Below are 56,522 nucleotides of genomic sequence, written 5' to 3'. Positions count from 1 at the left end.
TTGACGCGTTGCCCTGCAAGCGGGTTCTCAGCCACGTCGAGAAGCGTCGACGTATCGACCGTCTTGGCGCCCGGACGAGGAATGCGCAGGCTCAGCACCGGCGGCCGTTCGAGCGGCAGTCGCGGCCCGGTGAGCGCGGGCGGCTGCGCCCACGCCTTCGACGGATCGACGGGCTTAGGCGGAATTTTTTGCACCTTCACCTCGGCACTTTGAATGCCGTAATCGTCGTCCGCCTTGTAGGTCACGCGCATCGAGCCACGCGGAGTGCCGCTAATCGGCTTCGTCATTGCGATCTTCGGCGGCGCATCGACGATGACGTCGAACGTCCACAACCCAAGCTCTTGTGACCCCGCAAGCGCCCGCACCCGCGCTGACTTGCGGATCTCGTAACGAACCTCGGCGACATTGGCCATGTCGCTGTTCTTCGGTGCGTCGGCCTTCGGCTTCTCGGGCTTGACGGTCAGCGGCTCGGTCGCGCCATCCGCGAGGACTTCGAGCGAGACGCCTTTGGAATCGAAGCCGACGCCTCTCAGCGTCAGCAGGCTATGATCGGGCACCTCGAAAAACTTGCCCTGCTCCGGTGTTTGCTCATCGGCCTGCTTCGAACCATCAGCCAGCAACACGGGCGGTAAGCCGGTGTAGGGCGGCGGAGTGACCCAGGCATCGAGACGCGCAGGCGGACCATGCTCGTTCGTGCCGAAGCGGAACGCAGCCGCAAGCCGGTCTCCGAGGCTGCCGGTCGCCATCACCGCGACGGGGATCAGTAGCAGCAGCAATAGCCCGCGCACGGCCCACGGATCGAACCGATCCGTGCGCGGCGCAGGATTACCGACCTTCAGCCGCTGAATGGCTTTCGCCAGCCGCTGCCGGTGTGCCTGCCACAGCGCCGAGGTGTTGGCGTTTTCGGCACCCGAGGTCAGCGTATCTTCGTAAGAGGTCGCGGGCCGATGCGGCACGCCCGAACGGCGCTCGATGCGCCGGATCGCTTCATCGCGCGTCGGCCACGGAATGCGCACCGCGTAGATCACCGCGGCGACTGCAGCGATCGCGAAAGCGCCCAGCAAAATCTTATGCGGCAGAGGATCGAGGTTCGGCCACAACCCCAGGAACGACAGCATCGCGAACAGCATCGCAATGCCGAACACAAGCCATAGGCGCGGCCAAAGGCGTTCAAAGAACAACGCCAGCGCGCTGAGACGAACTTTACGCGCGAAAGAACGCGACATTTCGGGACCGGGGTCCCTGCTTTGGGGCTCTGGCATTAACTCAAGCTATCACGAGGACCAGCCTTGGCACGTTAACAAAATGCAACTTCCCTGATTTTGGAAGGGGCACGTGAGCCGGAAGAACAAGCTTGTGCCGACGTCGTTCCTGCGGCGGAAATAATCTCCACTCCACCACAAGTTGTCGCAGAGCGTCAATTCGCCTGCGCGAAAACTCCGTCGTCTGAGCAACCGCAGATTGACCCTGCCGACCAAAACTGTCAGCACTCCTACTAGGATGCCGGCGGACGATTCAATACGGGGCGCGTTCGGGCACCAAAGGATCGTTATGCTCTCTGAAGTGAATTCACAAGGTGCCGACGCCGTTAGCGCCCGCTTGGCGTTCGCCCTTCAAAATGGGCATATTTGGCCGGCATTTCAGCCAATTGTCGATATTCAATCAGGCGGCCTGCGAGGCTTCGAGGTTCTGGCGCGCTGGACCGATCCTCAAGCCGGCGAGATCAGCCCAGCAACGTTTATTCCCTTCCTGGAACAGCACGATCAGATCGATAAGCTTTTCAACCATCTCGTGTATTCGGCATGCCCTGCCGCCGCAGACTGGCCCGGCCAGTTCTTTCTGGCCTTCAACCTTTCGCCCAAGCAGTTGGTCGGCAAGGGTTTCCCGGTCGAGCTCGCCGAAACCGTCCAGTCGACCGGCTTCCCCCTTGCACGCTTCCAGGTAGAGGTCACGGAGAGTTCGCTCATTTCGGACGTGGAGGGTGCCTACGCCAATCTCAACGAACTCGACGACATGGGCATCAAAGTCGCGATCGACGATTTCGGAACTGGCTATTCGAGCTTGGCGCGCCTTGAGGCCTTCCCCTTTCGCAAGCTCAAGATCGACGCCTGTTTCGTCCGAGGTCTCGACCGCGACCGAAGCAAGCGGCGCATAGCGGCTGCCATTATCGGACTAGGCCAAAGTCTGGGGATTACGGTGGTGGCCGAAGGCGTCGAAACCTCGAGAGAGGAAGGTGTGTTGCGAGACTTAGGATGCAACCTAGGCCAGGGCTGGCTCTACGGCAGACCAACATCGAAAGATGAAGCTAGGCGGGCGCTGCAAGTTCTCTCATCGACAAGCGAAGTCGACGTACCACTCGATGTCTCGCCGTTTCAGCAGCTTCACCAGTTAGCCACGCTCTACAAGCAAGCACCTGTTGGCCTTTGTTTCTTGGATCTAAGCTTCCGGCACGTGCGGGCCAACGATCGGTTCGCAAGCATCCATAACATGACGGGCAGCGAGCTAGAGGGGAAAACCATCTCGGACGTCATGAGCGGACCGACCTTGGCAACGGTGAAACGCATCCTCAATCAGTCTCTGCTCAGCGACGAACCGATCACAGAAAATTACGTCCACGGCGACAGGCACCTTCGCGTGATATGCACGAGGGTTGTTGATCTCACCGGCGAGGTTATCGGCTTTTCAGGCGTTTCCCTCGACACCGAAGCGCCTTTGGAGAGCTGCCAACGCGTGCTGGAAGGCGCAGTCGCGTTTAGAAAACATCCGCCCGTGCTTCGAAGGTGCCCAGGCTGCAGCTCGGGCTCGCAATCCCAATTCAATGCTGGGACTAGCTGATCGCCAGCCTTACCGGTCGGTCGAGAGCCAAGGCGGCAGGTGATCCGCGCCGATCAGATCGTCATAGCTCGGGCGAGACCGGACGACCGCATACTTGTCGCCATCGACTAGCACTTCCGGAATGAGCAAGCGGCTGTTGTAGGTCGACGACATCACCGCGCCATAGGCCCCCGCGGTCATCACAGAAATCAGGTCGCCGGTCTCGAAAGGGGGCAGCGCGCGGTCTTCGGCGAGATAATCGCCTGTCTCGCATACCGGCCCGACGATATCCTGCTGGATGGGCGCAAGTTCGCTGCGGGCTTCGGCGACTGGCCAGATATCGTGATAAGCCTCGTAGAGTGTCGGGCGGATCAGATCGTTCATCGCCGCATCGACGATCGTGAACGTCTTGTCGGTACCTTCCTTGACGTAGCTGACTTTCGTCACGAGCACGCCGGCGTTGCCGACAATCATGCGCCCCGGCTCCATCACGATCTTGAGGCCGAGCGGCCCAAGCGTCTCCTTGACGACAGCCGCGTATTCATCGGGCGTCGGCGGAATGTCGTTGGCGCCGCGATAAGGCACGCCGAGGCCGCCGCCAATATCGAGATGCTCCAGGCCCAAGCCATCGCCCTTGAGATCGCGCGCCAGATCGGCCATCAGCCGGAACGCATCGCGGAACGGCGCAAGATCGGTGATCTGGCTACCGATGTGCATATGAATGCCGGAAATCTTGATGCCCGGAAGCTTCGCCGCCTCGGCATAAAGCCGTCGCGCATCGGCATAGGGCACGCCGAATTTGTTCTCGGCCTTGCCCGTCGAAATCTTCGCATGCGTCTTGGCATCGACGTCCGGATTGACGCGAATGGCGATCGACGCCGTCCGGCCCATCGCCGTCGCAACCTCGCTCAGCGCCTTGAGTTCCGGCTCGCTCTCGACGTTGAAACCGAGAATGCCTTCTTCCAGCGCATAGGCCATCTCGCCCCGCGTCTTTCCGACGCCCGCGAAAATGATCTTCGACGCCGGAACGCCCGCGGCGCGTGCGCGACGAAGCTCGCCTTCCGACACGACGTCCATGCCCGCACCGAGCCGTGCCATCGTCTTCAGCACGGCCTGGTTGGAATTGGCTTTGACCGCGAAACAGATCAGCGCGTTCTGCCCTTTGAACGCTTTCGACAAAACTTCGTAATGGCGCACCAACGTCGCCGTCGAATAGCAGTAGAAGGGCGTGCCAACCTCGTCAGCGATGCGTGCGAGGCTCACATCCTCCGCGTGAAGGAGGCCGGACTTGTATTGAAAATGATGCATGGAAGCGCTTCTAGCGGATGAGAAACGTCCGCTTCACCGGAAAATGCAGGAAAGGTCAAGACGGCGCTAAAAAAGCGCCTATCGCAGCAGCGGATCGAGGATGAAGTTCTCGTGCGGTTTCGGCGGCGCGTCCGAATTCTTGCCGGGGTCGGCGGCATCCGCCGATTTGGCCTCGCCCGACGCCTTAGCGCCCGGCGGCGGCTCCAGCGGCCCCTTAACGCCGCAACCCGCAAAACCTGCGGCCACAGCGCCAAGCAGCACCATGGTCCCCCAGGTCCTCATGCAGCGCAAAAGCGCGGCCATGCCCAAATTCACTCCAAAACCCCTCAACCCGCGAAGCCTGCGGGCAACCCTTCCTGGTACTTAGCCCTTCTGCCGGGCCTTTTCCAACCGCCGAAGCCACTGGCGCGCCATTTTGGCGACGTTCTGTGGCGCGGTTCCCCCATAACTGGTCCGGCTTTTCACCGAGTTTTCCACAGACAGCACCGAGAATACGGCTTTTGTGATACGCGGCTCGACCTTTTGCATCTCTTCGAGTGAAAGCTGTTCGAGATCAATGCCTTTCGTCTCCGCCGCCTTGACGATCGAGCCCGTGACGTGGTGCGCCTCGCGGAACGGCATCTTGAGTTCGCGAACGAGCCAGTCGGCAAGATCGGTCGCCGTCGAATAACCGCGCCCTGCAGCAGCCCGCATAGCGTCCGCATTGGGTTCGAGGTCGGAGATCATGCCCGCCATCGCCGCCATCACGAGACGCAGGCTCGACAGCGCGTCGAACGTCGTCTCCTTGTCTTCCTGCATGTCCTTCGAATAGGCGAGCGGCAGCCCCTTCATCACGATAACGAGGCCCTGGAACGCCGACGCGATGCGCCCAACCTTGGCGCGCGCCAGTTCGGCCGCATCCGGATTGCGCTTCTGCGGCATGATCGACGAGCCCGTCGTGAAGCGGTCGGAAAGCTTCACGAAGCCGAACTGCGGCGTCATCCAGATCACGATTTCTTCTGCAAGCCGCGAGAAATGCACCGCTGTAATGGTGGCAGCCGCCAGCGTCTCCATCGCGAAATCGCGGTCCGACACGCCGTCGAGCGAGTTCGCCATCGGGCGGTCGAAGCCCAGCGACTCGGCTGTCTTTTCACGGTCGATAGGGAATGACGTTCCCGCCAGCGCCGCAGACCCAAGCGGACTTTCATTGAGACGTTTGCGCGCATCGGCAAAGCGGCCGCGATCGCGCGCGATCATTTCGACGTAGGCCAGAAGATGATGACCGAACGTCACAGGCTGCGCGGGTTGCAGATGCGTGAAGCCGGGCATGACGGTCGCCGCATGCGCTTCCGCCTTCTCCGCCAGCGCCTGCTGGACCGCGGCAAGCGCCACGTCGATGCCGTCAATCGCATCGCGCACAAAGAGCCGGAAATCGGTCGCAACCTGGTCGTTGCGCGAGCGCGCCGTGTGCAACCGCCCCGCCGCTGCACCGATAAGATCCTTAAGACGGCTCTCGACGTTCATGTGCACGTCTTCGAGCGCACGCGAAAACGTGAACGTCCCAGCGTCGATCTCCGCCTTGATCTTGTCCAGACCCTTTGCAATCTCGCGCGCGTCGGCCTTCGTGATGATGCCCGCTTCGGCTAACATCTCCGCATGCGCCTTCGAGCCGCGAATGTCTTGCGGGGCAAGCGCCTTGTCGAAGCCGATCGAGGCATTTATCTCCTGCATGATCTCCGCGGGAGACATTGCAAAACGGCCACCCCACATGGCATTGGCGTGCTTGTCGGTCACGAACGGCTCCGTATCAGAGAAACGAACAAGGTTAGCAGATGGCAGCGAACAGCAAGGCACGGCCGCAGAAAGCACTTTGGATCGTGGCGCTGTCGGCGCTTGCCGGGTTCGGCGCCGTATACGTCATCGGGGGCTGGTTCGACAACAAAGCGACAGAGATTTCTAGTGCCGCAGCCCAGGATTCATCCGCTCCGGCCGTCGGCGCGTCGGGCAACTCGTCGTTCAAGCTCGGCGAGATGGCGGCATTTGTGACGAAGAAGCCGCCCGAAGCGCTCCCCGACATCACCTTCGAGGACGCCGCCGGGAAGGAAGTTCACCTGTCGAGCCTCAAGGGCAAGACGATCCTGTTGAACCTCTGGGCAACGTGGTGCGGGCCTTGCCGCGAAGAAATGCCGGCGCTGAACAAGCTGCAAAAGGAAATGGGCAGCGACAAATTCGAGGTCGTGACACTCAGCCTTGACCGCGGCGGCTACGAAGCCTCCCGCAAATTCCTCGACGAGCTGAAAGCCACCGACGTGCACCTCTACGCCGATCCGACGGCGAAACAGGGCATGGCCCTGAAGCTGATCGGCATGCCGACGACGATCCTAATCAACAAGGATGGCTTGGAAGTCGGTCGCCTGGCAGGCTCGGCGAAATGGGATTCCGCTGACGCCAAAAAGCTCATCGAAACCGCGATCAATTAAGCCCGCACAGCTCGGGTTCATCCCACCGCTCTTGCAAACAGCGGCCTTACCGAAAGCAATTGTCATCCTCGGCTTTATGCCGAGGATTCATGTTCTCGCCCGGGCAATTGCTCAATCAATCCTCGGGACAAGCCCGAGGACGACGCCAGTTCCTTGAAGATTACTTCTTCTTCGCCGCCTTGACCTTCTGCGTCAGGGCCGAAGCCGCCGCCGACTTGGCTTCCTTGCTGGCCGTCTTGCTCTTCAAGATTTTAGCTGCCGAGGAAGCCACCTTGGCGCTGGTCGTTTCCGTGCTGCCCTTCTGCGTCAGCGCCGAAGCCGCAACCGCCTTTTCCGCCTTCGTCGCCGTCTTGCTCTTCAAAACCTTCGAGGCAGCCGACGCGACTTTCTTGCTCGTGCTTTCCGATTTCGCCATGGACATCGCTTCCTTGTTGCAGCGGCCGCAGAGGCGCGGTCCGACGAGGGCGAACCATGCCAGATTCGATATGCGGGCGGAATCACACCGAAGCCCGAACGCAACCGATTTTCAGCACCTTTCGCACGGATGCTCCGTGAGCGGCCTCTCGGGTCAGCCAGGAATAGACAAGCCGAGGGTCAGGCAGAAATTGACACCCCACGTCCAAGAGGCGACAAGGCGCGTCGCGAATGACGATAGCCAGCCCTTGGAGAAGACTTCCCATGACGAACGATGCGCTGAAATCCACCATTGAAGCGGCATGGGAGGCCCGTGACGGCATTTCGTTCGACACAAAAGGCGAAGTCCGCGACGCCGTCGAAACGGCTCTGACCCTGCTGGATAACGGCCAGGCCCGCGTCGCCGAGAAGGTGAACGGCGCATGGACCGTCAACCAGTGGCTGAAGAAGGCCGTCCTTTTGTCCTTCCGCCTCAATGACATGGAGATGATCTCGGGCGGCCCGGCCGGCAGCTTCTTCTGGGACAAGGTGCCGCCGAAGTTCGCGGGCTGGACCGAAGCTGATTTCCGCAAGGGCGGTTTCCGCGTCCTGCCCGGCGCCGTCGTCCGCCGCTCGGCCTACATCGCGCCGGGCGCGGTCGTGCTGCCCGCCTTTATCAATCTCGGCGCCTACGTCGATAGCGGCACCATGGTCGACACCTGGGCGACGGTCGGAAGCTGCGCGCAGATCGGTAAGAACTGCCACATTTCAGGCGGCGCCGGCATCGGCGGTGTTCTGGAACCGCTCCAGGCCGGTCCGGTCGTGATCGAAGACAATTGCTTCATCGGCGCCCGCGCTGAGGTGGCCGAAGGCGTCGAAGTCGGCGAAGGCTCCGTGCTGTCGATGGGCGTCTACCTCGGCGCTTCGACGACGATCATCGACCGCGCCACGGGTGAAAAATTCTTCGGCAAGGTGCCGCCCTATTCCGTCGTCGTCTCGGGAACGATGCCGGGCAAGCCGCTGCCCAACGGCGCGCCGGGCCCGAACCTCTACTGTGCCGTCATCGTCAAGCGCGTCGATGCTAAGACCCGCTCGAAGACCAGCATCAACGAACTCTTGCGGGATTGATCGTGGCGCCGCGCAGCTACCGAGCCCTCGACCCCGCGAAAATCGTGGAAACGCTCGAAAGGCTCGAGCTGCGCATCTCGTCTCGATTTCCCGGATCGGGCCTGTCGCGCGTTTGCGACAGCCTGATCGACGTTGCGAAACAAACGTCGCAACGCATCGAATACGTCTCGCGTCCGAACTGGATGCTGCGCCTGCTTTTGATTGTCATGATCGGCGCAGCGCTGGCGATGCTGCTTTACTTCACATCGCAGATTTCTGCCCTCAAAGGCACCGACGAACTCTCAGAAGCGGTGCAGGGTCTGGACGCCCTGTTTAATCTCGTTGTGCTCTTGGGCGGCGGCGCCTTCTTCGTCTCGACGCTCGAAACCCGCTGGAAGCGCGCCCGCGCCTTGAGTGCACTGCACGAGCTTCGCTCCATCGTGCACGTCATCGACATGCACCAATTGACCAAAGACCCGAGCGCTATGGGCGCAGTACGAACAGAACCCTCGCCCGTCCGCAACCTGACGCCCATCGAACTTGTGCGCTATCTAGACTACTGTTCCGAGATGCTGTCGCTGACCGCGAAATGCTCCGCTCTCTATGCCGAACGGCTGAGTGACTCGGTCATCGTCGATACGGTAGGCGATCTGGAACGGCTGACATCGGAACTGTCGAATAAGATTTGGCAAAAAATTACGATCATCGAAACGCTCTACGGCCGCGACGTACCATTGCCATCGATTGAACAGACCTCTAGAAATCCCGGCTTATCATGACCCTCGTTCCGACAGATCCCGTAGCACTCGCGCAGGCTCTCATTCGCTGCGAAAGCGTCACGCCCGACGAAGCCGGCGCTTTGACGCTGCTGCAAAACGTGCTCGAACCGGCCGGTTTCACGTGCCACCGTCTCGTGTTCTCGGAACCCGGCACGCCCGACGTCGATAACCTCTATGCGCGCCTGGGTACCGGCAGACCGCATCTTTCGTTTGCGGGCCATACCGATGTTGTCCCCGTCGGCAACGAAGCGGCCTGGACGGTCCCCCCATTCGCCGGAGAAGTGCGCGACGGTATTCTCTACGGCCGCGGCGCCGTCGATATGAAAGGCTGCGTGGCAGCGTTTCTCGCCGCGGCCATGAAGTACATCCATCACTATAACGGCCTGCCGCGCGGCTCGCTCTCGTTCATCATCACGGGCGACGAAGAAGGCCCGTCGATCAACGGCACGATGAAAATTCTCGACTGGCTGAAAGCACGTGACGAAGTCGTCGATGCCTGCCTCGTCGGCGAACCGTCAAACCCGAAAGCTTTAGGCGATGAAATCCGCATCGGTCGGCGCGGCTCGCTGACGATCGATCTCATCGTGCACGGCAAGCAGGGCCACTCGGCCTATCCGCAGCTCGCGGACAATCCGGTGCCGAAGCTCGCGCGCATCATCGACCGGCTGTCGACCACGAAACTCGACGACGGCACCGAAAACTTCCAACCGTCGAACTTGCAGGTGACGGTCATCTCCGTGCCAAACACGGCGACGAACGTCATCCCCGGCCGCGCGGTGGCGCGCGCGAATATTCGCTATAACGACGCCTGGACGCGCCCCAAGATCGAAGACTGGGTCAGCAAGACGGTCGCCGCCGCTGCAAAAGAAGTCGACGCCAAATACGATCTTGAATTTTCCGGTACCGGCGGCGTCTTCCTGACGAAGCCCGGCCCGCTCGTTTCCACGCTGAAAGACGCGGTGAAATCCGTCACCGGCCGGACGCCCGCGCTGACGACCGGCGGCGGCACATCGGATGCACGCTTCATCAAAGATATTTGCCCCGTGGTCGAGTTCGGCCTCGTCAACGCCACGATCCATCAGGTCGACGAGCACACGAGCATCTCCGACCTCGAAACCCTGACGACGATCTACGAACGCTTCATTACAAATTATTTCCGCAACGGCTGAAGCTTTTCTCGGCGCCCACGGCTCCCCTGCGGGGGGCTGGTTGTGTGAAACACTCCCAACGTCACCCCGGCGCAGGCCGGGATCCAGTCAACTAGCAACACTGGCCATTTTGAAACTTGTCTGAGTGCCGACCTCGTCGGCATGACGGTGGTACACAGCGCGAAATGCGCGTCGCCACTGAACGCGCCACTACCTGACCATGCCCGCGCTGGCGGCCGGCTCCGCGAAACGGAGTCGCCAGCGCCAACAAAACTTCCGTTTCGGGCGGCCGGCGCGCGGAATGCGTGTCGCCCGACCACCGTCGACTGTTTCAACATGCCCGCGCCGACGGCCGGCTCCGCGAAGCGGAGTCGTCGGCGCCAACAAAAAAGGCCGCCGTGGCTCCGGCGGCCTTTTCGAATTCAACCCCGCTGAGGCCGAGTCTTAGATCGACTCTTTCAGCTCTTTCGCGGCGCGGAAAGCGATCTTCTTCGAAGCCTTGATCTTGATGGCTTCACCCGTTGCCGGGTTGCGGCCCATGCGTGCCGGGCGCTTGCGAACCTGGAGAACGCCGAGGCCACCGATACGGATGCGCGCGCCCTTCTTGAGGTTCTTCGCGATCTGAGCAACGAGATCTTCGAGCAGCGCAACCGACTGCTTCTTCGGAATCTCATGCGTTTCCGCGAGCGTCGCGGCCATGTGCTTCAACGTGACGGTATCGATCTTAGCCTTAGCCGGCGCTTTGGCTGGTGCTTTCTTTGCTGGCGCTGCTGCCTTTGCCATTGTCATCCCTCTTGATGCGAATGCGAATCGCTTTCAGTTCGAACACTACATCGACAAAGTCCAAAAACACGCTGTTTTAGGGCCTTTTTCGAATGAGGTCGGCGAAAAGAGCAGCATTTGTTGCCCGAAAGCAAGCGCGACATAGCGCTTGGACGCAAAAAAACGCCAAAATGCGGGATTTTGGCGTCTGAAGGGATGAACGACAGGGGAAAGTAGGGACGAAAGATCAGAAGGTCAGCACGCTTCCGCCGGTGACATCGACCGTCTGACCGGTGATCCAACGCGACTTCGAACTGGCCAGAAAGGCGACGACATCGGCGACGTCTTCGGGCTGGCCGATACGTTTCAGTGCCTGCTTCCCGATCGCAAATGCCTGCCCCTCGGGATTGCTGACAAAATCGGCAGCCATATCCGTATTGATGACGCCCGGCGCCACGGTGTTGACGGTAATGCCTCGCGGTCCGAGTTCCACCGCCAAGGATTTCGCCAGATTGTCGAGAGGAGCTTTGAGCATCGAATAGGCTGCAACGGCCGGAAGCGGCGTGCGGACGACACCGGAAGATGTCGAGATGATGCGCCCGTTGTCTTTGAGACGTTTGACCGCTTCTTGCGTGATAAAGAACAGAGATTTGACGTTGACGTTGTAGATCTCATCGAAAACGTCTTCGGTCGTCTCGTTGAAACCGACGAACGGCGCAATGCCCGCATTGTTGACGAGGATATCGAACCTGGTGTCGCCCGTGCGCTGCTTCAACTCCTGATCGACGCCGGCGAACAACGCCTGCGCTGCGCCCTTCTTCGTCAGATCGGCGCCGACTGCGAAGGCATCCCCGCCGCTGGCCTTGATCTTTGCGACGACTTCATCGGCCCCGGCTTTGCTTTTTCCATAATGGACGGCAACCAGCGCGCCTTCCGCCGCGAGCGTTTCGGCAATGCTGCGCCCAATGCCACGGCTGGCGCCAGTGACGACTGCGATCTTTCCGGCAAGAGATTTGGACATGTTCTTCTCGCGTTTTTTCTCAAACGATCTGTCCTTCTAAGGTTGGCCGGCCCATCCGACAGGCGCCCCGGACGATGCAGGAGATAATGCCCTAATCCAGTAGTTCAAGATCTCCGAACTATTGAAATCTCACATTCTCGTGGCTATGTTTTGCTTATGCAGAGGCCATTCGTTCATCCCGCAGTTGAAGACGTGACACTTGAGAGCGTGCTCTATGCGCTCGCCGATCCGACACGCCTTGAGATCGTGAAAACGCTGGCGACCGGCGGCTGCGCCATGAACTGTTCCAAGGCCGCGCCGGCCGATTTGCCGAAATCGACGCAGTCGCATCATTTCCAGGTGCTGCGCGAAGCGGGCCTAATCCGCTCCGAGCGTCGCGGCACCGAAGTCGTCAATTCGCTGCGTTGCGCAGAACTCGACAAGCGTTTTCCGGGCGTTGTCGCCTCGATCCTCAAAGCCAGCGAGAAATCAAAGAAGCGCTAAAACGGCCCGTTGTCTGACAGCAACTATTTGGCGGACGCGCGGCGATACCTATCTCCAGAGCGGACATTACGGTCCGCTAGGGAGAGAAAGATGAGCTACGTCGACGGTTTTGTCGTGCCGGTCCCATTCGAGCGATTGAAAGATTACCGCAAGCTGTCGAAACGAGCCGGTAAGGTTTGGCGCGAGCACGGCGCGCTAGCCTACGTCGAATGCGTCGGCGATGACGTCCCGCCCGGCAAGCACACGTCGTTTACGAAGGCCGTCAAACTGAAGGACGGCGAGGTCGTCGTCTTTTCCTGGATCGTCTTCAATTCGCGCGCGCACCGAGACGCCGTGAACAAGAAGGTGATGAACGATCCGCGCTTCGCCACCCTGATGAAAGTCACACCCTTCGACGGCAAACGCCTGATCTACGGCGGCTTCAAACCAATCATCGAGATGTAGCGCTTTCGCCGACGCATCCGCGTCAATAAAGAGCCCGCGATTGGCGGCCAGCTTGGCGAAGCCAAGTCGCCAATCGCAATCAACGGATCCTATTTAAAATGCTTCGAGAGCTTCAGACCTTGGCCTTGATAGTTCGACTTGAGGCCCTGCCCGTAGAGCGTCGCGGGCGTCTCGATCATGCGCTCGTAGATCAGCCTGCCAATGATCTGCCCGTCTTCGAGAATGAACGGCACCTTGTGCGAACGTACTTCCAGCACGACGCGTGATCCGTTGCCACCCGCCGCTGCATGTCCGAAGCCCGGATCCATGAAACCCGCATAATGCACACGAAACTCGCCGACCAGCGGGTTGAACGGCACCATCTCGGCCGCGTGTGTCGGCGGCACATGCACAGCTTCTTTCGACGCCAGAATATAGAACTGATCTGGATCTAGGATCAGCCGGTGCTTATCCTTGACGTGGATCGGATCCCAATAGTCTTCGATCGGATAGGCGCCGACGCGATCGACATCGACGACACCAGTGTGCCGCCGCGCGCGAAACCCGACCAAGCCGTCTCCATCGCCCGCAAGATCGACGGTCAATGCGATACCGCCCGCAATATCGGCGTTCACCGCCGAGACCAATCGCTCCTTGGCATGAAGCTCGCGCAGCACCTCGTCGCTGTCGGCCGCCGGTCCATTGCGAAAACGGATCTGCGACAGCCGCGATCCCTTGCGCACCACGATAGGGAACGTCTGCGGACAGATCTCGGCATAAAGCGGCCCGTGATACCCGCGCGGAATTTGATCGAACGCGCCGACGCCGTCGGCGATCACGCGGGTAAAAACATCAAGTCTTCCGGTCGAACTTTTGGGATTTGCCGAGGCTTCGATGTCGGCCGGCAACGCCAGCGTTTCGAGCAGCGGCACGATATAGACGCAGCCCGTTTCGAGAACCGCGCCTTGACTGAGGCTGATCGTGTGTAACGCAAGTTCATCGAGCTTGCCCTGCACCTTGCCGCCCGGGCGCGGCAGGAAGCTCGCACGCACGCGATAGGCAACCGCGCCAAGTCGCAGATCGAGACTTGCAGGCTGTACCTGCCCTTCCGCGGGCGGCTCCGCCAGCACGACCTCCCCGTCCGCGATCATGTGCGAAATCGCCTGCGACGGCAGAATACCGACCGCGCGCTCGCGCCGTTTATGCACTGACGTGGATTTTTCTGCTTTCGTCATTCGCTTTGGCTCGGCCCCTTCGCACCCCGTCTAGAGCAGCCGCAAGTCTTCGCCAAGGGCAGCAATCTTCACCATACACGCTTTGCTGGCCCCTCAAGTCCACCTCTTGACGCAACCGACCGCGGGCGGTAAGTCCGACCCCGATTTCGTGGTCCTTTGGCCGGCCGGCTTGCAGCCACGTTAAATAAATCGCTAAAGAGGCCGTGCGCGCACCCGGTTTCCCGCGCCCGGCTTTTATCAGCCGGCAGCTCGGAACCGGGATTTTTATTGCGCGAAAGGCCAAGCCGATGGCGAATGACGAGAAGTTTCCGAACAACAATCCAGCCTGGCGGCCTGAGACGGCGCTCGTGCATGCGGGCATCACCCGCTCGCACTGGGGCGAGACGTCGGAAGGCCTGTTTCTGACCCAAGGCTTCGTCTACGACAGCGCCGAGCAGGCCGAAGCCCGCTTCAAGCAGGAAGATCCAGGCTACCAGTACACCCGCTTCGGCAATCCGACGATTTCGATGTTCGAAGATCGCCTGAAGATCTTCGAAGGCGCTGAGGAATGCCGCGCCACTGCGACCGGCATGGCCGCCGTCACCGCCGCGATCCTGTCTTACGTCAAAACCGGCGATCACATCGTCGCCGCCCGCGCGCTGTTCGGATCGTGCCGTTACATCGTCGAAACATTGTGTCCGCGCTTCGGCATCGAGGCGACGCTGATCGACGGCAAGGACCTCGACGCGTGGAAGGCAGCCATTCGCCCGAATACCAAGATGTTCTTCTTCGAGACGCCGTCGAACCCGACGCTCGAACTCGTCGATATCGCCGGCGTCTGCAAAATCGCCCGCGACAACGGCATCTTCACGATCGTGGACAATGTTTTTGCAACCCCGATGCTGCAACGGCCGCTGGCGCTCGGCGCCGATATCGTCGTCTACTCCACGACGAAGCACATCGACGGCCAGGGCCGCTGCCTCGGCGGCGCCGTGCTCGGCAAGACCGACTTTGTCGGCAAGTATGTCCAGGAATGGCTGCGCCAGACCGGCCCGTCAATGAGCCCGTTCAACGCCTGGGTCATGCTGAAAGGCCTTGAAACACTGCCGATCCGCGTGAAAGCCCAATGCGAAACGGCAGCCAAGATCGCCGACGTGCTGACCGGCCTCAAAGGCGTGACGCGTGTGATTTACCCTGGCCGCGCCGACCATCCGCAGGCGGCGCTTGCAGCCAAGCAGATGCCGGGCGGCGGCCAGATGGTCGCCTTCGAGGTCGAAGGCGGTAAAGCCGGTGCATTCCGGTGCCTTAACGCGCTCCGCATCATCCGTATTTCCAACAATCTCGGCGACGCCAAGAGCCTCGTTACGCATCCGGCCACAACGACGCATTTCCGCCTGACGCCCGACCAGCGCTCGGAACTCGGCATTAGTGATGGTATGATCCGTCTTTCGATCGGACTTGAAGCCGCTGAAGATTTGGCGGACGATCTCGCAAATGCGATGAAGACGATGACGGGGTGACGGGAGCCATGAGCAAAAGTACGCCGACAACGCCGACAAAACGGCAGGCCGCTGACGACTTCCACGCCTATGAATCGACGACGCGCGGCATCCGCATTCGCGTCGAGCCGAAATACATGGAAGAGCAGTCCTCTCCCGAGGACAGCCATTTCGTCTGGTCCTACGCCGTCGAAATCTCCAATGACGGCAACGAGACCGTGCAGCTTCGCTCGCGCATGTGGCGGATCACCGACGCGCACGGCCGCACCGAGGAAGTGCGCGGCGCCGGCGTCGTCGGCCAGACGCCGGTCATCGAGCCAGGCAAGGCATTTCACTACACGTCGGGCTGCCCGCTCAAGACGCCGCAAGGTATCATGGTCGGCAGCTATCAGATGACAGACGAGGCTGGCCAGCTTTTCGAAGTGGCCATTCCCGCGTTCTCGCTCGATAGCCCCTATACCCGACGCAGCATGAACTGACCGGCCATCAGCCGATGAGCGCAGCAAAAGGCAAAAGCTTCACACCCGTCGAATTGCTCGCGCGTCTCGTGGCCTTCGATACGACGAGTTCGAAGAACAATCTCGGTCTGATCGCTTTCGTCGAAGATTATCTGGCAGGCCACGGCGTCGCCTCGCGTCGCATCGTCAGCGACGACGGACAGAAATCATCGCTCTACGCGACCATCGGACCAAACGACGAAGGCGGCGTTGCACTGTCGGGCCACACCGACGTCGTGCCGGTCGATGGCCAGACCTGGACCAGCGATCCGTTCACGCTGCGATCCGAAGGCGGCAAGCTCTACGGCCGCGGCTCCGCCGATATGAAGGGCTTTATCGCTTCCGCACTTGCCGCCGTTCCGAGCTACAAGGCGCGCAGGCTCAAAAAGCCGATCCACTTGGCATTTTCTTACGATGAAGAAATCGGTTGCATCGGCGTCCGCCCGATGATCGCCGAACTCGGCAAGGATCTTCCCAAACCCCGTATGGTCATCGTCGGCGAACCGACGAGCATGCAGGTTGTCGATGCGCACAAAGGGCCGGTGCGCTGGCAGGTCGACGTCAAAGGCCGCGCTGCGCATTCGAGCATGGCGCATCTCGGCGTCAATGCCGTCACCTACGCCACGCGCCTCATCGGCGAGCTCGAGCGCATGGAGCAAGAGCTGAAGCAGCGCGTGATCGACATCCGCTTTGAGCCGCCCTATTCGACGCTCCAAGTCACCAAGATCGACGGCGGCACCGCAACGAATATCGTGCCGGTCGGTTGCACGTTCGTTTTCGATATTCGCGCACTGCCGGGCCTCGATCCGGACGAGATCGAAACGCGCCTGCGCCGTTTCGCGGAAAAGCGCTGTCTTCCCGAAATGCACGAAATCGCACCGGAAGCCGACATCCGTATTGAACGCGTCAATGCCGTTCCCCCGTTCGGCGCCGAGCGAAAATCCGAGGTCGTCGCGCTCGCGTTGAAGCTCACCGGACAAAACGAAACCTACGGCGTCTCCTACGGCACCGAGGCCGGTCTCTTTCAGGAGGCAGGCGCTCCCGCCGTCGTCTGCGGCCCGGGCGACATCGCGCAGGCCCACACCGCCGACGAGTGGATTGCCGAAAGCCAGATTGCGAAATGCATGGATTTTCTCGACCGCCTCGGCGACTGGGCCGAGACGTGATCGCCCTCAAACCGTGCTTTTTCGCTCCAATTGAGGCATAAACCGAAAAGTACACGCGTCTTCAAAGACTTACGATCCGCCAAGATGTGTGGCACACATGCGACAGCTCATGCGACAAGTTGAGCGAACACACGACTTTTTTCCGCTAGCGCCGTGCTTCCGACCCACTGTTCGGCGTACCAATCAGCCAAGCCGCCGAGCATCGCAATTTAAGAGACGCGCCCATGTCGAAACGCATCTACCTGCTCACCGCATCCGCGTGCGCGATTTCAGCGGCGATCGCCCTGGGCGGCTGTTCCACGGCCTCGCTCCCGAGTGTCGGCTCGATCAACCCGTTCGGCAGCGGCAACACGATTTCCGAAGTCGACCGCGCTTATCTTCAGGCGGCCGGAAGCTGGGACCAGAATCACGATAGCGTTGTCACCTGTGACGAGTGGAAGTCCTACGCCGAGGATCTGTTCAACGGCGCCGACGCCAACCACGACGATTTTCTCGACGTCACCGAATGGCAGAACCTGACGAACGTCGACAAGATGTTCGTGACGGCCGACCTCAAATACTTCGACGCCAACGGCGACGGCAAAGTTTCGCGCCAGGAATTCGTTGACAAGCCGAACCCGGCTTTCGTCCTGATGGACAAGTCTGGAACATGTAAGCTCGACGCCAACCAGATCGCCAGCGCCCGTTCGAAGACCGAGTACGACCTGTCTGGAACGAAGCCGCAAAACAGCGACCCGCGTGAACAGGGCGGCCAAGTCGGTCAGGCGGCGAACGGCGCTCTTCCGGGACAATAACGCCAGCGCGGATTGCGGCGGGGCAACGAGCTAGCCCCCGCTCTCCCGCAGCTCATCCGGCGAAAAGACGTAACGCCTCGTGCAGAATTCGCACGTGACGACGATCTTGCCGTTGTCATCCAGCATGTCCGACAGCTCGGCCGCACCGAACGCCGAGAGCACGTTCTCGACCTTTTCCCGGCTGCACCGGCAGAACGCCGAAAGCGGAATAACCCGCTCGACCGCCACGGCTTCTTCGTGGAACAGCCGCAACAACAGTCGCTCGACAGAAAGCCCAGGGTCGAGCAGCTCATGATCTTCAACCGTCGCCGCCAGCATTTCGACGCGCTTCCAGTCGTCGTCGCTCAGGCCCTCGCTCTCGTCCGATGCGCCGAGGCTCTGCACCATCAATCCGCCTGCCCGCCGATGCCAGCGCGACTGAGGATGTGCCTCCTGTCGCGATCCGACGTACTGCTCTGCGACAGCCGAGCGAATGAAAGTCGGCAGATTTTCGCGCTGCTGAAAGTAGGCCGCGACCGTACCCGACAGCGGCGCGTGCTCGAACGCCAGCACGCCCTGATAGCGCTCTTCGCCTGGCCCGGAATCGAGCGTGATCGCCAGATGTCCATCGCCGAACGCCGCCGCGATATCGGATCGCGTCGCACCTTGCGTGAAGGCCTTAAGTTTCTCGGCATCGTACCGCGCATAGCCGCGCAGCTTTCCGCTCGCTGCGTAATCCGCAACAAGAATGGACACCGCCCCGTCTGAGCGCATCATCAAATTGAGATTGCCGCCTTGCGGGAGCACCGATCCGCACAGTGCCGCAAGCGCCAGCGCTTCCGACAGCGCGCGTCCCGGCAAATCAGGCATCGCGTGCGGCGTGACGATCGCATCTAATGAGGCGCCGAGCCGAACGAGACGCCCGCGAATATTCGAATTCTGCGTGCGAAACGCGACGACGACATCATCTGCCGGAATGGAAGGCGGCGCTGGCGGTGCATCAACCGGCATCGACAGAACCCTCCATCAGGCGCCGAAGCACCACGCCAGAATGGCCTTCTGAGCATGCAGACGGTTTTCGGCTTCGTCGAAAATCACCGACTGCGGACCCTCAAGCACCGCTTCCGAAACCTCATGGCCCCGATAGGCGGGCAGGCAATGCATGAAGATCGCGTTCTTCGCTGCCTTGCTCATCAGCTTTTCATCGACCGCGTAGGGCGCCAGCATCTTCTTGCGCTTCGCCGCATCCGACTGACCCATCGAAACCCAGGTATCGGTCACGACGCAATCGACGCCTTTCACAGCACGCTCCGGGTCCGTCCCGATCTCGACGTCACCCTTCTCGCGTGTGACCCACTCGACGGCTTCATCTTCCGGGAACAGCGCCTTCGGACACGCCAGCCGCAGCTTGAAGCCGAAGCGGACCGCCGCATGCATCCACGACACGGCAACGTTGTTGCCATCGCCGACCCAGGCGACCGTCTTACCCTTGATCGGCCCCAGGTGCTCCTCGAACGTCTGGATATCGGCCATCACCTGACACGGATGGCTCTTTTCCGTCAGACCATTGATGACCGGGATCGTCGCATATTTCGCAAGCTCCGCCAGCGTCGCGTGCGCGTTGGCGCGGATCATGATGCCGTCGACATACCGCGACAACACCCGCGCCGTGTCGGCGACCGACTCCCCGCGCCCAAGCTGCAAATCGGTGTGATTGAGAACCAGTCCGCCACCGCCGAGCTGACGCATAGCGACATCGAACGAAACGCGGGTCCGCGTCGATGGCTTCTCGAAGATCATCGCCAGCACGAGATCCTCGATGCCCTTCGGCCGCAGCTCCTTCGGAACGCGCTTGCCCGCTTTCTTCATCGCGTGCGCTGCGTCGATGATCTTACGCAGCGTCTTGCCGTCGAGATCTGAGATATCGAGGAAGTGCCGAGGAGACTGTTTGGAGGTCATGAATTCGGGAGCTTTCTCCAGCTCTTCTACCAAGCCGGACATCAGGACGTTTCACCAGCCACGCGGCCGAGCGCGCGGGAAAGAGCGAGCAACCCATCGGAAATATCCTGATCGGTCGCGATGAGAGGCGGCAGCACGCGCACGCAGTTGTCGCCCGCGCCGACGAGCAGCAGTTTTTCAGCGTTGGCGGCTTTCACCACTTGCGGCGGCGTGACGTGCGACTTGAGCTTCAGCCCCATGAGCAGGCCGGCGCCACGCACCTCTTCGATAAGATCGGCGTGCTGATCCTTGAGCCCTTCAAGACCCTGTTTCAGCCGCAGCGTCTTATCCCGCACGGCTTCGAGGAAAGCGGGTTCGGAGACAATGTCGATGACGGTCGAGGCGACCGCCATGCCGAGCGGATTGCCGCCGAAGGTCGAACCGTGTGTGCCGGGCGTCATGCCCTTTGCTGCTTCCGCCGTCGCCAGCACCGCGCCGACCGGAAAGCCACCGCCGAAGCCTTTAGCAACCGCCATCACGTCCGGCGTAATGCCTGCCCATTCGTGTGCGAAGAGTTTGCCAGTACGGCCCATGCCGGTCTGGACTTCGTCCAGCACGAGCAGCAGACCATGCTTGTCGCAAAGCTCGCGAACGGCTTTCAAAAATTCCGGCGTCGCCGGGCGAACGCCGCCCTCACCCTGGATCGGCTCCAGCATGATCGCGGCGGTTTCCGGCCCGATTACCGCTTCGACAGCCGCGATATCGCCGAGATCGACATGGTCGAAGCCCTCGACCATCGGCCCGAAACCTTCGAGATATTTTTCATTGCCCGCGGCAGCCAGCGTCGCCAGCGTCCGCCCATGGAAGGCGCCGCGGAACGCAATGATCCGCTGCCGTTCGGGCTGGCCAGAAACATAATGATAGCGGCGCGCCACCTTGATCGCGCCTTCGCACGCTTCCGCCCCGGAATTGCAGAAGAAAACCGTGTCGGCGAACGTCAGCCGCGTCAGCTTCTCGGCAACCGTCTCCTGGCCTTCGACGCGATAAAGATTCGACGTATGCCAGAGCTTTTCCGCCTGGGCTTTCAGCGCCGCGACGAGTTGCGGATGCGCATGCCCCAGCGCGTTGACGGCGACGCCGGAGCCGAAATCGAGATAGCGCTCACCGGTGTCGGATGTCAGCCAACAGCCTTCGCCGCGAACGAAAATCACGTCCTGGCGAGCATATGTGCCCATCACAGCGGACGATGGGCCGCTGGAAACAGCTGTGTCTGAAGCGCTACGGGGAGCTTTCCCCAACGCAGCAGAGGAACTTCCCATGGCGCGTGGATAACCCTGAGCAGAAAATCAAAAAGCCGCCAAATTCGGCGGCTCGATCACAACCCCTGATACCTCCTGATGGCTTCGCTGTCAACAAAAGCTCTGTCGCGCGCCCGCGATCCCGAACCCAAAGTTCAACGCCAGATGCCTATGGTTGAATCGCCCCCCGCCATGCACGGAAATCTGACATATCCCCTGCTGCGAATCGTCTGTGGCCTCCTCGCAACTTTTCCCTGTCAATACCCCTAATGTGAAAGCTCCGGCTTGTAGGCGGGATTCAGCATGTTGTAATCTCACCTAGTCAGGCCACGAGATATGGCGGCGCCAGTCGCTAAATCATCGGTTGTGTATCGGCTCTGACCGCGCTTTGGGCAATCTGCCAGTTGGCGGCCGCCCGCGTCTCTCGCGCGTTTCTGTTCTGCGTCTTCTCAAGTTTTTGCGTTTGTAACCGGTTTGGGACCGTCGTCCTTCGCCGCGCGTCGCGTTCGTTTGCGCACGCTTGGCATGGGCTCGATTTCGGCCGGGGTAACCGCGGGCACCGGGGGGTGTTCCGCCGCTGATGCGGCTCGAGAGGGAGCAATCGACGCTATGTGGACTGATGAGCGCGTGGACCTTTTAAAAAGACTCTGGTCTGAAGGACTGAGCGCCAGCCAGATCGCCGGACGCCTCGGCAGCGTAACGCGCAACGCTGTCATCGGCAAAGTCCATCGCCTGGGCCTTTCCGGCCGCGCCACCACCTCGCGGATGAAATCACACCGCCCGCGCACGCGCTTGGCGAACGTGAAACGGCCCGTCAACAAACCGCGCTTCGCACAAGTCGGCAATCCGGCCGTGCGCGCCCTCTATGTAGACGCCGAAACTTACGTGGCGCCTGCGGAGGAGATCGAGATTCCGGTCGCCGAGCGTAAAACCATTCAGACGCTGAGTGAATGCAGCTGCCGCTGGCCGATCGGCGATCCTCAATCTGCCGATTTCCATTTCTGCGGCAAGCCGAAGGTGCCCGCGCTGCCCTATTGCGAGGTGCATGCTCGCCGCGCGTTCCAGCCGGTCGCTCCGCGTCGCCGCGAACGCACCGAGATCGAAGCGCCTGTTGCGGTCAGCCTTCCGGCGCCTGCGATCGCTGGTACCGATCCAAAACAGAGATCCTGACGGGATTGCCCGCCGGCCGGCTGGGGGGCAGGCTTGGCGGAAGAAGCGGAAAGCCAGCAGTCGCGGGGGTGGCTGCTGGCTTTCCCATTTTAGAAAGCGATTGACCATCGCAAGTCCCACGCGACACCGCCTTGAAGCGGCATGCTAGGCTCGCCATCGTTATGTGCCGGAGATGGTAAATGGCGAAGAACAAGCACAAAGACAAAAAACGCGAAAGACTAGAAGACGAGCCGTTGCCCGACGAGGCCGCCACCGCGATCTCCGTGCATAACGGCGGCATCGACGAGCCGTTGGAGCACGCGTCGCCTTTGCCGAAAGGCTTCTCGCTGTCCGATCCGAAGCTTCCAAAGGAAATCGAAGACGCCGCCATGCGTTCGGGCGGCTATCCCTATGACAAGCGCATGAAGCGCGAGGACTACGAAGAGCGGCTTCTTGCGCTCCAGATCGAGCTGATGAAGCTGCAAAGGTACAATCTCAAGGTCGGCAATCGCATTCTGTGCCTCTACGAAGGCCGCGACGGCTCCGGCAAAGGCTCGTGCATCAAAGCATTCAACGAGCACATGAACCCGCGCAACACGCGCACCGTCGCTCTGCCCAAGCCCACCGAAACCGAACGCGGACAACTCTATTTCCAGCGCTACGCCGTGCATCTGCCGACGGCGGGCGAAGTCGTGCTGTTCGACCGCTCCTGGTACAATCGCGCCGGCGTCGAGCGCGTGATGGGCTTCTGCACCGAAGACCAGCTCGCCGTTTTCCTCCGCGAGGCGCCCGAATTCGAAGGCCTGCTCGTCCGCGACGGCATCAAGCTCTTCAAGTTTTATCTCACCATCGGCCGCGAAATGCAGATCGAGCGCTTCCACGACCGCGCGCAAGATCCATTGAAACAGTGGAAGCTGTCGCCGGTCGATATGGCCTCGCTCAACCGCTACGACGATTACACTCGCGCCGAGGTCGAGATGTTCCGCTTCACGCACACCGCGATTGCACCCTGGGTCGTCGTTCGCGCCAACGACCAGCGCCGCGCCCGCCTCGAAACCATCCGTCATGTGCTGCTGGCCATCGACTACGAAGACCGCGATCTCGATGCCATCGGCAAGCACGACCCGCAGATCATCGGCTCCGGCCCGGAGTTCTTCCACCCGCAAGTCGAGAAGGCATCAGATTGAAGTGTATTTGTCATCCTCGGCTTTACGCCGTGGACGATAGCTGTGCGCCTACCGCACCAGCAGGATCGGCGCGCGCGCGACGACGGACACACGCGACAGCTCGCGTCCGTCCGCAATAGCCGCTCCCCCGAACACGGCGATGACGAGGCTCGGCCGCAGCCGCGCAACGACTTCCGTCAGCGCTTCCGGCACGCCGAATGTCGGCCCGACCTCTTCGAACACGACAGGCACATGGAATTCGAGCGCGATCAGCCGCGACTGCGCTTCGATCTCGGCATAAGACTCGGCCGTATCGGCGCCGATGACGACATGCACCGGCCCGCGCGGACCCGACAGCCGCTCGGCCGCCCGCAGCATTGACGTCAAACGCTCGGCATCTTCGACGATCACGACCACGCGCGGCTGTTTCGTCCGCTGCGGTCCGCAGAGCAGAAAGCCGGTCGCACCGCTGACGTTCGCAAGCAGCGTCCCGATGACGTTATCGCTGCCCGACACAGGCATACGCCCCAGCGCAACGATATTCCAAGGGCCGCGTTCAACGCACATTTCGGAAATCCGGTCGACGGCATCGCCGCTGGCCAAAGCATGCCGCACCCGAACGCCGTGCGCCGCGCCCACATTGTCGACCGCCCGGCGGCACCGCGTCACCAGAAGCTCGAAGTGGTGATCATGCTCGGAGAAATCGCGGCGACCTGAGGCACCGGAAGGCGCGATAACGCGGATCGGCACATCCACGGTCAAGCCGCTGCTGGCATCCGCAATGACGACTGTTTCGATCTCGGCGCCATAAGCTGCTGCGAGGCGCACCGGAGCCTCAAGCCGAGACGCCGGATATTCCGCTTCCGGATCGAGCCAGAGCACGACCCGCCCGCTCAGTTCCGATGCTTCGGCGACGTGGGCGATCACGGCGTATCGCCATCGGCGCGGCGGGCGAGCGCTGCGTTGAGATCGGCAACGCGAATTTGCGATGCCGAGTGATCTGCAGCAACGGCATCCGCCTCTTGCAGCAGATGCAAAAGCTGAATGCCGGCAAGCGACACACGCCCGCCGCCGCGGCGAACAGCATCCTTATAGATGAGCGGGGCAACACCGGCGTTGATCGGGCGAAGACCGTGATCGACCGCCAGCCGCGCCGCGCCTTTCGCGAACTCGTCCTCGCTGAGCTCCGACATCGGCACCGTGTCTGCGAGCTTTGCGACGTGCGGAAAATATCGCGCGATGCCAGGCTCAATAGCTTCGAGCTTCGACCACGATTGCGCATCCGAGACCAGTACGACGGTCGCAGCAAACGGCATCGGATCAATCTTTACGCCGACGCCTGGCGCACTGAATGGAGAAATTTGCTTGCTGCGGATTGCGGCGCTAAGCGCCAGCCAAGCTGCCGGATCGGCCGCGAGCCGCCACGCCTCGACGATGACGATCCCCGACCCAGCACGCATCAAGTGGCCGGGAAGAAGAACAGGAAACCCCAGCGCATCGCGGCTGACTTCGCCGAGCAGATCGGTTGCCGACGCCAGCCGCGCAATGACGACTTTACTCGGCACTGTCGGATCGACGAGTTGCACGTCCTCGGAATCGAGGAAAATGACCGGCGCGAAAGTCTCGGTTCCTGCATGGCGCGTAGCCGCCGAAAGAAACGCCTCTTCGATGGCATCGAGCGCCGCACCGATGGAAAGCCCGTCGGCATAAGCGCGCCGAACGGCAGCCAAGCCCGGACGCAATGTCCTGAGCGCCGCTTGACGAATGAGCCCGTCATGCTTCTCGCTGGCCTCAAATTCGGCGTCAGGCAACGTTGCAACAATCGACTGCAACTCGTCTTCGAGCACCGTGATCTTCGCTTCGACGTTGCGTTTCAAAGCTTCCGGCAGCGCCCGAAAAACATCCGAGCGCACAACGCGCCCTTCATGCATCGGCGCCAGCACGTAACCATCGAGAGATTTCACGACCGCAATGTTCTGCGCTTCAGCTCGGCGACGAATGGATTCGACCGCGCGCTCGCTGCGATAGCGCATGTCCTCTTCGAGCAGATCGAGACTGATGCGGTGCTCTTCGCTTTTTAGATAACGTCCAAACGCTGCGCACGCTTTGTCCAGCGTAATTCTCGTATCGCGCCGGAACCGCGCGCCTTCGCCCGGCGGCAACTCGAATCCTTTAGCTCGCGACGGCGCGTTGGGATCCACCACGAAGATCCAGTCGGCGGCAGGCGCACGGTCCACTTCGGTGCCGAGCTCTTCCGCAAGTTCCAATCGGCCGGTGCCCGGCTCGCCCAGGATGAGAAGATGTTCGCCGCGACCGGCGCCGAGCGCCGCGCGAATTTTGCCGATGGCTCGCTTCTGTCCGAAGAAATGCGTCTGCTCGACCGGCTTGATCTGCGCCAGATCGCGCGCAGGCCTCTCTGAGACGGAGCGCTGTTCCTTTCCCGCGCCGCGCTCGCCGGTGGGCGCAACATCCGCGAGGCGATCAGCAAGCCGACTGGTCACGAGCGTCACCACATTGGTTGATGCTTCGGCCTCGATGATATCAACTGTATCCACCGCGGCCTCCGCCGCGGGCTGCTCCGCTGCTGCCGGCTTGACGGTAGTGATCGGTGGCGGCGTTTCCGCTTCGACTATGACCGGCGCCTCGGCCTTCTTCTCCGATCTGTTGCGCCAGAAGACCATTCGCACGCTCTCCCCCCTGGGACCCTAGCCCCTCGAACGACGTTTTGGACGACCAAGAGGCCGCCCCCGCTGCCAGCTTGTCTGCAACAGTCGCACGGTCATAATGGCGGGACCATGACCGACGGTTCCTCTTCCTCAACGAATCCTTTTCAGCCTGTCCCGAATACGGACAGCGCGGCTACCGAGGTCGTTCGCAACTACGAGCGGGCACGTGCAATCCTGCGCGGGACGCAGCGTCTGCTGCGCACGCTCAACTTCGAAAGTTTGCACGAGATCACACTCGGCAACGGCCGTCGCGCCGACGTTCTCGCTATCGGACGCAACGGCGAGATTTGGATCGTAGAGATCAAGTCGAGCATTGCCGACTTCCGCGCCGATCAGAAATGGCCGGAGTACCGTGAGTACTGCGATGCGCTGCTCTTTGCGGTGGCGCCCGATTTCCCATCGGAGATCCTACCGCCCGATACTGGGCTTATTCTCGCCGACGCCTATGCTGGAGATTTGGTGCGTCCGCCGCCATCGCATCCACTTACGGCCGCGCGGCGGAAGGCGTTAACGATAGCGATCGCGCGCACGGCGTCGATGCGTCTGCTGGCGCAGATCGACCCCGGCCTCGCGATCGAATAAGTCGTGTGAGGTAGCAGTTGCGAAAGCAGCGCGCTTACTTCGGCGCGCGCTTCGCCAAAATCCGCTGCAGCGTGCGGCGATGCATGTTGAGCCGGCGTGCCGTCTCCGAGACATTGCGATTGCAAAGCTCATAGACGCGCTGAATGTGTTCCCAGCGCACGCGATCAGCCGACATCGGGTTTTCCGGCGGCGGCGCTTTCGCGTCCGTCGGTGCCAGAAGTGCATCCGTCACGTCGTCAGCATCGGCAGGCTTCGCGAGATAGTCGACAGCGCCGAGTTTCACAGCCGAAACGGCCGTCGCGATGTTGCCGTAACCCGTCAGCACGATAGCGCGCGAGTCGGGACGAGCCTTCGCCAGTTCGGCAATGACGTCGAGGCCTGAACCATCCTCAAGGCGCATATCGACAACGGCGAAAGCCGGAGCCTTCTCGCGGATCAGATCGACGCCTTCCGCAACCGAGTGGCCAAAGCGGACTTCGAAGCCGCGAAGCTCCATTGCGCGCGCCAGACGTTGCAAGAAGGACCGGTCGTCATCGACGATGACCAACGAACGGTCGGCCGGCAATTCATCCTGCTTAAAAGACAGGTCTTCGGTAACCAAGGGAGCCTCCCGCATCACGGTTTATCCGTTAGCTTTTTTCATGACAGGCCATATTTCTTATGCGGCCTAAAGGGCTAACGTCCCTTAAGCAAGCAAAAAGCAACCCGAAAGGTTACTTCGCGGGCAATAAAAGATAGGGCTTTAGCAGCAAATTGCCAGTCTAGGCCGCATTTAGAGGCATACCACGCCGTCCCGGCCAATTGAAGGCCCCCGGCGGCAGCTCGAACGCCGTTCTTGGCCACGAAATCTGGATGTTAGCCCCCCGGCGGGGAGGCGACAGGTTCGAAAACGTCACCGTTGCCCCCGACCGCTCCAGCAACGTCTTGGCGATGAAAAGCCCAAGCCCGAGGCCTGAATGGCCGTGCTCGCCTTTATCCTCATAACGTCGAGAAGTGACGTAGGGCTCGCCGATCGAGTCCATCATTTCCGGCGCGAAGCCCGGACCATCGTCCGTGATCGTGAAGTAGACGTGCGAGCCGTTCCAGCGCGCCGATAGTTGCACCTCCGACTGCGCAAAGCTCACGGCGTTCTCAATGAGGTTGCCGAGACCGTAGATCACACCCGGTCGCCGGTGCGCGACAGGTTCGATCCGCACTTCGTCGTCGAGTCCGGGCAGCGGATTGGCCGAGATGATGATGCGCTTGCCCGCGGACCGATGCGCCGCCGAAGCTTCTTCGAGAAGCTCGACAACGGTCAGGCTCGCATGCATCGGATCCTGCTCGTCGGGCTTGCGCGTTAGCTTCTGCAGAATTTCACGGCACCGCCGCGCCTGGCTGTGCAAGAGCTGAAGATCTTCGCGATATGGGCTGTCCTTGCCGAGCTCGTATTCGAGCTCCTTCGAAACCAGAACGATCGTCGACAGCGGCGTACCCAGCTCGTGGGCCGCCGCAGCCGCCAGGCCATCGAGCGCGTGCAGGCGCTGTTCGCTCGCGAGAACCATGTCGGTTGCGGCAAGCGCCGCCGACATCTGTCGCGATTCCTTGTTCAATCGCCACGTGAAAAAGGCCATGAAGCCCATCGTCGAGATCAGCGCGATCAACGCACCGACCTTATAATCTCGTGGCAGATCGAACCGCATGCCCTGGTACCACGGCAACGGATAGTGATGGCTGATGAGCAGCGTTCCGGCGGCGATCACCATCGCGCCGAGAAAAAGCGTGTAACGTGGCGGCAGCGTCGCCGATGCGACCGTGATCGGCGCAACCAGCAAAACCGCGAAGGGATTCTGGATCCCGCCCGTCAGATACAAAAGCCCTGCGAGCTGCAACACATCGTAAACGAGCAGCGCAAAGGCGAAATGTGTCGTCAAACGATGGCGCGCCGGATAGCGAATGGACAGGAACACGTTGAGCCATGCCGACGCCGCAATCAGCACGAGACAACTGCCGATATTCAAAGGAAAACCGTAAAGCAGTGTCACGGCGGAGATCGCGCCGAGCTGCCCAAGCACCGCCACCCATCTCAGGCGAACGCTGGTGACGAGCCGCAATTGACTCTCGCGCTCGTTGACGATGCCTTTCAGAAGCTGCCCCGCCGGAGGGCCATCCATTGACGTGCTCATAAACGCAATGATCCAATGTTGAATGTCGTGACTTCACGTCGCACGGTCGTCACGTATGCGCTCGCGCTATGAACGCAACTGCAGAATATTTAGCATTGCTAGAAGCGCGGTTGTAGCCCATGTCAGGGTTACCCCACTCGCCCGGATGGGGCTTGGCCCATCGTGAAACCATAAAGGTCCCGCGAAAAGTATCCGACCCGCGATGAGAGCGATGCCTGCCGCATGCAGCACTATCTTGTCGCCGCCGTTGAGTTCATAGAGAGCCATGAGCAGCGCACAGAGGGGAATGTTTTCGACGGTGTTGCCGTGTATGCGGACCATGCGCTTCAACACGTTCTGTCCACCGTCACCGAGCATCACGCCATATCGGAAACGATGCACCGTAACGTTGATCCCCATTGCAACGATAATGAGAGCCAGGATGCCGGAGTAGAGGGCTGTAATCGCAACGGGCATGTCGAGACCTTTGCTTGCGGATTCCGAGCGAAGGGCCGCTCCATCGATGCGGCGACTTCGGCGCCCGACAACATTTCTAGCCAATGCGAGTTGGAGACATCAAGATTATGAATCGCACGACGATAGCTCTCGCCTTTGCCGGCTTGCTGACCGGCACGGCGCTCGGATTTATTGCACTCAGAAGTCCGAGTTCGACGATAGAAGGTCAGTCGACCGTCTCCGGGCGCCCCTCCGTCGGCGGACCGTTCAGCTTGATCGACAACACCGGCAAGCGCGTAACCGACAAGGACTACCTCGGCCGCTACATGCTGGTGTTCTTCGGTTACACAAACTGCCCGGACATCTGCCCTGCAGGCCTGCAAGTGATGTCCGCCGCACTCGACAAGCTCGGCAAGCGCGCCGACGACATCGTGCCGATCTTCATCACACTGGACCCTGCTCAGGATACGCCCGAGAAGATGGCGACATACGTTAAGGCGTTCAGTCCGCGTCTTGTTGGTCTCACCGGGACAGAAAGCGAAATCGCAGCGACTGCGAAGGCTTATCGCGTCTATTATCAGAAAGTCGCCGATGAAAAGGATCCCAAGAGCTACACCATCGATCACTCCGCGATCTTTTATTTGATGGGGAAAGATGGAAAACTGCTCGCGCCGATCCCGCATACGAACGATGTCGATCAGCTCGTTGCTTCGTTGGACAGGGCACTTCCGCAGTGAGCAAGCGGCGATTCGTTCCTGAGACCCGCGGGCCACACTTTCACATGCTGGAACATCCCTGTGACATTGCATCTGGAGCGACGACGAGAACCTTGATAGGTCATCATCGTGCTGTATTGATCGACCATTCGCGATCGGCACTTCGTTGCATCACTTGGATGCGCGTCGGCTTTAGGGGGCAGAGCGCATGAGGATCATGAACGGACGGCGCGCCATCGACTTGAGTTCCAAAACACGATCCGTCCGCCTCGAAGACATCGGTGCGCAGTTGGAAGTGCGTCGTCATCCCGGCGCCCGGCGTCTTACGCTCCGCGTAAGTCGCACGCGCCGCGCCGTGATCGTCACGCTGCCGCTGCAATGCGATCTCGACGAAGCGGGCACCTTCCTCAATCGCCACATCGATTGGGTTCGCGCCCGCCTCGACAGCTTGCCGAACCATGTGCCGTTCGAGCACGCCGCCGCCATGCCGCTGCGCGGCGTTCCGCACACGATTACCTTCTCAGGCCAAAAGCGCTCACGCATCATCGCCATCGACAAGCGTGGCGCGCATCCATCGATCGTCGTTCCTGGCGACGAAGACTTGGCGCCCAACCGTTTGACGCGCTGGCTTTTCGAGGAAGCCAAACGCGATCTCGCAGCGAGCGTCGAAAAACACACGCGTCCGCTATCGCTCCAGGCCAAGCGCATTGCGATCCGCGATCAGACGAGCCGCTGGGGTTCCTGCTCGACGACTGGCGCGTTGTCGTTCTCGTGGCGCCTGATACTCGCGCCTCCATTCGTGCTCGATTACGTCGCCGCGCACGAGGTGGCCCATCTCATCGAGATGAATCACGGCCCGCGCTTCTGGGCGCTCGTCAAAAAGATTTGTCCGGATTTCGAAAGCGCCAAGCAATGGTTGCAGGTGCTCGGTCCCGATCTTCACCGCTACGGCCCTGCCCACTGTCGCGGACACTGACAGGGCATCCCGGCGTTACCACCAATTGCTGAATGGGAAGGTGCCGCTTTGCGGCGTCGCCGAGTCCGGCGCTGCGACTTGCGCGGCGTGACTGCTGCTATTCGCCTGCGATGACGCCAGAGCTTTCTCGATGAAGTCTTCGCCGATGCTGTTGGCCGGATGCGATGCATTCGACGCTGCGAGCGATACCGAAGTCGCCGAATAGGGCTGCTGTAGCAGGGCACCCGGACGACGCTGCCATGGCAGAATTTCCGGCGCTTCGACCACACGCGGCAGCCGGTTCGCAAGGCCGCCCCATGTCGCCGCCTCGACCTGGGGGTTCGCGACAACGGTTCCGGGTAACAATAGCGGCGGCAAGCCTTCGTCGGCAACTCGCATCACTTGCCGCCAGATCTCGGCTGGCAGACTGCCGCCCGTCGCGCGGTTCATCGACTTGCCGTTATCATTGCCAACCCAGACGCCTGCCGCAAACTGTGCCGTGTATCCCATGAACCAGGCATCGCGGAAATCCTGCGTCGTACCGGTCTTGCCCGCCGCAGGCCGATCGGGAAGCGCGGCGCGCCGTCCGGTGCCGTAATCGACGGCCGCATTCAGGATGTCGTTCAGCGCGCCGATCCGGTCGGCTTCTGGGATGCGCGCGTTCTGCGGCGGCTTGTATTCGTAGAGCACACGGCCGCGGCTCGTCGTGATCCGCGTGATGACGTGCGGCATGACTGCGTATCCACCATTCGAGAACGCCGCGTAAGCACCCGCCATTTCAAGCAGCGTCACTTCCGACGTCCCGAGCGCGAGTGACGGACCATCATGCAGCTCCGATTTAATGCCGAGCCGCTGCGCCAGATCAACGGCCGTGCCGCGCCCGATCGCCTGATTGAGGCGCACCGCAACGGTGTTGATCGACTGCGCAATCGCGCGTCGGATCGGAACCGGCCCTGCGTATTTCCCATCGTCGTTCTTCGGCGACCACCCGCCGATCGTGATCGGCGCATCATTGATGATCGTGTCGGGCGACATGCCCTTATTCAACGCGGCGAGATAGATGAACGGCTTGAACGCCGACCCCGGCTGTCGCTTGCCTCTGATGACGCGATTGAACTGGCTGCCGGCATAATCGCGGCCACCGACCATCACGCGCACACCGCCGCTGCCGTCGAGCAGCGTCATCGCCGCTTGGCTCGCACCGTAGGCCTCGCCTTTCCGTGCCAGCGTATCCGCGACGATCTCTTGCGCGCGCCGCTGTAGCTCTTTATCGACGGTCGTCTCGACGATGAGATCGGCCTGCTCGTCCTCGCTGACCGCAGCGGGCAACTGATCGAGAACCCAATCGACGACATAGCCCGCGTCTGCCGCCGTCTGCTCGATCTTCTGTTCGTTGAACACCAGTGTCTGCGCCAGCGCCTGCGTCTCCTGCGCTTCGGAGATGAAGCCGGCATCAAACATCTTGGCAATGACGACGCGCGCCCGCGCGCGGGCAGCGCCAGGGCTCGCCGACGGCGAATATTTCGAAGGCGCCTTCAGAAGCCCGGCAATCATCGCAGCTTCCGGGATCGTCAGTTCGCTCGCAGGTTTATTGAAATACCGCTCGCTTGCCGCTTCCACGCCATATGCGCCGCTGCCGAAATAGACTTGGTTTAGGTAGAGTTCCAAAATCTCCGGCTTCGTCAAACGAACCTCGAGCCACAGCGCCAGGCCAAGCTCGGCGATCTTGCGTGACAGCGTTCGGTCTTGCGTCAGAAACAAATTCTTCGCGAGCTGCTGCGTCAGCGTCGAACCGCCTTGCGCGAACCGCCCGGCGCGCAGGTTCGCAAACATCGCCCGCAGCATGCCAGCCGGATCGACGCCGTAATGATCGAAAAAGCGCCGGTCTTCTGTTGCAACGACTGCCGCAGGCAACGCTTTGGCCATTTTTTCGAGCGGAATGTATTCATGCGGCGCACCACGCACGGCGAGCACCGTTCCGTCGCGCGCCAGGATCCGGATGAGCGGTGCATGGCCGGAGGCGCGCAGCGCCAGCGGGTCCGGAAAAACAACGGTGTAATAGACCATCATGAACGCAAAAGTCAGCATTAACAGACCGGTGCCCAGAACCGCGCCGCCGATTGCAACGCGATATCTCAGCGTCAGCCGACGCGCGCGTTTCTGTTTCGGCTGCAAAGCCGATTGCACAGCCTGAACAGGCTTGTCGTCCCCGCGCGCACCGAACGCCCGCGTCGCAACGGATTGAAACGAAGCCGGGAGCGTCGGCTCGGGCGAAGCAGCGGGCTTGCGCCGCGGTCCGAACAGAATCCTGCGGACCAGCCACAACACAAAACCCAAAGCTGCTGCGATGGCACGCAACACCGTCAATTCCTTCGAAGGCGGAGCCCCCTCCCCTGCGCTGCGTCGGTGGCCCCAGTCCGACGCAGATCGTCTGCGAAACTGTTACATAGGGTTGGCTAAAGCCGCGTTAAGTTCGCGGGTTGCGAGCGCTCAGTGCCGAAACATCCGAACGGACTGCCAAGTTGTAGGCACGCAAAATTTCCGCACACGGACGAGCGAGCGAAATGCCCAGTGGCGCGCGGCGTTCCGGGCCGTCATACTCTTACCAACTGTTAAGGAGAGGTGATGTCGGCTGCGGGAAATCTGGCGAACTACAAAGATGCGCTTCTGGTTTTGGGCACGGCTGGTGTCGTCGTGCCGCTATTGCATCGCTATGGCGTCAGTACCGTTCTCGCTTTCCTCCTCTCAGGCGCGTTCCTCAGTCCCGGCGGCCTCGGCGCGCTGACGCCCTACATTCCGCATCTCGACTGGCTGACGATCACCGACCCCGAACGGCTCGCAAAATTTGCCGAGTGGGGCGTCGTCTTTCTGCTCTTCATCATCGGCCTTGAGCTGTCGTTTGAACGCCTTTCAACGATGCGTCGTCTGGTCTTTGGCCTCGGCGCATCGCAAGTCGTTGTTTCGGCAGCCCTAATCGGACTGGTCGCCTACCTGTTGGGCCAGCCGCCGGTCATCGCCCTCGTCATCGGCGCCGCGCTCTGCCTGTCGTCGACCGCAATCGTTATCGAAATGCTGGCGAACCAGAAGCGGCTCGCAACCTCCGTCGGCCGAACGAGCTTCTCGATCCTGTTGTTCCAAGACCTCGCTGTCGTTCCGATCCTGATCTTGATCAGCATATTGGAGCCAGGCAACAAAGGCTCGCTTCTCGCCGGCATCCTGATGGCCGTCTTGCAAGCTGCAGCGGCGCTCGTCGCGATTGTCGGCGTCGGGCGCTACGTTCTTCAGCCCCTATTTCGCGTCGTCGCGCAGACGCACAACGAAGATCTGTTCATCGCCACCACGCTCTTCGTTGCCGTCAGCACCGCATTCGTCACGGCCGCGGCAGGCTTGTCTCTCGCACTCGGCGCATTCGTCGCCGGTTTGCTGATAGCCGAAACCGAATATCGCCGCGCCGTGCAGACGACGGTCGAGCCGATCAAATCGCTACTGCTCGGCGTCTTCTTCTTTTCAGTCGGCTCGCAACTCGATCTGAAAGCCATGGTTGCGGCGCCCGGAGCTATTTTTGCAGCGACAGTCGGACTACTAACCCTGCAAGCCGTGATCATCTACGGCCTCTCTCGCCTCTTTGGCGTTGCCCGCGGTGCAGCCCTCGAAACAGCAGCACTGCTGGCACCCGGCGGCGAATTCGCGTTCGTCATCCTGACGCTCGCGTTGGAATCGCACCTCGTCACCCGCGAATTGACGAGCATCCTGCTAACGTCAGTGTCGCTGACGATGGCGCTGATCCCGGCCTGCGCCAAGCTCGGCCGCTGGCTGGCGAAACGCAACGCCCCCCCTGCTACCGTCGATCCAGCGCTCACCGTGACGCCCGCCGGCGAAGGTAACATCAAAGCGCTCGTCGTCGGCTACGGCCGCGTCGGTCAACTGATCGGCGACCTGCTGGCTGAGCATAAAATTCGCTATATCGCCGTCGACCGCGCGCCGGGCCTCGTCGCCAACGCCCGGCGCGAAGGCAAGCCGGTCTATTTTGGCGACGTCCGCAACGTCGAATTTCTCGAACATTGCGGTCTCGACACCGCCAAGGCCGCGATTATCACCATCCACACACAGTCTGAGATCGACGCCATCGTGAAGGCGCTGCGGACGCGCCACCCGAACCTGCTCATCGTCTCGCGCGCCAAGGACGCAAACCACGCTCGCCACCTCTACGAGATTGGCGTCAACGACGCCGTGCCCGAGACAATCGAAGCAAGTCTTCAGCTATCGGAATCGGCGCTCGTCGGCCTCGGCATTCCGACCGGACTCGTCATCGCATCGATCCATGAAAAACGCGACGAGTTCCGTGCCGAGCTTCAAGGCGCCGCCAAGAAAGCAGGCACCGAGACCCACGCCCTTCCCGGCCGCAAAAGGGTCTAGCCGCATGTCATCCTCGGCCTTGTCACGAGGATCCATCAGGCACCCGCGCAGAATGAACGATCTAGCCCGTCACTGATTGAGCCAGTTCGCGGGCGTAGTCTCCCACCCCTCGAAGCGTTCGGCAACGTTTCGAATGATTGCGTGGTGGTCCTGACTATCTTCGATCGTAAACAGGCGAGATTTGCGATCAACTTTCTCGATATTGCCGCTGACATATTCGACGAAATCGTCGGTCAATGAAAACTCGCCCTCTTGAAAGGTTTGAGAAGAACACTGCCGCTTCCCTGGAAAGACAACTTGAATGCAGTTTTCGACGACCAGTTTCGAACCGTTCAGGGAAAGTGACGTTTCAAAACCCACATAACTTTCCGCAACCCCGATACGGTAGAAAAAAGGCCCATAAGTCTCCGCCGACGCGGAAACACTGCAGATCAAAACCAGGAGTAAAAATCCGAGTGTCCCGGCCGATGCGAGTGAGCGACACCTCCACTCACACATCAAGGTTCGAAACGTTGAGCGCGTTTTCCTGGATGAAGTCGCGGCGCGGCTCGACGACATCGCCCATCAGCTTGGCGAAAATTTCGTCGGCTTCCGCCAGATCGCCGACCTTCACCTGCAAGAGCGTACGGACGTCCGGGTCGAGGGTCGTCTCCCAGAGTTGCTCCGGATTCATCTCGCCAAGGCCTTTGTAGCGCTGCAGATCGAGCCCCTTGCGGCCTGTCTCGTAAACGGCTTCGAGCAGCGAGCGCGGCCCAGTGATGACATCCGTCTTGTCCTTGCGCTTGAGCTTCGCAGGCGTCTCGTAAACTTCGACGAGATGCGCGTGCCGCTCGTTAATGCGTCGCGCATCGAGCGAGCCGAGCAACGCCCGGTCGAGGAAGTGCACTTCCGTCACGCCGCGCACTTCGCGCTTGAAGACATAGCCGTCGTTGCCGTAACGGCCTTCCCAGCCTGTTTCCATCTCTTCCGAAATCGCATCGAGCCGCTTCGCGACATGTTCCGCGATCGCGTTTGCCTTTTCGGCCGACGGCGTATTCAGGAGCGAGGCATCAAACGCGCCGCCGATCGCGCCCTGCTCGGCCACGTCGCGGTTATAGCGATGGTGCAGCCCATTGATACCGCCCGCAATCTGCCGAGCTTGCTCGACGATATCGCGCAGATCGCGGCCTGCGCGCTCCGCGCCATCGCCCGTGACGAGAACCGCGTCGGCGAGGCCTTGATCGATCAGATAATCTTCCAGCGCGCGTTGATCCTTGAGATACGAATGCGACTTGCCCTTCGCCACTTTGTAGAGCGGCGGCTGCGCGATGTAGACATGCCCCTTGTCGACAAGCTCCGGCATCTGACGATAGAAGAACGTCAACAACAGCGTTCGGATGTGCGCGCCGTCAACGTCGGCGTCGGTCATGATGATGACCTTGTGATAGCGCAGCTTATCGAGCTTGAACTCGTCGCGTCCGATGCCGGTGCCCAGCGCCCCGATGATGTTCGTCACCTGCTCCGACGACAGCATCTTGTCGGTACGCGCGCGCTCGACGTTCAGGATTTTACCTCGGATCGGCAGCACCGCCTGGAACTCGCGCTTGCGGCCCTGTTTCGCAGAGCCACCGGCCGAGTCGCCCTCGACGATGAAAAGCTCGGTCTTGGACGCGTCGCGATCCTGGCATTCCGCGAGACCGCCCGGTAACCGCAAACCATCAAGCGCACCCTTTCGCCGCGTGAGATCGCGTGCCTTGCGCGCCGCTTCGCGTGCCAACGCTGCTTCGACGATCTTGCCGACGATGACCTTCGCTTCTTTCGGATGCTCTTCGAACCAGGCGCCGAGCTGATCGCCAACCGCCGCCTCAACGACCGGGCGAACCTCCGATGAGACAAGCTTGTCTTTCGTCTGCGAAGAAAACTTCGGATCCGGCACCTTGACCGAGAGCACGCACGTCAAACCCTCTCGCGCATCGTCGCCCGAGAGGTTGACCTTCTCTTTCTTCGCAATGCCTGACTCTTCGGCGTATTTGTTGACGATACGCGTCAACGCTCCGCGGAAACCGGCGAGATGCGTGCCGCCGTCGCGCTGCGGGATGTTGTTCGTGAAGCAGAGCACGGTCTCGTGATAGCTGTCATTCCACCACAGCGCCGCCTCAACGGTAATCCCGTCTTTCTCGGCATTAATCAGGATTGGCTCACTGAGCGCCGACGTCTTCGAGCGGTCGAGATAGCGCACGAACGCAGCCGTGCCGCCGTCGTACATGAATTCCTCACGCTTCACGTCGGCGTGGCGCGCATCGGTCAACACGATCTTCGCGCCGGAGTTGAGAAACGCCAGTTCGCGCAGGCGATGTTCCAGCGTCGCGAAATCGAATTCCGTCACGTTGTGGAACGTCTCGGTGCTCGGCAGGAACGAGACTTCCGTGCCGCGCTCCTCGCCCGCATCGCCGACGACCTTCAGCGGCGCAACAGCGTTGCCGTTGTGAAATTCGATGAAGTGCTCTTTGCCATCGCGCCAGACGCGGCACTTGAGCCACGTCGACAGCGCGTTGACAACCGACACACCAACGCCGTGCAGACCGCCCGACACCTTGTAGGAGTTCTGGTCGAACTTGCCGCCCGCATGCAGCTCGGTGAAAACGATTTCCGTCGCCGAGCGCTTCGGATCGTGATCGTCGTCGCGCTTGATGCCGGTCGGAATACCGCGGCCATCATCGCGCACCGTGCACGAGCCGTCGGGGTTCAGCGTCACCATGCACGACTTCGCATGACCGGCGAGAACCTCGTCGATCCCGTTGTCGACCACCTCGTAAATCATGTGATGCAGACCCGAGCCGTCATCGGTGTCGCCGATGTACATGCCGGGGCGTTTTCTGACCGCATCGAGCCCCTTCAGCATCTTGATGCTGTCTTCTCCGTAGTCGTCAGACTCAGGGGTTTTCTTGAGCGGTTGCGCGTTCATTTTTTGGCTTTCTCAGCGGGCGGATATTCGGTCGTTTTGTATAGCACAAATCGCCTCGAAAATGCGCAAGAAATCGACAGAATTTGAGGCCAAAAAACCTTTGTTTTTCAGCATTTTGGATGTGGCTGTTTGTCCCTCTTGAAGTCGTTACGGAAGGGCTTCGATTTTTCCCTCGTTCACGCCCCAGAATCGGGCCTTTTCGGCAAGCGCGGAAAAGGCATCCGCGTCCGTGCCCGTCATCCAGGCTTGCGCGCCGAGCCGCAGGATTTCATCGAAAAGCGCTGCCCTGCGGTGAACGTCCAGATGCGCCGTGATTTCATCGAGCAGCAGGATCGGCGCAGCGCCTTCCTGTCGCTCCGTCAAAAGCTCAGCGTGCGCCAGAACGAGCCCGAGCAGCAGCGCTTTCTGCTCGCCCGTCGAGGAATGCCGCGCTTCGAGTGCCTTCGGCCCATGCTCGACGATAAGATCCGACCGGTGCGGCCCATCGAGCGTCCGCCCAGCGCCACGGTCGCGTTCGCGCGTGTCGCGCAATGTCTTGGCATACAAATCTTCCGCTTCGACCGCCGACATACCGCTCAGGTCGTCTTCGATCGTCCCTTCGAGCCGGAATGCCGACCAAGGAAACGCCGAGTTCGGATCACGCGCACGCCGCTTCTCGACGATGGCGCGCATGGCAGCGACCGCTTCGAGCCGCGCCGCCGCCACCGCAATGCCCGTCTCGGCCATCACTTGCTCGAAACCCGAAAGCTGCGCGTTGTCGCGCACGCCATCTGCGAGCAGCCGGTTGCGGCTTGTCATGGCGCGCTCGAAGCGCCCTGCGATCGTCCGGTATCCATGGTCAAAACACAGGATCAGCCGGTCGAGAAACCGCCGCCGCTCGGATGCAGCGCCCGTGAACAGCCCGTCCATCGCCGGCGTCACCCACACGATTTCGAGGTAATCGGCGAGAATACCCGAGCCCGATTGCGCCGCGCCGTCGATCCGCACGATGCGGCCCGTGCGCTCGCCACGCGAATTTGCACCGGGCGCTAAACCCGTACCGAGATCGGCAGGTCCGGCAAGTGTATGCGCCCGCGCCGCCACCGCGAACCCGCCGTCGCCCACCGCCCGCGCCAAATCGAGAAACGGTACACGCCTTAGTCCCTGTCCAGGCGACAGCAACGACAATGCTTCGAGAAGATTGGTCTTGCCCGACCCGTTCGCGCCGACGATCACCTGCGGCCCGGCGTCCGTCGTCACCCTCGCCGACGCGTAGCTGCGAAAATTCGTGAGCTGCAGCCGCTCGACCCATAAGCCAGCCCTGTTGCAATCGACAATTTCAGCCCTCATCGGGAGTGTTTACAATCCGAATAGGACGCGTGGGCTCCAAAATAATTCCATTGGCAGACTTTATGTTCGCCCATGTTAGCCATTCGTGCTTTGTGAGCCGCTCTGCTATCCGCTGCTTATCCGGCACAAAGAGAATTCTATCTTCTCCATCAACGCGCGGAGTGACGTCAATTAGTCGATCCGCCTTTTTAATGACGGCGTGGAATTCGGCTTCGATAAAATTTGCATTTCTGTCCAGCCAGATTGCCCACCCAAACACTACTTGCCGATTCGGTTTCTTGGCTTCTAGCTCGCAGTTGTCTAGGCACATTCGCGGCCTATAATTTTGCGAAATTAGTTTGAAGCGCAAGAATTGTGGCCGCGCATCCAGACCTGCGGCAAACAGGAATGCGCGAACGCCAGCAGAAATAGATGTGGGCGTCGTCGAAATCAAAGAAAACCTGTTACGGCCTCGTCAGCACTAATACTCAGCGTGCGTCTTGCTCCTAGCGTTCCCCTCCTCTTCAAAAGGAGTGAGACTCCTTCGAGCCGATCAAACCCGCATCGGCATCAGCACGTAGAGCGCGCTGGCGTCGCTGCTATCGCGCACCATCGTCGGCGAACCGGGATCGGCGAGCAGGAACCGCGCATCCTCGCCTTCGAGCTGATCGGCGATGTCGAGCAGATAGCGTGCGTTGAAACCGATCTCCAGCGGCCCAGCGCTGTAGCCGACCGGAATTTCTTCCGTCGCGCTGCCGCCTTCCGGATTGTTCACCGTCAGGATCAGCTTGTCCTTGCCGACATTGAGCTTCACCGCACGCCCGCGCTCGCTTGCAATCGTCGACACGCGATCGACGGCGCTCTTGAACGACGCGTTCGGGACCTTCATTTCCTTGTCGTTGTTGTGGGGAATGACGCGGCCGTAATCGGGGAACGTACCGTCGATCAGCTTCGACGTCAGCACGACCGAGCCAATCTCGAACCGCACCTTCGTCTGCGAGACGCCGACCTTCACCTTCGCGCTCGAATCTTCGAGCAGCCGCGTCAACTCGTGCACCGTCTTGCGCGGAATGATGACGCCCGGCATGCCCTCCGCGCCCTTCGGCAGCGGCAATTCCACCTGCGCCAGGCGATGACCGTCGGTCGCGACAGCACGCAGCGTCTTCGTGCCGTCCGTCTCAGCCGGATGCAGATAGATGCCGTTGAGATAGTAGCGCGTCTCTTCCGTCGAAATCGCGAATTTCGTCTTGTCGATGAGCCGCTTCAAGTCGCCGGCTTCCATCGTGAACTCGTGCCCGATCTCGCCGACCGCAAGATCCGGAAAATCATCGGCCGACAGCGTCTGCAAGCTGAAACGCGAATGCCCCGACGTGATCGTCAGACGTTCTTTATCGCCGTCGCGCTTGATCTCGATCTCGGCACCGTCCGGCAACTTGCGCACGATGTCGTGCAGCACATGCGCCGGAACCGTCAGCGTGCCGGGCGCCGAAACCTTGGCGCCGACGCTCTCGCTCACCTCGCGTTCGAGATCCGTCGCCTTGAACATCAGCGCGTCGCCCGCGGCCTTAAGCATAATGTTCGACAAGATCGGGATCGTCGTCCGCCGTTCGACGACGCTTGTGACGTGGCTGAGCGCCTTCAAGAGTTCCCCACGTTCGATCTCGAGACGCATATTTATCCTCAGCTATGGAAGTGTGCATGGAAGCGCGGTCGAAACCCGCCGCAGCATCTCACGCAAAAGAACGAATTTGGCGCGGACCGCGCCGCTGGGCGGAATCGCCCGTGGAGCCGGATCAGACCCGAAAGAAGCTAGTTTTTCAAGTAAGATGTATGGGTCAGCGCACAATCTGCGTGATACCGCCAATTACGGGCTTATCCCACACGCGGCAAGGCCGGCACTCCAGGGGGATGAAATGCCGGCCCCGCGTCGCATCAGGCCGCAAGGGGTGAAGTTGCGGTCAGTGGTTGAGAAGCCGTTTCAGCTCCTCAAGCTCGTCTCCGAGGTTCGGATTCTTGCTGATTTCGCCCTCGATCTTGCGGATCGCATGCAAAACGGTGGTGTGGTCGCGGCCGCCGAACCGCCGTCCGATTTCCGGCAGCGAACGCGCTGTGAGATGCTTGGCCAGGTACATGCCGATCTGGCGCGGCCAAACGACGGAACGATGACGGCGCTGCGACAGCAGATCGCCCTTCGACACGCCGTAATGTCGGGAAATAATCCGCAGGATATCCTCGATCTTGATCCGGCGCGGCTCAAGGTTCTGCACGAGGTCACGGATGACCGTCTCGGCAATGTCGAGCGTGATCGGCGTGCGCATGTACTGCCACGTCGCGTAAAGGCGCGTGACCGCCCCTTCGAGCTCGCGGCCGTTCTCCGTCAGGCGCAGCGCCAGGAGATCGACGACATCGCGCGACAGCGAGAATGACGGGTCGGCCGCTTTCTTCTCGGCCAGACGCTTGTCCAGCACCTTGAGGCGAAGCTCATGATCGAGAGACTGAAGCTCGGTGACGAGACCACGCTGCAGTCGCGACCGCATACGCTCGTTCAGCCGTTCGATCTGGTTCGGCGCCCGCGCCGAAGCAACGACGACCTGCTTACCGCCGTCGAGCAGTGCATTGATGATGTGATCGAACTCTTGCTCGGTCCGCTCGCCTTGCAGGAATTCGAGGTCGTCGATCAGCAACATGTTGATGTTGCGGAAGCGCTCCTTGAACGCCAGCGGATCAGACGACCGCAGCGCTTCGACGAACTGATAGCGGAAGCGTTCGGCCGTAAGATACAGCACCTGTGCATTCGGCGCCCGCTTCTTCACTTCCCAAGCGATGGCATGAAGAAGGTGGCTCTTGCCGAGGCCGACCGCCGAATGGATGTAAAGAGGATTGTAGCCGGGCGCACCCGTTAGGACCGTTTCCGCAACCTGCGTGGCGCCCGCATGCGCCATCCGGTTCGACGCCCCGACGACGAAGCTTTCAAATGTATAGCGCGGATCGAGCGGCGAACCTTCAAGGCCGCCCGCAGACGTCCGCTGGACGGGCAGAACCGGAGCCCGCAGCGGTGCTGCCGGACGCGGCGTCTCGACGTGCGCGATGGGTGCTGGAATGGCAGCGCTGGTGTGCGCGGCGTCTCCGATACGAGCATCCGCCGGCCGCTGCGGAACCGCACCGGGCTGCCGCCAGACGACTTCGACGCGCTCGGCCGTTGCGAATTCAACGCGCGAGCAGCGCAGCAAGTGCTCGGAATAGTGTTCTTGAATCCAGTTGCGCACAAACTTGACCGGCACCGAAACCTTGACGATCCGTCCATCGAAGCTTTCGAATTCCAGGCTCTTGAACCAGCTCGAATAGACCTCATCTCCGAGCTGAACCTTGAGCATGGCGCGGACCTTGTGACCACGGCCCTCTACCGCAACCGTCGGCGTCTCGGCGCTGTGCTCATTACCTTGAGACTCTGCCTTTTGTGCTGCCTGCATAGTGATGTACTCCCGCTGATAACGCGGGACGCCTGAAAGCGTCCCCCCTCATCACCGTCCGGCATTACCCTCTGCCTTCCGGTGCCGTGCCTTCCGTGTGACGTCTTGCTACCCTTGCAGCCAGTTGAGACCGGCGAATTTCCAGCCTGCGATTTGGCTCCGGTGTTGGGCAGCGTCTAACGGTCCCTCAAAGCCCTCCATGACGTTTCGACACCTCGAATATCCCGCTCCGGCGATTGCCTCGGCAGCCATCCGGCTGCGCCCGCCCGAACGGCAGATAAAAAAAATCTCAGTATTCTTCTCGACTCCCTTGGCAGCCAACGCCGCCGTCAATCGTTCGATAAAGTCCGGAGCGATCCGGCTGTCAGGGAACGTCTGCCATTCGATCAGCATGACGTCCTTGTTGATCTTCGAAAGGTCGGGCACACCCACAAAAGCCCATTCGGCACGCGTCCGAACATCAACAAGAACAGTCTTCGGATCGCCTTCGAGACGCTTCCAAGTTTCGAGAACGGACACGTCCTCGACGCCAGAAGCCTCAACTTTTTCCACGAATTCCCCTCACGCCTTACACAAGTACTGATAAAGACCCGCGAGAATATCCCCAGCCAGAACCAGAGAATACCCAACTATTCTTGGGCTAGCCAAAGCAACTCCCAAGTTGAAACGCAGGTCTTTATCTATTTTGGCGATACAGTCCGGGTCATCAAAGCTTGAAAGACCCGAATGCTACGCTCGCCGAACTTACCAGTGCGAACGACCGCTTTACCCCGCTGCCATCCACTAGAAATTTACTATCCCTTAACCCTCTTTTCGACAAGCACCCCAGCGCAGCCATTGGGGCGATTGAGGCGCACCAAAAGTTGTCCACAGGTACTGGTGAAAACGCGAGTCACATCGCAACCTCTGTGCATAAACCATCTGACTCTATTCGCATTTTTTCCACTGACACACTCTGGGTTGCATCGCCGCCACGACCGTCACCCAGACGTCATTTTCTCTTGCCGTCCGACTCCGCCTCGAAAGAGCGCCAAACTTATCCGGCATCAGAACATCCCGTCCAATGGGCCGGATTCCGGGCGATTAATGACGATAAAAAAACAGCGGGCCCGTTGGCGGGCCCGCTCTTTACCGTAGCGAATATGCAACAGGGAGAAAAATTGGCTCCCCTTATTCACAAGTGCGTTATGCGCTCATGGCCTTGACACGCTGAGCAAGCCTGGAAACCTTCCGGGCTGCGGTCTTCTTGTGCATGACGCCCTTCTGAGCGGTGCGCACGAGAAGCGGTTCAGCGGCCGAAAGCGCAGCAAGTGCCTTGGCTTGGTCGCCCGACTTGATAGCTTCCTCGACCGAGCGAACCTCGGACTTGACGCGCGAACGGCGCGACTTGTTGACTTCGGTGCGGCGGATCATCTGGCGCGTGGCTTTCTTTGCCGACGACGTATTTGCCATTGGGTGTCCTTACGTTTGCTGCGAATGCGCCGTCGCATTCGCAAAATGCTAAGCGCGGCAATGGGTTGAAGATATTGATCGTCGGCCCGGGATTTTCGCTCCAGGCACGGTTTGCGGCGGATATACCCGCCTAACGGCCGCCGGTCAATGAAGCGCACCCGGAAAAGCACGAATCCGTCACAAAAGCCGCCACCGACGGCCGGTCGCAGCGCTTTGCGCCGCCATTTGCGCTAAGTCCATCCCGACTTACATGCTTTTGATCCAGAATTGGGAGACCGCCAGAGAATGTTGTCCATGACCGGTTGGCTGTTTTCTCTCGCGGCTACTGTTTGCGCGACTGTCCTGGCCGCCTCCGCAGAACAGCCGACCCTGCAGATGGCGGCCGTCGCGGTTATCTGCGTAGCCTTCGCCCTGATTGCCATCCGTGATCACCAGAAGCTGAGGAACACCGGCGCGCCGATGAGCGCCATCGCCAGTTCGACGGCGCGATATCTGGCTCTGGTCTGGGCTTGGGCCGCGCTCGCGATCCTGATCACGTACCTCTTCGTTATGGATAAGCACTGGGCCGAGTGGTGGCAGTTTTTCATCGGCTTTCTGTTTGCTGCCGTCGCCACCATCGGCTTCGCCGTCCTTCTCGATCGCGACCGCTCCGCCGGACGCGACGACGCCATGCTGGTGAAGATGGGACGTCTTCTGCTTCAGTTTCAGGTGATCGGCATGGCGGCCGGCGTCATCAGCCTGTTCGTCGATCACAAGTTTCCGCGCGCCGCGACCCACGCCGATTGGGCGGGATGCAACATCTTCTTCTTTGGTGCGCTCGCCATTGCAGCTATCAGCTTGGACGCCCTGCGCTCACGCATGTAGGTTCGAGAGCAGGCCACCGCGCCGTCCAAAAGGGGGAGCTTCCGACACCATGACCTTGCGCCCATCGCTGCCTTGGCTGGCAGTGACACTCGCCGCAGCTCTCATCGCCATGTATCTCGCCTGCCGTCTGATGAAGATCGCGGACTCGGCAGTCGCCGCCGCGGTTTTCTCAGCTGTCATGGTCATGGCCGCGCTGCGAACGAATGCTCCGATCTGGCAGCGCCCGGCAACCGGATCGGCCGTTGCCACGCAGCGCGAAGCGATGCGCGCGAACGTCTTTCTGATTGCCTTGGCATTCCTGTGGTGTGGCGTGGCGTTCTACGCCATCTATCTGGGTACGCACGTACGTTGGCAGCACGGCTGGGAATACGGTACGGCTTGCATGCTCTTTGCAGCCGCCTACGGCTATTACTTGAAGCGGCTTTCAAACCCGAATGACCCGCTCGCGCAAACATCGTCGCTCGACCGCATGGCGAAAATCGCAGGCTATCAGGCGATCTTGATTGCCATCGGCCTTGTCTGGCTGATAGCTGCCGGCAAACTCGCCATCACGCATAAAGGTGACTGGGCCGCGAACCAGCTTTTCCTCGGCGGCGGCTTCGCCGTGATGTGCATCAGTGTCATCCTGATCAAGACGAACGCCGCACTATGCGAGCGCTCAGCCACCTCAACGGCAAGCTGACACCACTTCAGCGCTGACACCGCCGGCAATAAAACGTCGCGCGCCCGGCATGCACCGCGCGACGGATTTCGCCGCCGCATCCAGGAGTCGGACACGTGCCGCCTTCCCGGTCGTAAACGGCAAACCGTTCTTGGAATGCTCCCTTCTTGCCGTCGGCACTGCGGTAATCTCGCAGTGTCGAACCGCCCGCTGCGATGGCCCGTTGCAGAACATCCTTGATCGCGATGACGAGCTTCTCGGCCTTATCTATACCTCCGCGACGGTTCGCCAACGTTGCCGCAACACGATCGGGCGATAGCCCCGCCTGAAACAGCGCCTCGGACGCGTAGATGTTGCCGAGCCCCGCCACGACATGCTGATCCATCAGAAAGGCTTTGAGATTGACCTTCTTGCCCAGCGCTCGCCGCGCCAGATATTCGGCCGTCAATTCATCGCTCAGCGGCTCCGCCCCGAGCTTGCGAAACAGCGCATGCTCCGGCCGCTCCGCGTGCGGCATCATGACCATGAATCCGAACCGCCTGGGATCGTTGTAGATCACCTGCGTCCCGTCGGAGAGATGCAGCACAACGTGATCGTGCGCCGGATCAGGCCCCGTCTCGTGGATGTAGTCCCCCGGCCGGTCGATGAAGTCCTTATGGATGACGGAAAACCGCCCGGTCATGCCCAGATGCATGACGAGATCCTCACCGCTCGAAAGCGTCGCAATCAGATATTTCGCACGCCGCTCCAGCCCGACGATGTCTTGCCCCGCCAACCGCTCGCCGAACCGTTCCGGCAGCGGAAAACGCAAATCCGGCCGCCGCGCATCAATCCGCGCAACCCGGCTGCCGACCAGCACCGGCGCCAGCCCCCGCCTCACGGTTTCGACCTCGGGGAGTTCGGGCATAGGAGAAATGTCACCTGAAATTGACGATGAGATGCGCCGACGATAGCGCGGCCGCCCGCGAGCGGCTATGGTCCCGGATATGGATCAAAACTCAGAAACCGCAAGCCAGAGCACCGCGTCGTTCGGCTTCCGCACCGTGTCCGAGGCCGAACGCCAGGGACTCGTCAACAAGGTCTTCGCGTCGGTCGCCGATCGCTACGACCTGATGAACGACTTGATGTCCGGTGGCCTGCATCGCCTCTGGAAGCGCGAACTCATCACGATGCTGAACGCGCCGCGCAGTGCCACGCCGTTCAAGCTTTTGGACGTTGCCGGCGGCACCGGCGACATTTCCATCCGCTACGCTAAAGATTCAGGGCCGAACGCCACCGCCGTCATCTGCGACATCAGCCCCGAGATGCTCGACGTCGGCCGCCGCCGCATCGCCGATGCAGGACTTGAGAACCGCATCACCTGCGTCGAAGGCAACGCCGAAGAGCTGCCTTTCGAGAACGCGAGCTTCGACGCCTATACGATTGCGTTCGGCATTCGCAATGTGACCCACATCGACAACGCGCTTGCCGAAGCCTACCGCGTGCTGAAGCCCGGCGGACGCTTCCTGTGTCTGGAATTTTCCGAATGCCGCGTGCCGTTGCTCGATCGCGCCTACGACTTCCACTCGTTTGAGGTCATTCCGCGTCTCGGGCAGCTGGCTGCGGGCGATTCGGAATCCTATCGCTATCTCGTCGAAAGCATCCGCCGCTTCCCCAAGCAGGAAGCCTTCGCCGACATGATTCGTAACGCTGGTTTCTCGCGCGTCGCCTATCGCAATCTGACCGGCGGCATCGCGGCGATTCACGGCGGCTGGAAGATCTGATCGGCCACAGCGTGAACTACGTTTTTTGCCCTTCAGCGTAAGTTCAATTGACGCTGGCGGCTGCGATTCATAGCTTTCCCTCTCGGGGACGAAGGAATGACTTTCTTCTATACGAGGAGGTGGGACACATGAAATCGAAGCTATTGATCGGCGTCGCTGCTGCGGCGCTTGTTTCGCTCGGCGCCGGCGTCGCCAATGCTGGCTGCATGACGAAGGGCGCGGTCGCCACGTCAACGTCGGCCGATTCGGCAAAATGGTTCGCGATGGAGACGATGGTCCAGAACGTCAGCTGGGGTCTCTGGCCGGGTTTCCTGGCGAACGGCCAGGTCGCCGGCTACAAGGTCGTCAACAAAAAGTATCGCTGCAGCCCGAACGGCGGCATGGTCACCTGTCACGGCCGCGCAACGTTCTGTAAGCTATAGATCGAGCTGAGCATTTGCTCGAAAGTAGCGCCCGCGGCAATCCGCCGGGCGCTATTTTTTTGTCCGCAAGTTGTATGGCGTCCAAGCCGCGATGGCCCTGGCTGCGGCAGTTACGAATGCCGTCCCGGCTTAACCGTTTTTACCCCTCCGAGCGGCTACACTTGACCCAACGAGGTTGCGGCGCAATGTGCCGAGGCCGAGCGAAACCACGGCCTGCGCCCCCAGAGAATTCAGGACGACGAAATCACCACCATGCCCGGAGCGCTTCTTAACTCCCTACGACTCGCGCGCGCCGGTTTTGTGCTTGCGCAATATGGCGTCCGCTTCGTTCCGAAGGGCATGCCGGTACCGCTGCCTCTAAAACTTGCGCGCATCGCCACATTGCCGGTGACGCTCGTGGCATCGGCCTTCCGCAAAGGCGAGCCGCAATCCGCCCGCGTCGCAACAGCATTGGCGAAGCTCGGGCCGAGCTATGTGAAGCTCGGCCAGTTTCTCGCCACCCGCGCCGACGTCATCGGGCCTGAGCTTTCCGACGATCTGCGCCAGCTTCAAGACAAAGCCGAACCGTTCTCGATGGCGGAAGCCCGTGAAGCCGTTGAACGCGCGCTCGGCGGCAAGCTCGAAGATCATTTCGTCGAATTCGGACCGCCCGTCGCTGCCGCTTCAATCGCCCAGGTCCACAAAGCCTACGTGCTCGACAACGGCGTGAAGAAGGCCGTTGCCGTCAAGATTCTGCGGCCGAACATTGAGAAGCGTTTCTATCGCGACCTCGACAGCTATTATTTCGCCGCGCGGATGATCGAACGCATGTATCCGCCCGCGCGCCGCCTGAAACCGGTTGCCGTTGTCGATAATCTGAAGCACACGACCGACCTCGAGATGGATTTGCGCCTCGAAGCCGCAGCCATCTCCGAGATGGCGTCAAACATCAAAGAGGACGAAGGCTTCCGCGTTCCCGATATCGACTGGAAACGCACGGCCAAACGCGTTCTGACGATCGAATGGATCGACGGGACGCCGATCGCACAACGCGACGTTCTCAAGGCCAAGGGCTTCGACACTGCCGCTCTCGGCATGACCGTGCTGCGCTCATTTCTTCGTCACGCCATGCGCGACGGTTTCTTTCACGCCGATATGCATCAGGGGAATTTGTTCGTCGATGCCAACGGCAAGATCGTCGCCGTCGACTTCGGCATCATGGGCCGCTTGGGCCTGCCCGAGCGCCGCTTCCTCGCAGAAATCCTGCACGGCCTCATCACCCGCGATTACTACCGCGCCGCCGCCATCCACTTCGAAGCGGGCTACGTGCCCCCGCATCACAGCGTCGAAGAATTCGCCCAGGCGATGCGCGCCATCGGCGAACCGATCCAAGGCCGCACGGCAGAAGAAATTTCGATGGCCGACCTTTTGGGCCAGCTCTTCGCCTATACCGAAGTCTTCGACATGCAGACACGTCCGGAGCTGATCCTGCTGCAAAAGAGCATGGTCATCGTCGAAGGCGTCGCACGCGATCTCGATCCAACGTTGAACGTCTGGGTTGCCGCCGAACCGGTGGCGAAGGAATGGATGGAATCCAATCTCTCGCCTCTCGGCCGCTTGCGCGAAGCGGGCCGTGGCGTTGAAACAATTGGCGATGTCTTGATGAAGACTCCGGCGCTTCTGCAGAATGTTGCGCAGGCAATTAACGGCATGTCCCAAATGGCCAATGCGGGACTTCGCCTCGACGATGAATCCGTCGATAAAATCGCATCGCGCTCGCGACGCAGCCGGACAGCCGACATCGCACTTTGGATCGCAGCCGTCAGCCTAGCGATCATTATGATAAAAATGATCAGCGTATTGTAAGCCAGACAACAGACTTCATTAGCGGCGCAGACATTAGCGCGTTGCTTTGCGCGGCCCGACAAGATGGGTTCCGTGCGCGATAGCCGCCGTTGCTCGCATCGTCGCCGCGATATAAATGACTTCCGCAATTTCTGCTTCCGTCACACCGGCATTCTCTGCGTTGGTGCGATGGACTTCGAGGCTGTACGGACACTGAGTTGCGATGGCGACGCCAAGCGCGATCAATTCCTTATAGCGTCGTGGAATGGCACCCGCCGCCATGGCAGCGCGATCGAAGTTTTCGAACGCCGACATCGTCGTCGACGATAGATTTCTTAGATGAGGCAGATTCGAAAGATTGGCGATGTCGTACATGGTAAGTGCTCCCTCCCGCAGGTGTCGTCGAGCGATTTCGATCTGCCGCCGAGACTCGTGACGTTCGCGTCCAGGGTCAAGCAATCCCTCCACTGTCAAATTTGAAGGAGACGAAAATGTCTGAAAGCAGACCGCCGTTCCCGCCCTTCACGCGCGAAACCGCCATTCAGAAAGTCCGCGGCGCCGAAGACGGCTGGAATAGCCGCGATTCGCAGAAGGTCGCGCTGGCCTATTCGGTCGATAGCGTTTGGCGAAACCGCGCCGAGTTTCCGGTCGGCCGTCAGCAGATCATCGAATTCCTGACACGGAAGTGGAACCGCGAACTCGATTATCGCCTCATCAAGGAACTCTGGGCATTTACCGGGGATCGCATCGCCGTACGCTTTGCTTATGAATATCGCGACGATAGCAACCAGTGGTATCGCGCCTACGGCAACGAAAACTGGGAATTCGGCCCCGACGGCCTGATGCACCATCGGTATGCGTGCATCAACGACCTGCGCATTTCCGAGAGCGAGAGGAAATTCCACTGGCCGCTCGGACGCCGCCCCGACGATCATCCGGGATTGTCGGATCTTGGTCTTTGAGCCGATGAAATAAAAAAGGCGCCCCGAGGGGCGCCTTTTTTCTATGCGCTCTGACTGACCGGTTTCGCCGGCGCTCGCCAGATGTAGCTCAAAGAGAAAATTGCAGCCGCCGTTGCGACATACGCGATGAGCTGCATTCCCGTCGGCCGGTCCATGTAACCAACCAGAATGCTCAAGACCCGCCCCGGCCAACTGTTTTCCGACAGAATGGACGAGCTGTCCCAGACCGTTGAATCGAACGCATTCAACAGGCCTGCATTCGACAGCTGCTTGACCGCGGAGGCTGCAAGCCCCGCAGCCAGCAATGTGATGAGAACGCCGGTAAACGCAAACATCTGCCGGATCGGAATGGCCGCGAGCCCAAAATAAAGCGCCATCGACACGACAGCGCCAAGCAGCAGCCCGATACCCGATCCGATCAGAAGTTCGAAACCGGTATCCTTGCCCTGCATGATGATGCCGGTCATGAACAGCACGACCTCGCTGCCTTCACGCATGACCGCCACGGCAACAGCCGCGCCGAGCGCAAACAGCGATTGCCGTCCGGCAGAAACATCGCTGCCCAGCTGCCGCAACTGCTGCGTCATCTCGCGAGCATGATGCGCCATCCAGGCGACGTGCCACCCGAGCATGACGACCGCAAACAGCAGGATCGCCGCGACAAAAATTTCCTGACCGCGGCCGTCGAAAGCGTCTGAGATCCGCGAGGCAAACATCGCAACGATGATTGAGCCTGCGATCCCTGCGAGGACTCCGAGCGATACCGCACCGTTACGGCTATGAACGCCGCGCGATGCCGCGAGCACCACGCCGATGATCAGGCCCGCTTCGAGAACTTCGCGAAAGACAATGATGAGAGCCGCAAGCATCGCCGCCTACTCCGCAACGACGTGACCGAGCGCGCTATCCTGGTGAAATTCACCGAAGAACATGTAGGTGCCAGGCTTTAGCGGCTTCACGCGAATGACCGCTGAGCTGTTGCCGGCAATGATCTTCTCGAAGCCGAGGTCGTGGCTTTCGAATTCTTCCGGCGTCGCGTCGAGGTTCTTCACCGTGATCTTGATCGGCTTGCCGATCGGCAGCTTCAGCGCATCCGGCTCGAACTTATGATCTTTGATTGAGATCTCGACCTCGTGCGTATCCTCCGCCTGGACAGCGACGGCGCCCATCACGACACCGCCGACGGCGAGAACAGAACCAAGAAGAATGGAAGAAAATGACGAATGACGCACGGCACGTGCGAAACGTGAAATACTCATCTCTGCTCCTAATAGGTCAGGATTCAAGGTCCCGAGATCAGGTCCACCGTCAACTGAGCGAACGCCACTAGAAGAGTCAAGAACATTGATCTCGGCCTGGACAGAACCGGTTGGACGGACTGGAGAAAACGCCGAAATTCCATCATTTTTCGTCTTGCCATTTTTTGGCCAGGACAGTGCAGTGCATATGCAGCGCGGGAAATGACATTCGCTGGAAGATTTGAGGATCGGCCAATGTATGCCCGCGCGTCTTATTCCGCTGACGAATTTCCCTCGTTCATGATCTCCGAAAGCGATGCCGATTTCGCGTCGCAAGACTTCTACGCCGGTGAGCCGGTTTGCCCGCAACCGTCACGACGCCTGGAAATCGTTCCCTATACGTATCTTTTCCTTCTTATCGCCGCCACCGTCGGATGCGCCTTCGCCACCGATGCTGAGACGCGACAAGAATGGACTTCGAAATTTGAACGCATCGCATCGTCGTTGGCGACACCAGAACAAGCGCCCTCAGCGCCATTGCCGACGAAAGAGATCGCATCCGCCGACACGCCAGGCTCAACGCCACTTGCCCCGCCTACTCCCGTTCCGCCGCCTGCAGCGATCGCGCCGCCGAGTCAGCCCCTGCCTGAAGTCACCGTCGCCACTGCGCCAGGCGATACGAACGACGACGAAGCGGGTGCAAAAACACCAGCAAAACCGCATGTATCTGACGCCTATGCCCCACCGCGGCCATCGAACGATCCGTTACGCAAAAAGGCCGAAGCCGCCGGCTTGCACCCTGATCTATCGCGCGCGGTTCTCGCACGTCTGACGTCGACGGATTATCGCAACGCGGCTTACGCGATCGGCAAAGCGATCAAAACGGTGCCGAACAACGGCGAGTTCGTCTGGCCACACAAACGCAAAGCCGGACTAGCGGTCTTCACCGTGCATTTCGTCCAGGGCGCGGGACGCGACTGCCGCCGCTATGTCGTGACGGTGACGAAGGATCGCTGGACATCGACCGCACTCCCGATGGAGAAATGCGGTGTCAAAGTCGCGATCCGTGGCGGCAAAGAAAATGCGATCGAATGATCGCAAAACCGCACGCGACTACGGTCCCTGCAGACCGAATGCGACGCGAAGCTTTTTCTGCAGCGTCGAATCTTTCGATTTATCGCCCGCTTTGCCGCTCTTTGGGCCATCATACGTCGCATAAACAAAATCGCGGACCGCAGGATTGCGATCGTATTGATGGATCGCGGCCGGCACACCGCCTTGCGCTGTCACCAGCAGTCCGTCTTTGACCGATAGAAAATTCGTGTTGTGTCCAGATAACGTCGCGACCGCTCCGTCGTATGGCATCACGACCGACGACGGCACGAGATTGACACGTGCGATGACGTTCGTCGTCGCCTGATCGACGCCCGAGCGCATGTGATGACGCCGGCGGACCATTTGCCCGAGTAAAAGCTTCTCCCAGCAATACATCAGCGTGACGCCGTGCCGCCCCAGAACGGTGCCGCTGCAGATCACTTCGTGATGTTTGATTTGATCGTAGACCGGCAGCCCAAAAGTTCGCCGGATCGCATTGCCGTTCCAGCCAGCGGATTCCAGAGAAAAACCTTTGCCCTCTTCGAAAAAAATCATCGGGGCATCAGGCAGCGCTTCGAAAATATCGCCCTGGAAAACGACGTCGCGCGTGTCGGCCAAAAATACGCGTTCGACCTGCCCCGAGAGCGCTTGCAGCACCGCGACATAATCGGTCACGCGCGCAAAATTCATATGAGGCCGCCCGAGGCTCGATGAAACATCTTCGAGGACACAGTCGACGCCCTCCGCATCGAGCGCTTTTCCGAGCTCCGGATCGTTGTTGATGACCAGGACGATCCGGCAGTCATGAAACATTCGCGCTGAACGGACAAACGGACGCAAGTCGGAAATGCTGTAGTTGCGCGCAATCCCGAGGATCAGGTTCGTGCCGGTCCCGTGTTTCAGATCGATTTTAGGCAAACGTCTGACAAGCTGAGATCGGAGCCACTGCGCATAAAGCTTCGACCAGATGTATTGCAGCATATCGTGTGACGCCCCCCAATTTCGCAGGCGCCCCGAGACACCGCAAAAGCAAAAGTCGAATTGCCCAAAAGCATATTCGTCGGATGCGGCGTGAATTAGTTTGTGAAGCTCAAACGCAAAAACGCGCCACTGGCTCAAGGCACAGCGGCGCGTTCTCGAATTCGATAGAGGGCACTGATTGACTTCGTTTTTCAAGAATTCACATGACGTCTCTGCAGACCTGGCAACGACCTACTCTCCCGCGTCTTAAGACGAAGTACCATCGGCGCAGGGGCGTTTCACGGCCGAGTTCGGAATGGGATCGGGTGCAGCCACCCCGCCATAATCACCAGGTCGGCGGAGACGTCATATGACTTCTGTTTCTGGTCTATTTTTTCTGAGCCCTACGCTCATCGTTCGGCGCTCGTGAGAGCGCGCCATTGCCGAAAACCGTTTCGCGGTTTCAGGCAAACGATGAGCATTGCTAAATGAGAGCAATCAAGCCAATCGAGTTATTAGTACCGGTAAGCTACACGCCTTGCAGCGCTTCCACACCCGGCCTATCAACGTGGTGGTCTTCCACGACTCTCGAGGGAGAACTCGTTTTGAGGTGGGTTTCCCGCTTAGATGCCTTCAGCGGTTATCCCTTCCACACATAGCTACCCTGCTGTGCCGTTGGCACGACAACAGGTCCACCAGAGGTGTGTCCAACCCGGTCCTCTCGTACTAAGGTCAGATCCTCTCAATTCTCCTACACCTACGGCAGATAGGGACCGAACTGTCTCGCGACGTTCTGAACCCAGCTCACGTACCACTTTAAATGGCGAACAGCCATACCCTTGGGACCTGCTCCAGCCCCAGGATGTGATGAGCCGACATCGAGGTGCCAAACGACGCCGTCGATATGGACTCTTGGGCGTCATCAGCCTGTTATCCCCGGCGTACCTTTTATCCGTTGAGCGATGGCCCTCTCACAAAGAACCACCGGATCACTATGGCCGTCTTTCGACTCTGCTCGACTTGTCAGTCTCGCAGTCAGGCGGGCTTATGCCATTGCACTCGACGGTTGATTTCCGACCAACCTGAGCCCACCTTCGCACGCCTCCGTTACGATTTAGGAGGCGACCGCCCCAGTCAAACTGCCCACCATGCGCTGTCCCGGATCCGGATAACGGACCGCGGTTAGACAACCATAATCACTAGGGTGGTATTTCACATTTCGGCTCCACCCGAGCTAGCGCCCAGGTTTCATAGCCTACCACCTATCCTACACAAGCAGTCACGATTGCCAGTGCAAAGTTGCAGTAAAGGTGCACGGGGTCTTTCCGTCTAACCGCAGGAACCCCGCATCTTCACGGGGAATTCAATTTCACTGAGTGTGTGCTGGAGACAGTGGGGAAGTCGTTACGCCATTCGTGCAGGTCGGAACTTACCCGACAAGGAATTTCGCTACCTTAGGACCGTTATAGTTACGGCCGCCGTTTACTGGGGCTTCGATTCAAGGCGTGAACCTCTCCTCTTAACCTTCCAGCACCGGGCAGGCGTCAGGCCATATACGTCGTCGTTGGACTTAGCATAGCCCTGTGTTTTAGGTAAACAGTCGCCACCCCCTAGTTTGTGCCCTACCCCTCCGGTTGCCCGAAGAGATAGCCTGCTTCTCCCGAAGTTACGCAGGTAATTTGCCGAGTTCCTTCAGCACACTTCGCTCAAGCTCCTTGGTATTCTCTACCAGTCCACCTGTGTCGGTTTCGGGTACGGTCTATGTGGGGGCTATTTCCAGGGACACATTCGCTGCCTCGGCAATCCAATAAGCCTCAACAACTTGCTGCATCCGTCACACACCCACTGGCCCACGAATATTAACGTGGTTCCCATCGACTACGGCTTTCGCCCTCGCCTTAGGGGCCGGCTAACCCTGCGCAGATTAACTTTACGCAGGAACCCTTGGACTTTCGGAGGAAGTGTTTCTCACACTTCTTTCGTTACTCATGTCTGCATTCGCACTTCCGATACCTCCAGGAGCCCTCACGGGTCTCCCTTCACAGGCTTACGGAACGCTCCGCTACCGCGTACATTGCTGTACACCCGCGTCTTCGGTACACTGCTTTAGCCCCGTTACATTTTCGGCGCATGAACCCTTGTTTAGACCAGTGAGCTGTTACGCTTTCTT

General features: G+C 60.4%; 53 protein-coding genes, 2 rRNA genes and 1 riboswitch (2 of these 56 only partly in view). Of the genes, 24 read left to right on the top strand and 31 right to left on the bottom strand.

Translation table 11 applies throughout. The features are described 5' to 3' along the window. Positions 1-1,226, bottom strand: the start of a protein-coding gene (locus RLW41_RS11375; protein ID WP_414461486.1) for a TIGR02302 family protein. It extends 1,441 nt beyond the left edge of the window; the window shows 1,226 of its 2,667 coding nt (coding positions 1-1,226); it begins with the start codon at positions 1,224-1,226; its stop codon lies beyond the left edge, outside the window. A 325-nt stretch (positions 1,227-1,551) separates the two neighbouring features. On the opposite strand from RLW41_RS11375, the gene RLW41_RS11370 reads away from it, so the two are divergent. Continuing rightward, entirely contained in the window at positions 1,552-2,835 is a 1,284-nt protein-coding gene (locus RLW41_RS11370; protein WP_414461485.1) for an EAL domain-containing protein, read from the top strand. 9 nt (positions 2,836-2,844) lie between these two features. Here the strand turns inward: RLW41_RS11370 and lysA are convergent, their stop codons facing one another. The 3 genes from lysA to argH all read right to left on the bottom strand — a co-directional run bounded on the left by lysA (position 2,845) and on the right by argH (position 5,895). Then, positions 2,845-4,122 (bottom strand): diaminopimelate decarboxylase, encoded by a 1,278-nt coding sequence (gene lysA / locus RLW41_RS11365; RefSeq protein ID WP_414461484.1) that lies wholly within the window; start codon positions 4,120-4,122, stop codon positions 2,845-2,847. A 78-nt stretch (positions 4,123-4,200) separates the two neighbouring features. Further along, positions 4,201-4,425 carry an LPS translocon maturation chaperone LptM gene (gene lptM, locus RLW41_RS11360; protein WP_013945700.1) on the bottom strand — a complete coding sequence of 75 codons (225 nt, stop codon included), beginning with the start codon at positions 4,423-4,425 and terminating at the stop codon, positions 4,201-4,203. A 60-nt stretch (positions 4,426-4,485) separates the two neighbouring features. Further along, complete coding sequence (gene argH / locus RLW41_RS11355; RefSeq protein ID WP_414461483.1) at positions 4,486-5,895, bottom strand: argininosuccinate lyase; 1,410 nt, start codon at positions 5,893-5,895, stop codon at positions 4,486-4,488. Between the two features lie 38 nt (positions 5,896-5,933). Between argH and RLW41_RS11350 the strand changes: the two genes are divergently transcribed. Further along, the gene (locus RLW41_RS11350; RefSeq protein ID WP_414461482.1) at positions 5,934-6,581 is read left to right on the top strand and encodes a TlpA family protein disulfide reductase; all 648 of its coding nucleotides are present in this window, start codon (positions 5,934-5,936) and stop codon (positions 6,579-6,581) included. A gap of 160 nt (positions 6,582-6,741) precedes the next feature. Here the strand turns inward: RLW41_RS11350 and RLW41_RS11345 are convergent, their stop codons facing one another. Then, entirely contained in the window at positions 6,742-6,996 is a 255-nt protein-coding gene (locus tag RLW41_RS11345; RefSeq protein ID WP_013945697.1) for a hypothetical protein, read from the bottom strand. A 263-nt stretch (positions 6,997-7,259) separates the two neighbouring features. On the opposite strand from RLW41_RS11345, the gene dapD reads away from it, so the two are divergent. Genes dapD through dapE form a run of 3 tightly spaced genes read left to right on the top strand, consistent with a single transcriptional unit; the run spans position 7,260 to position 10,029 of the window. Beyond that, the gene (gene dapD / locus RLW41_RS11340; RefSeq protein ID WP_414461481.1) at positions 7,260-8,102 is read left to right on the top strand and encodes a 2,3,4,5-tetrahydropyridine-2,6-dicarboxylate N-succinyltransferase; all 843 of its coding nucleotides are present in this window, start codon (positions 7,260-7,262) and stop codon (positions 8,100-8,102) included. 2 nt (positions 8,103-8,104) lie between these two features. Further along, positions 8,105-8,860: a hypothetical protein gene (locus tag RLW41_RS11335; protein WP_414461480.1), complete on the top strand. Its 756-nt coding sequence runs from the start codon at positions 8,105-8,107 to the stop codon at positions 8,858-8,860. Then, positions 8,857-10,029: a succinyl-diaminopimelate desuccinylase gene (gene dapE / locus RLW41_RS11330; protein ID WP_414461479.1), complete on the top strand. Its 1,173-nt coding sequence runs from the start codon at positions 8,857-8,859 to the stop codon at positions 10,027-10,029. The genes RLW41_RS11335 and dapE overlap by 4 nt, the downstream gene beginning before the upstream one ends. 423 nt (positions 10,030-10,452) lie before the next feature. Here dapE and RLW41_RS11325 read toward each other — a convergent pair whose 3' ends face one another. Further along, positions 10,453-10,791: an HU family DNA-binding protein gene (locus tag RLW41_RS11325; protein ID WP_013945692.1), complete on the bottom strand. Its 339-nt coding sequence runs from the start codon at positions 10,789-10,791 to the stop codon at positions 10,453-10,455. Positions 10,792-11,017: 226 nt separating this feature from the next. Further along, positions 11,018-11,791 (bottom strand): SDR family NAD(P)-dependent oxidoreductase, encoded by a 774-nt coding sequence (locus tag RLW41_RS11320; RefSeq protein WP_414461478.1) that lies wholly within the window; start codon positions 11,789-11,791, stop codon positions 11,018-11,020. Positions 11,792-11,947: 156 nt separating this feature from the next. On the opposite strand from RLW41_RS11320, the gene RLW41_RS11315 reads away from it, so the two are divergent. Further along, the gene (locus tag RLW41_RS11315; protein ID WP_414461477.1) at positions 11,948-12,274 is read left to right on the top strand and encodes an ArsR/SmtB family transcription factor; all 327 of its coding nucleotides are present in this window, start codon (positions 11,948-11,950) and stop codon (positions 12,272-12,274) included. A gap of 90 nt (positions 12,275-12,364) precedes the next feature. Further along, the gene (locus RLW41_RS11310) at positions 12,365-12,718 is read left to right on the top strand and encodes a DUF1428 domain-containing protein (protein WP_414461476.1); all 354 of its coding nucleotides are present in this window, start codon (positions 12,365-12,367) and stop codon (positions 12,716-12,718) included. Positions 12,719-12,807: 89 nt separating this feature from the next. Here the strand turns inward: RLW41_RS11310 and RLW41_RS11305 are convergent, their stop codons facing one another. Continuing rightward, positions 12,808-13,932: a 2'-deoxycytidine 5'-triphosphate deaminase gene (locus tag RLW41_RS11305; protein WP_414461475.1), complete on the bottom strand. Its 1,125-nt coding sequence runs from the start codon at positions 13,930-13,932 to the stop codon at positions 12,808-12,810. A 138-nt stretch (positions 13,933-14,070) separates the two neighbouring features. After that, a riboswitch (SAM riboswitch) is annotated at positions 14,071-14,149 on the top strand. A 70-nt stretch (positions 14,150-14,219) separates the two neighbouring features. Here RLW41_RS11305 and metZ point away from each other — a divergent pair. From metZ to RLW41_RS11285, 4 genes are all read left to right on the top strand, one after another. Then, positions 14,220-15,431: an O-succinylhomoserine sulfhydrylase gene (metZ, locus tag RLW41_RS11300; RefSeq protein ID WP_409561836.1), complete on the top strand. Its 1,212-nt coding sequence runs from the start codon at positions 14,220-14,222 to the stop codon at positions 15,429-15,431. Between the two features lie 8 nt (positions 15,432-15,439). After that, positions 15,440-15,889 carry a Co2+/Mg2+ efflux protein ApaG gene (gene apaG / locus RLW41_RS11295; RefSeq protein WP_024275115.1) on the top strand — a complete coding sequence of 150 codons (450 nt, stop codon included), beginning with the start codon at positions 15,440-15,442 and terminating at the stop codon, positions 15,887-15,889. Positions 15,890-15,903: 14 nt separating this feature from the next. Next, positions 15,904-17,073, top strand: coding sequence for an acetylornithine deacetylase (gene argE / locus RLW41_RS11290; protein WP_414461474.1), 1,170 nt, complete (start codon positions 15,904-15,906; stop codon positions 17,071-17,073). Between the two features lie 224 nt (positions 17,074-17,297). Then, complete coding sequence (locus RLW41_RS11285; RefSeq protein WP_409561834.1) at positions 17,298-17,867, top strand: histidine kinase; 570 nt, start codon at positions 17,298-17,300, stop codon at positions 17,865-17,867. Between the two features lie 30 nt (positions 17,868-17,897). On the opposite strand, the gene RLW41_RS11280 is transcribed toward RLW41_RS11285, so the two are convergent. The 3 genes from RLW41_RS11280 to RLW41_RS11270 are packed head-to-tail and all read right to left on the bottom strand — an operon-like array spanning position 17,898 to position 21,019. Further along, entirely contained in the window at positions 17,898-18,857 is a 960-nt protein-coding gene (locus RLW41_RS11280; protein WP_414461473.1) for an Hsp33 family molecular chaperone HslO, read from the bottom strand. A 15-nt stretch (positions 18,858-18,872) separates the two neighbouring features. Next, the gene (argF, locus tag RLW41_RS11275) at positions 18,873-19,847 is read right to left on the bottom strand and encodes an ornithine carbamoyltransferase (RefSeq protein WP_409561832.1); all 975 of its coding nucleotides are present in this window, start codon (positions 19,845-19,847) and stop codon (positions 18,873-18,875) included. Continuing rightward, positions 19,847-21,019 (bottom strand): aspartate aminotransferase family protein, encoded by a 1,173-nt coding sequence (locus tag RLW41_RS11270; RefSeq protein ID WP_414461472.1) that lies wholly within the window; start codon positions 21,017-21,019, stop codon positions 19,847-19,849. Before RLW41_RS11270 ends, argF begins: the two co-directional genes overlap by 1 nt. Before the next feature lie 672 nt (positions 21,020-21,691). Here RLW41_RS11270 and RLW41_RS11265 point away from each other — a divergent pair. Both RLW41_RS11265 and ppk2 read left to right on the top strand, forming a co-directional pair. Continuing rightward, positions 21,692-22,252, top strand: coding sequence for a GcrA family cell cycle regulator (locus RLW41_RS11265; RefSeq protein ID WP_409561830.1), 561 nt, complete (start codon positions 21,692-21,694; stop codon positions 22,250-22,252). A 179-nt stretch (positions 22,253-22,431) separates the two neighbouring features. Then, entirely contained in the window at positions 22,432-23,418 is a 987-nt protein-coding gene (gene ppk2, locus RLW41_RS11260; protein WP_409561829.1) for a polyphosphate kinase 2, read from the top strand. Between the two features lie 48 nt (positions 23,419-23,466). Here ppk2 and RLW41_RS11255 read toward each other — a convergent pair whose 3' ends face one another. Together RLW41_RS11255 and RLW41_RS11250 are read right to left on the bottom strand one after the other, a co-directional pair. Continuing rightward, positions 23,467-24,324, bottom strand: a complete 858-nt coding sequence (locus RLW41_RS11255; protein ID WP_414461471.1) for a hypothetical protein — start codon at positions 24,322-24,324, stop codon at positions 23,467-23,469. Beyond that, positions 24,321-26,078 carry an AAA family ATPase gene (locus tag RLW41_RS11250; RefSeq protein ID WP_414461470.1) on the bottom strand — a complete coding sequence of 586 codons (1,758 nt, stop codon included), beginning with the start codon at positions 26,076-26,078 and terminating at the stop codon, positions 24,321-24,323. The genes RLW41_RS11255 and RLW41_RS11250 overlap by 4 nt, the downstream gene beginning before the upstream one ends. Before the next feature lie 114 nt (positions 26,079-26,192). On the opposite strand from RLW41_RS11250, the gene RLW41_RS11245 reads away from it, so the two are divergent. Next, positions 26,193-26,705 carry an MmcB family DNA repair protein gene (locus RLW41_RS11245; protein ID WP_409561826.1) on the top strand — a complete coding sequence of 171 codons (513 nt, stop codon included), beginning with the start codon at positions 26,193-26,195 and terminating at the stop codon, positions 26,703-26,705. Between the two features lie 34 nt (positions 26,706-26,739). On the opposite strand, the gene RLW41_RS11240 is transcribed toward RLW41_RS11245, so the two are convergent. From RLW41_RS11240 to RLW41_RS11230, 3 genes are all read right to left on the bottom strand, one after another. Then, positions 26,740-27,321 (bottom strand): ActR/PrrA/RegA family redox response regulator transcription factor, encoded by a 582-nt coding sequence (locus RLW41_RS11240; protein ID WP_013945670.1) that lies wholly within the window; start codon positions 27,319-27,321, stop codon positions 26,740-26,742. A gap of 145 nt (positions 27,322-27,466) precedes the next feature. Beyond that, complete coding sequence (locus RLW41_RS11235) at positions 27,467-28,867, bottom strand: ActS/PrrB/RegB family redox-sensitive histidine kinase (protein ID WP_244420945.1); 1,401 nt, start codon at positions 28,865-28,867, stop codon at positions 27,467-27,469. A gap of 66 nt (positions 28,868-28,933) precedes the next feature. Then, positions 28,934-29,323 (bottom strand): MAPEG family protein, encoded by a 390-nt coding sequence (locus RLW41_RS11230; protein WP_414461469.1) that lies wholly within the window; start codon positions 29,321-29,323, stop codon positions 28,934-28,936. Positions 29,324-29,430: 107 nt separating this feature from the next. On the opposite strand from RLW41_RS11230, the gene RLW41_RS11225 reads away from it, so the two are divergent. Together RLW41_RS11225 and RLW41_RS11220 are read left to right on the top strand one after the other, a co-directional pair. Then, positions 29,431-30,039, top strand: coding sequence for an SCO family protein (locus tag RLW41_RS11225; RefSeq protein ID WP_013945667.1), 609 nt, complete (start codon positions 29,431-29,433; stop codon positions 30,037-30,039). A gap of 187 nt (positions 30,040-30,226) precedes the next feature. Next, positions 30,227-30,994, top strand: coding sequence for a M48 family metallopeptidase (locus RLW41_RS11220; protein ID WP_013945666.1), 768 nt, complete (start codon positions 30,227-30,229; stop codon positions 30,992-30,994). A 15-nt stretch (positions 30,995-31,009) separates the two neighbouring features. Here RLW41_RS11220 and RLW41_RS11215 read toward each other — a convergent pair whose 3' ends face one another. Further along, entirely contained in the window at positions 31,010-33,334 is a 2,325-nt protein-coding gene (locus RLW41_RS11215) for a transglycosylase domain-containing protein (RefSeq protein ID WP_414461468.1), read from the bottom strand. 264 nt (positions 33,335-33,598) lie between these two features. Here RLW41_RS11215 and RLW41_RS11210 point away from each other — a divergent pair, with 264 nt between their 5' ends. After that, positions 33,599-35,389: a cation:proton antiporter gene (locus tag RLW41_RS11210; RefSeq protein WP_414461467.1), complete on the top strand. Its 1,791-nt coding sequence runs from the start codon at positions 33,599-33,601 to the stop codon at positions 35,387-35,389. A 69-nt stretch (positions 35,390-35,458) separates the two neighbouring features. Here RLW41_RS11210 and RLW41_RS11205 read toward each other — a convergent pair whose 3' ends face one another. From RLW41_RS11205 to rpsT, 7 genes are all read right to left on the bottom strand, one after another. Beyond that, the gene (locus tag RLW41_RS11205; protein WP_409561820.1) at positions 35,459-35,749 is read right to left on the bottom strand and encodes a hypothetical protein; all 291 of its coding nucleotides are present in this window, start codon (positions 35,747-35,749) and stop codon (positions 35,459-35,461) included. 130 nt (positions 35,750-35,879) lie between these two features. Then, positions 35,880-38,333, bottom strand: coding sequence for a DNA topoisomerase (ATP-hydrolyzing) subunit B (gene gyrB / locus RLW41_RS11200; RefSeq protein WP_409561819.1), 2,454 nt, complete (start codon positions 38,331-38,333; stop codon positions 35,880-35,882). A 147-nt stretch (positions 38,334-38,480) separates the two neighbouring features. After that, the gene (gene recF / locus RLW41_RS11195) at positions 38,481-39,662 is read right to left on the bottom strand and encodes a DNA replication/repair protein RecF (protein WP_414461466.1); all 1,182 of its coding nucleotides are present in this window, start codon (positions 39,660-39,662) and stop codon (positions 38,481-38,483) included. 532 nt (positions 39,663-40,194) lie between these two features. Next, entirely contained in the window at positions 40,195-41,313 is a 1,119-nt protein-coding gene (gene dnaN, locus RLW41_RS11190) for a DNA polymerase III subunit beta (RefSeq protein ID WP_013945661.1), read from the bottom strand. A 286-nt stretch (positions 41,314-41,599) separates the two neighbouring features. Then, the gene (gene dnaA, locus RLW41_RS11185) at positions 41,600-43,015 is read right to left on the bottom strand and encodes a chromosomal replication initiator protein DnaA (RefSeq protein WP_409563217.1); all 1,416 of its coding nucleotides are present in this window, start codon (positions 43,013-43,015) and stop codon (positions 41,600-41,602) included. Between the two features lie 204 nt (positions 43,016-43,219). Next, positions 43,220-43,663: a rhodanese-like domain-containing protein gene (locus RLW41_RS11180; RefSeq protein ID WP_013950544.1), complete on the bottom strand. Its 444-nt coding sequence runs from the start codon at positions 43,661-43,663 to the stop codon at positions 43,220-43,222. Positions 43,664-44,296: 633 nt separating this feature from the next. Then, a complete protein-coding gene (gene rpsT / locus RLW41_RS11175) occupies positions 44,297-44,563 on the bottom strand; it encodes a 30S ribosomal protein S20 (protein ID WP_414464566.1) in 267 nt (88 codons plus the stop codon). 285 nt (positions 44,564-44,848) lie between these two features. On the opposite strand from rpsT, the gene RLW41_RS11170 reads away from it, so the two are divergent. Together RLW41_RS11170 and RLW41_RS11165 are read left to right on the top strand one after the other, a co-directional pair. After that, positions 44,849-45,427, top strand: coding sequence for a hypothetical protein (locus RLW41_RS11170; protein ID WP_409561814.1), 579 nt, complete (start codon positions 44,849-44,851; stop codon positions 45,425-45,427). Between the two features lie 49 nt (positions 45,428-45,476). Beyond that, the gene (locus RLW41_RS11165; protein ID WP_409561813.1) at positions 45,477-46,109 is read left to right on the top strand and encodes a hypothetical protein; all 633 of its coding nucleotides are present in this window, start codon (positions 45,477-45,479) and stop codon (positions 46,107-46,109) included. A 7-nt stretch (positions 46,110-46,116) separates the two neighbouring features. Here the strand turns inward: RLW41_RS11165 and mutM are convergent, their stop codons facing one another. Next, a complete protein-coding gene (gene mutM / locus RLW41_RS11160; protein ID WP_414464565.1) occupies positions 46,117-46,995 on the bottom strand; it encodes a bifunctional DNA-formamidopyrimidine glycosylase/DNA-(apurinic or apyrimidinic site) lyase in 879 nt (292 codons plus the stop codon). Positions 46,996-47,074: 79 nt separating this feature from the next. On the opposite strand from mutM, the gene ubiE reads away from it, so the two are divergent. From ubiE to ubiB, 3 genes are all read left to right on the top strand, one after another. After that, positions 47,075-47,851: a bifunctional demethylmenaquinone methyltransferase/2-methoxy-6-polyprenyl-1,4-benzoquinol methylase UbiE gene (gene ubiE / locus RLW41_RS11155; protein WP_414464564.1), complete on the top strand. Its 777-nt coding sequence runs from the start codon at positions 47,075-47,077 to the stop codon at positions 47,849-47,851. A gap of 128 nt (positions 47,852-47,979) precedes the next feature. Beyond that, the gene (locus RLW41_RS11150; protein WP_409561810.1) at positions 47,980-48,273 is read left to right on the top strand and encodes a hypothetical protein; all 294 of its coding nucleotides are present in this window, start codon (positions 47,980-47,982) and stop codon (positions 48,271-48,273) included. Positions 48,274-48,525: 252 nt separating this feature from the next. Further along, positions 48,526-50,118 carry a 2-polyprenylphenol 6-hydroxylase gene (ubiB, locus tag RLW41_RS11145; RefSeq protein ID WP_414464563.1) on the top strand — a complete coding sequence of 531 codons (1,593 nt, stop codon included), beginning with the start codon at positions 48,526-48,528 and terminating at the stop codon, positions 50,116-50,118. Positions 50,119-50,151: 33 nt separating this feature from the next. Here the strand turns inward: ubiB and RLW41_RS11140 are convergent, their stop codons facing one another. Further along, positions 50,152-50,472 (bottom strand): carboxymuconolactone decarboxylase family protein, encoded by a 321-nt coding sequence (locus RLW41_RS11140; protein WP_013950534.1) that lies wholly within the window; start codon positions 50,470-50,472, stop codon positions 50,152-50,154. A gap of 116 nt (positions 50,473-50,588) precedes the next feature. On the opposite strand from RLW41_RS11140, the gene RLW41_RS11135 reads away from it, so the two are divergent. Then, on the top strand, positions 50,589-51,059 hold the full coding sequence (locus tag RLW41_RS11135) for a DUF1348 family protein (protein ID WP_414464562.1): 471 nt from the start codon (positions 50,589-50,591) through the stop codon (positions 51,057-51,059). Between the two features lie 41 nt (positions 51,060-51,100). Here RLW41_RS11135 and RLW41_RS11130 read toward each other — a convergent pair whose 3' ends face one another. Continuing rightward, the gene (locus RLW41_RS11130; RefSeq protein WP_414464561.1) at positions 51,101-51,928 is read right to left on the bottom strand and encodes an FTR1 family iron permease; all 828 of its coding nucleotides are present in this window, start codon (positions 51,926-51,928) and stop codon (positions 51,101-51,103) included. A 6-nt stretch (positions 51,929-51,934) separates the two neighbouring features. Next, positions 51,935-52,318: a cupredoxin domain-containing protein gene (locus tag RLW41_RS11125; RefSeq protein WP_414464560.1), complete on the bottom strand. Its 384-nt coding sequence runs from the start codon at positions 52,316-52,318 to the stop codon at positions 51,935-51,937. Positions 52,319-52,552: 234 nt separating this feature from the next. On the opposite strand from RLW41_RS11125, the gene RLW41_RS11120 reads away from it, so the two are divergent. Then, positions 52,553-53,392, top strand: a complete 840-nt coding sequence (locus RLW41_RS11120; protein WP_414464559.1) for a hypothetical protein — start codon at positions 52,553-52,555, stop codon at positions 53,390-53,392. Between the two features lie 18 nt (positions 53,393-53,410). Here the strand turns inward: RLW41_RS11120 and RLW41_RS11115 are convergent, their stop codons facing one another. The 3 genes from RLW41_RS11115 to RLW41_RS11105 form a co-directional block, all read right to left on the bottom strand. After that, a complete protein-coding gene (locus RLW41_RS11115; RefSeq protein WP_414464558.1) occupies positions 53,411-54,373 on the bottom strand; it encodes a hypothetical protein in 963 nt (320 codons plus the stop codon). A 218-nt stretch (positions 54,374-54,591) separates the two neighbouring features. Beyond that, positions 54,592-54,706, bottom strand: a 5S ribosomal RNA gene (gene rrf, locus RLW41_RS11110). Between the two features lie 140 nt (positions 54,707-54,846). Then, a 23S ribosomal RNA gene (locus tag RLW41_RS11105) occupies positions 54,847-56,522 on the bottom strand; it runs 1,117 nt beyond the window's last position.

Source organism: Hyphomicrobium sp. DY-1 (assembly GCF_047497105.1).
Classification (GTDB): domain Bacteria; phylum Pseudomonadota; class Alphaproteobacteria; order Rhizobiales; family Hyphomicrobiaceae; genus Hyphomicrobium_B.
Note: the sequence above shows the minus strand (reverse complement) of the source record. Positions and strands in the feature narration are given on the sequence as shown.

Coding starts and splice junctions, on each gene's coding strand:
- gyrB (WP_409561819.1), bottom strand. CDS start 38,333: ATGAACGCGCAACCGCTCAAGAAAACCCCTGAGTCTGACGACTACGGA.
- RLW41_RS11350 (WP_414461482.1), top strand. CDS start 5,934: ATGGCAGCGAACAGCAAGGCACGGCCGCAGAAAGCACTTTGGATCGTG.
- ubiE (WP_414464564.1), top strand. CDS start 47,075: ATGGATCAAAACTCAGAAACCGCAAGCCAGAGCACCGCGTCGTTCGGC.
- dapD (WP_414461481.1), top strand. CDS start 7,260: ATGACGAACGATGCGCTGAAATCCACCATTGAAGCGGCATGGGAGGCC.
- RLW41_RS11270 (WP_414461472.1), bottom strand. CDS start 21,019: ATGGGCACATATGCTCGCCAGGACGTGATTTTCGTTCGCGGCGAAGGC.
- RLW41_RS11245 (WP_409561826.1), top strand. CDS start 26,193: ATGACCGACGGTTCCTCTTCCTCAACGAATCCTTTTCAGCCTGTCCCG.
- dnaA (WP_409563217.1), bottom strand. CDS start 43,015: ATGCTCAAGGTTCAGCTCGGAGATGAGGTCTATTCGAGCTGGTTCAAG.
- RLW41_RS11115 (WP_414464558.1), bottom strand. CDS start 54,373: ATGCTGCAATACATCTGGTCGAAGCTTTATGCGCAGTGGCTCCGATCT.
- RLW41_RS11250 (WP_414461470.1), bottom strand. CDS start 26,078: ATGGTCTTCTGGCGCAACAGATCGGAGAAGAAGGCCGAGGCGCCGGTC.
- ppk2 (WP_409561829.1), top strand. CDS start 22,432: ATGGCGAAGAACAAGCACAAAGACAAAAAACGCGAAAGACTAGAAGAC.
- RLW41_RS11170 (WP_409561814.1), top strand. CDS start 44,849: ATGTTGTCCATGACCGGTTGGCTGTTTTCTCTCGCGGCTACTGTTTGC.
- lysA (WP_414461484.1), bottom strand. CDS start 4,122: ATGCATCATTTTCAATACAAGTCCGGCCTCCTTCACGCGGAGGATGTG.
- RLW41_RS11370 (WP_414461485.1), top strand. CDS start 1,552: ATGCTCTCTGAAGTGAATTCACAAGGTGCCGACGCCGTTAGCGCCCGC.
- RLW41_RS11320 (WP_414461478.1), bottom strand. CDS start 11,791: ATGTCCAAATCTCTTGCCGGAAAGATCGCAGTCGTCACTGGCGCCAGC.
- RLW41_RS11150 (WP_409561810.1), top strand. CDS start 47,980: ATGAAATCGAAGCTATTGATCGGCGTCGCTGCTGCGGCGCTTGTTTCG.
- RLW41_RS11310 (WP_414461476.1), top strand. CDS start 12,365: ATGAGCTACGTCGACGGTTTTGTCGTGCCGGTCCCATTCGAGCGATTG.
- RLW41_RS11240 (WP_013945670.1), bottom strand. CDS start 27,321: ATGCGGGAGGCTCCCTTGGTTACCGAAGACCTGTCTTTTAAGCAGGAT.
- RLW41_RS11345 (WP_013945697.1), bottom strand. CDS start 6,996: ATGGCGAAATCGGAAAGCACGAGCAAGAAAGTCGCGTCGGCTGCCTCG.
- lptM (WP_013945700.1), bottom strand. CDS start 4,425: ATGGCCGCGCTTTTGCGCTGCATGAGGACCTGGGGGACCATGGTGCTG.
- RLW41_RS11315 (WP_414461477.1), top strand. CDS start 11,948: ATGCAGAGGCCATTCGTTCATCCCGCAGTTGAAGACGTGACACTTGAG.
- argE (WP_414461474.1), top strand. CDS start 15,904: ATGAGCGCAGCAAAAGGCAAAAGCTTCACACCCGTCGAATTGCTCGCG.
- RLW41_RS11210 (WP_414461467.1), top strand. CDS start 33,599: ATGTCGGCTGCGGGAAATCTGGCGAACTACAAAGATGCGCTTCTGGTT.
- dapE (WP_414461479.1), top strand. CDS start 8,857: ATGACCCTCGTTCCGACAGATCCCGTAGCACTCGCGCAGGCTCTCATT.
- argF (WP_409561832.1), bottom strand. CDS start 19,847: ATGTCCGGCTTGGTAGAAGAGCTGGAGAAAGCTCCCGAATTCATGACC.
- RLW41_RS11140 (WP_013950534.1), bottom strand. CDS start 50,472: ATGTACGACATCGCCAATCTTTCGAATCTGCCTCATCTAAGAAATCTA.
- apaG (WP_024275115.1), top strand. CDS start 15,440: ATGAGCAAAAGTACGCCGACAACGCCGACAAAACGGCAGGCCGCTGAC.
- RLW41_RS11305 (WP_414461475.1), bottom strand. CDS start 13,932: ATGACGAAAGCAGAAAAATCCACGTCAGTGCATAAACGGCGCGAGCGC.
- RLW41_RS11165 (WP_409561813.1), top strand. CDS start 45,477: ATGACCTTGCGCCCATCGCTGCCTTGGCTGGCAGTGACACTCGCCGCA.
- rpsT (WP_414464566.1), bottom strand. CDS start 44,563: ATGGCAAATACGTCGTCGGCAAAGAAAGCCACGCGCCAGATGATCCGC.
- RLW41_RS11235 (WP_244420945.1), bottom strand. CDS start 28,867: ATGAGCACGTCAATGGATGGCCCTCCGGCGGGGCAGCTTCTGAAAGGC.
- mutM (WP_414464565.1), bottom strand. CDS start 46,995: ATGCCCGAACTCCCCGAGGTCGAAACCGTGAGGCGGGGGCTGGCGCCG.
- RLW41_RS11280 (WP_414461473.1), bottom strand. CDS start 18,857: ATGCCGGTTGATGCACCGCCAGCGCCGCCTTCCATTCCGGCAGATGAT.
- recF (WP_414461466.1), bottom strand. CDS start 39,662: ATGAGGGCTGAAATTGTCGATTGCAACAGGGCTGGCTTATGGGTCGAG.
- RLW41_RS11220 (WP_013945666.1), top strand. CDS start 30,227: ATGAGGATCATGAACGGACGGCGCGCCATCGACTTGAGTTCCAAAACA.
- RLW41_RS11120 (WP_414464559.1), top strand. CDS start 52,553: ATGTATGCCCGCGCGTCTTATTCCGCTGACGAATTTCCCTCGTTCATG.
- RLW41_RS11230 (WP_414461469.1), bottom strand. CDS start 29,323: ATGCCCGTTGCGATTACAGCCCTCTACTCCGGCATCCTGGCTCTCATT.
- RLW41_RS11130 (WP_414464561.1), bottom strand. CDS start 51,928: ATGCTTGCGGCTCTCATCATTGTCTTTCGCGAAGTTCTCGAAGCGGGC.
- dnaN (WP_013945661.1), bottom strand. CDS start 41,313: ATGCGTCTCGAGATCGAACGTGGGGAACTCTTGAAGGCGCTCAGCCAC.
- RLW41_RS11285 (WP_409561834.1), top strand. CDS start 17,298: ATGTCGAAACGCATCTACCTGCTCACCGCATCCGCGTGCGCGATTTCA.
- RLW41_RS11135 (WP_414464562.1), top strand. CDS start 50,589: ATGTCTGAAAGCAGACCGCCGTTCCCGCCCTTCACGCGCGAAACCGCC.
- RLW41_RS11125 (WP_414464560.1), bottom strand. CDS start 52,318: ATGAGTATTTCACGTTTCGCACGTGCCGTGCGTCATTCGTCATTTTCT.
- RLW41_RS11325 (WP_013945692.1), bottom strand. CDS start 10,791: ATGGCAAAGGCAGCAGCGCCAGCAAAGAAAGCACCAGCCAAAGCGCCG.
- RLW41_RS11225 (WP_013945667.1), top strand. CDS start 29,431: ATGAATCGCACGACGATAGCTCTCGCCTTTGCCGGCTTGCTGACCGGC.
- RLW41_RS11265 (WP_409561830.1), top strand. CDS start 21,692: ATGTGGACTGATGAGCGCGTGGACCTTTTAAAAAGACTCTGGTCTGAA.
- metZ (WP_409561836.1), top strand. CDS start 14,220: ATGGCGAATGACGAGAAGTTTCCGAACAACAATCCAGCCTGGCGGCCT.
- ubiB (WP_414464563.1), top strand. CDS start 48,526: ATGCCCGGAGCGCTTCTTAACTCCCTACGACTCGCGCGCGCCGGTTTT.